The 55,757-nt window shown below is 64.9% G+C and carries 56 protein-coding genes and 1 tRNA gene (2 of these 57 only partly in view); 34 read left to right on the forward strand and 23 right to left on the reverse strand.

All coding sequences use genetic code 11. From position 1 onward, the window contains the following. The 5 genes in view from purB to ACR42D_RS03800 are tightly spaced (at most 59 nt apart) and all read left to right on the forward strand, a layout consistent with a single transcriptional unit that may run on beyond the window. Positions 1–449, forward strand: the final stretch of a protein-coding gene (gene purB / locus ACR42D_RS03780) for an adenylosuccinate lyase (RefSeq protein WP_484565533.1). It extends 850 nt beyond the left edge of the window; only the last 449 of its 1,299 coding nucleotides appear in the window; its start codon lies off the left edge, out of view; its stop codon occupies positions 447–449. 1 nt (position 450) lies between these two features. Then, positions 451–1,008, forward strand: a complete 558-nt coding sequence (pyrE, locus tag ACR42D_RS03785) for an orotate phosphoribosyltransferase (protein ID WP_484565534.1) — start codon at positions 451–453, stop codon at positions 1,006–1,008. A 59-nt stretch (positions 1,009–1,067) separates the two neighbouring features. Continuing rightward, positions 1,068–2,327: a L,D-transpeptidase family protein gene (locus ACR42D_RS03790; protein ID WP_484565535.1), complete on the forward strand. Its 1,260-nt coding sequence runs from the start codon at positions 1,068–1,070 to the stop codon at positions 2,325–2,327. Further along, on the forward strand, positions 2,324–3,034 hold the full coding sequence (locus ACR42D_RS03795) for a hypothetical protein (protein WP_484565536.1): 711 nt from the start codon (positions 2,324–2,326) through the stop codon (positions 3,032–3,034). The genes ACR42D_RS03790 and ACR42D_RS03795 overlap by 4 nt, the downstream gene beginning before the upstream one ends. Beyond that, on the forward strand, positions 2,985–4,733 hold the full coding sequence (locus tag ACR42D_RS03800) for a M14/M99 family metallopeptidase (protein WP_484565537.1): 1,749 nt from the start codon (positions 2,985–2,987) through the stop codon (positions 4,731–4,733). Before ACR42D_RS03795 ends, ACR42D_RS03800 begins: the two co-directional genes overlap by 50 nt. An 87-nt stretch (positions 4,734–4,820) precedes the next feature. Here the strand turns inward: ACR42D_RS03800 and ACR42D_RS03805 are convergent, their stop codons facing one another. From ACR42D_RS03805 to ACR42D_RS03830, 6 genes are all read right to left on the reverse strand, one after another. Continuing rightward, positions 4,821–5,069: a hypothetical protein gene (locus tag ACR42D_RS03805; RefSeq protein ID WP_484565538.1), complete on the reverse strand. Its 249-nt coding sequence runs from the start codon at positions 5,067–5,069 to the stop codon at positions 4,821–4,823. A 61-nt stretch (positions 5,070–5,130) separates the two neighbouring features. Then, on the reverse strand, positions 5,131–5,763 hold the full coding sequence (locus ACR42D_RS03810) for a phosphatase PAP2 family protein (protein ID WP_484565539.1): 633 nt from the start codon (positions 5,761–5,763) through the stop codon (positions 5,131–5,133). A 44-nt stretch (positions 5,764–5,807) separates the two neighbouring features. Further along, positions 5,808–7,151, reverse strand: coding sequence for a glycerate kinase type-2 family protein (locus ACR42D_RS03815; protein ID WP_484565540.1), 1,344 nt, complete (start codon positions 7,149–7,151; stop codon positions 5,808–5,810). A 12-nt stretch (positions 7,152–7,163) separates the two neighbouring features. Continuing rightward, positions 7,164–8,147 carry a 2-hydroxyacid dehydrogenase gene (locus ACR42D_RS03820; protein WP_484565541.1) on the reverse strand — a complete coding sequence of 328 codons (984 nt, stop codon included), beginning with the start codon at positions 8,145–8,147 and terminating at the stop codon, positions 7,164–7,166. 117 nt (positions 8,148–8,264) lie between these two features. Further along, positions 8,265–8,341 (reverse strand) — tRNA-Arg (locus tag ACR42D_RS03825). A 52-nt stretch (positions 8,342–8,393) separates the two neighbouring features. Continuing rightward, positions 8,394–8,825: a pyridoxamine 5'-phosphate oxidase family protein gene (locus ACR42D_RS03830; protein WP_484565542.1), complete on the reverse strand. Its 432-nt coding sequence runs from the start codon at positions 8,823–8,825 to the stop codon at positions 8,394–8,396. A 54-nt stretch (positions 8,826–8,879) separates the two neighbouring features. On the opposite strand from ACR42D_RS03830, the gene ACR42D_RS03835 reads away from it, so the two are divergent. The 7 genes from ACR42D_RS03835 to ACR42D_RS03865 all read left to right on the forward strand — a co-directional run bounded on the left by ACR42D_RS03835 (position 8,880) and on the right by ACR42D_RS03865 (position 14,987). Next, positions 8,880–9,569 carry a phosphoadenosine phosphosulfate reductase family protein gene (locus tag ACR42D_RS03835; protein WP_484568435.1) on the forward strand — a complete coding sequence of 230 codons (690 nt, stop codon included), beginning with the start codon at positions 8,880–8,882 and terminating at the stop codon, positions 9,567–9,569. Positions 9,570–9,898: 329 nt separating this feature from the next. After that, positions 9,899–11,800 (forward strand): NADH-quinone oxidoreductase subunit 5 family protein, encoded by a 1,902-nt coding sequence (locus ACR42D_RS03840; RefSeq protein ID WP_484565543.1) that lies wholly within the window; start codon positions 9,899–9,901, stop codon positions 11,798–11,800. Beyond that, the gene (locus ACR42D_RS03845) at positions 11,800–12,648 is read left to right on the forward strand and encodes a respiratory chain complex I subunit 1 family protein (protein WP_484565544.1); all 849 of its coding nucleotides are present in this window, start codon (positions 11,800–11,802) and stop codon (positions 12,646–12,648) included. Before ACR42D_RS03840 ends, ACR42D_RS03845 begins: the two co-directional genes overlap by 1 nt. 3 nt (positions 12,649–12,651) lie before the next feature. Next, the gene (locus ACR42D_RS03850; protein ID WP_484565545.1) at positions 12,652–13,095 is read left to right on the forward strand and encodes an NADH-quinone oxidoreductase subunit B family protein; all 444 of its coding nucleotides are present in this window, start codon (positions 12,652–12,654) and stop codon (positions 13,093–13,095) included. 18 nt (positions 13,096–13,113) lie between these two features. Then, a complete protein-coding gene (locus ACR42D_RS03855; RefSeq protein WP_484565546.1) occupies positions 13,114–13,479 on the forward strand; it encodes an NADH-quinone oxidoreductase subunit C in 366 nt (121 codons plus the stop codon). Between the two features lie 9 nt (positions 13,480–13,488). Beyond that, positions 13,489–14,568 (forward strand): hydrogenase large subunit, encoded by a 1,080-nt coding sequence (locus ACR42D_RS03860; RefSeq protein ID WP_484565547.1) that lies wholly within the window; start codon positions 13,489–13,491, stop codon positions 14,566–14,568. Between the two features lie 8 nt (positions 14,569–14,576). Next, the gene (locus ACR42D_RS03865; protein ID WP_484565548.1) at positions 14,577–14,987 is read left to right on the forward strand and encodes a 4Fe-4S binding protein; all 411 of its coding nucleotides are present in this window, start codon (positions 14,577–14,579) and stop codon (positions 14,985–14,987) included. Positions 14,988–15,150: 163 nt separating this feature from the next. Here ACR42D_RS03865 and ACR42D_RS03870 read toward each other — a convergent pair whose 3' ends face one another. From ACR42D_RS03870 to ACR42D_RS03900, 7 genes are all read right to left on the reverse strand, one after another. Beyond that, on the reverse strand, positions 15,151–16,293 hold the full coding sequence (locus tag ACR42D_RS03870) for an IS481 family transposase (RefSeq protein ID WP_484565549.1): 1,143 nt from the start codon (positions 16,291–16,293) through the stop codon (positions 15,151–15,153). A gap of 336 nt (positions 16,294–16,629) precedes the next feature. Next, entirely contained in the window at positions 16,630–17,307 is a 678-nt protein-coding gene (locus ACR42D_RS03875; protein ID WP_484565550.1) for an IS1595 family transposase, read from the reverse strand. Positions 17,308–17,399: 92 nt separating this feature from the next. Next, a complete protein-coding gene (locus tag ACR42D_RS03880; RefSeq protein ID WP_484565551.1) occupies positions 17,400–17,939 on the reverse strand; it encodes an FmdE family protein in 540 nt (179 codons plus the stop codon). 23 nt (positions 17,940–17,962) lie between these two features. Beyond that, on the reverse strand, positions 17,963–18,718 hold the full coding sequence (locus tag ACR42D_RS03885) for an ABC transporter ATP-binding protein (protein WP_484565552.1): 756 nt from the start codon (positions 18,716–18,718) through the stop codon (positions 17,963–17,965). Beyond that, positions 18,715–19,785, reverse strand: a complete 1,071-nt coding sequence (locus ACR42D_RS03890; RefSeq protein ID WP_484565553.1) for a FecCD family ABC transporter permease — start codon at positions 19,783–19,785, stop codon at positions 18,715–18,717. The genes ACR42D_RS03885 and ACR42D_RS03890 overlap by 4 nt, the downstream gene beginning before the upstream one ends. After that, complete coding sequence (locus ACR42D_RS03895) at positions 19,786–20,892, reverse strand: iron ABC transporter substrate-binding protein (RefSeq protein WP_484565554.1); 1,107 nt, start codon at positions 20,890–20,892, stop codon at positions 19,786–19,788. 246 nt (positions 20,893–21,138) lie between these two features. After that, positions 21,139–23,133 carry a methyl-accepting chemotaxis protein gene (locus ACR42D_RS03900; RefSeq protein WP_484565555.1) on the reverse strand — a complete coding sequence of 665 codons (1,995 nt, stop codon included), beginning with the start codon at positions 23,131–23,133 and terminating at the stop codon, positions 21,139–21,141. A gap of 179 nt (positions 23,134–23,312) precedes the next feature. On the opposite strand from ACR42D_RS03900, the gene ispG reads away from it, so the two are divergent. The 11 genes from ispG to ACR42D_RS03955 all read left to right on the forward strand — a co-directional run bounded on the left by ispG (position 23,313) and on the right by ACR42D_RS03955 (position 35,453). After that, a complete protein-coding gene (gene ispG / locus ACR42D_RS03905) occupies positions 23,313–24,386 on the forward strand; it encodes a flavodoxin-dependent (E)-4-hydroxy-3-methylbut-2-enyl-diphosphate synthase (protein WP_484565556.1) in 1,074 nt (357 codons plus the stop codon). Further along, positions 24,387–26,129, forward strand: a complete 1,743-nt coding sequence (locus ACR42D_RS03910; RefSeq protein ID WP_484565557.1) for a proline--tRNA ligase — start codon at positions 24,387–24,389, stop codon at positions 26,127–26,129. A gap of 431 nt (positions 26,130–26,560) precedes the next feature. Next, a complete protein-coding gene (locus ACR42D_RS03915; protein WP_484565558.1) occupies positions 26,561–27,172 on the forward strand; it encodes a LysE family translocator in 612 nt (203 codons plus the stop codon). 159 nt (positions 27,173–27,331) lie between these two features. Continuing rightward, positions 27,332–28,822 (forward strand): exodeoxyribonuclease VII large subunit, encoded by a 1,491-nt coding sequence (gene xseA, locus ACR42D_RS03920; RefSeq protein ID WP_484565559.1) that lies wholly within the window; start codon positions 27,332–27,334, stop codon positions 28,820–28,822. A 6-nt stretch (positions 28,823–28,828) separates the two neighbouring features. Further along, positions 28,829–29,848: a M23 family metallopeptidase gene (locus ACR42D_RS03925; RefSeq protein ID WP_484565560.1), complete on the forward strand. Its 1,020-nt coding sequence runs from the start codon at positions 28,829–28,831 to the stop codon at positions 29,846–29,848. A 19-nt stretch (positions 29,849–29,867) separates the two neighbouring features. Continuing rightward, positions 29,868–30,788: a M23 family metallopeptidase gene (locus ACR42D_RS03930; protein ID WP_484565561.1), complete on the forward strand. Its 921-nt coding sequence runs from the start codon at positions 29,868–29,870 to the stop codon at positions 30,786–30,788. A gap of 115 nt (positions 30,789–30,903) precedes the next feature. After that, positions 30,904–31,494: a VC0807 family protein gene (locus ACR42D_RS03935; protein WP_484565562.1), complete on the forward strand. Its 591-nt coding sequence runs from the start codon at positions 30,904–30,906 to the stop codon at positions 31,492–31,494. 1 nt (position 31,495) lies between these two features. Beyond that, positions 31,496–31,738: an exodeoxyribonuclease VII small subunit gene (gene xseB / locus ACR42D_RS03940; protein ID WP_484565563.1), complete on the forward strand. Its 243-nt coding sequence runs from the start codon at positions 31,496–31,498 to the stop codon at positions 31,736–31,738. Next, positions 31,735–32,628 carry a polyprenyl synthetase family protein gene (locus ACR42D_RS03945; RefSeq protein ID WP_484565564.1) on the forward strand — a complete coding sequence of 298 codons (894 nt, stop codon included), beginning with the start codon at positions 31,735–31,737 and terminating at the stop codon, positions 32,626–32,628. The genes xseB and ACR42D_RS03945 overlap by 4 nt, the downstream gene beginning before the upstream one ends. 21 nt (positions 32,629–32,649) lie before the next feature. Continuing rightward, positions 32,650–34,548 carry a 1-deoxy-D-xylulose-5-phosphate synthase gene (gene dxs, locus ACR42D_RS03950; RefSeq protein ID WP_484565565.1) on the forward strand — a complete coding sequence of 633 codons (1,899 nt, stop codon included), beginning with the start codon at positions 32,650–32,652 and terminating at the stop codon, positions 34,546–34,548. 5 nt (positions 34,549–34,553) lie between these two features. Continuing rightward, a complete protein-coding gene (locus ACR42D_RS03955) occupies positions 34,554–35,453 on the forward strand; it encodes a class I SAM-dependent methyltransferase (protein WP_484565566.1) in 900 nt (299 codons plus the stop codon). A gap of 192 nt (positions 35,454–35,645) precedes the next feature. Here the strand turns inward: ACR42D_RS03955 and ACR42D_RS03960 are convergent, their stop codons facing one another. Then, positions 35,646–36,134, reverse strand: a complete 489-nt coding sequence (locus tag ACR42D_RS03960) for a YchJ family protein (protein WP_484565567.1) — start codon at positions 36,132–36,134, stop codon at positions 35,646–35,648. 103 nt (positions 36,135–36,237) lie between these two features. Here ACR42D_RS03960 and arfB point away from each other — a divergent pair, with 103 nt between their 5' ends. Further along, a complete protein-coding gene (gene arfB / locus ACR42D_RS03965) occupies positions 36,238–36,666 on the forward strand; it encodes an alternative ribosome rescue aminoacyl-tRNA hydrolase ArfB (protein WP_484565568.1) in 429 nt (142 codons plus the stop codon). On the opposite strand, the gene ACR42D_RS03970 is transcribed toward arfB, so the two are convergent. The 6 genes from ACR42D_RS03970 to ACR42D_RS03995 form a co-directional block, all read right to left on the reverse strand. Further along, positions 36,663–37,655 (reverse strand): glycosyltransferase family protein, encoded by a 993-nt coding sequence (locus ACR42D_RS03970; protein WP_484565569.1) that lies wholly within the window; start codon positions 37,653–37,655, stop codon positions 36,663–36,665. The two genes, arfB and ACR42D_RS03970, sit on opposite strands and share 4 nt — an antisense overlap. Before the next feature lie 3 nt (positions 37,656–37,658). Further along, entirely contained in the window at positions 37,659–37,910 is a 252-nt protein-coding gene (locus ACR42D_RS03975; protein WP_484565570.1) for a hypothetical protein, read from the reverse strand. A gap of 256 nt (positions 37,911–38,166) precedes the next feature. After that, a complete protein-coding gene (locus ACR42D_RS03980; protein ID WP_484565571.1) occupies positions 38,167–38,580 on the reverse strand; it encodes an ASCH domain-containing protein in 414 nt (137 codons plus the stop codon). Between the two features lie 120 nt (positions 38,581–38,700). Further along, the gene (locus ACR42D_RS03985) at positions 38,701–39,315 is read right to left on the reverse strand and encodes a 3'-5' exonuclease (protein WP_484565572.1); all 615 of its coding nucleotides are present in this window, start codon (positions 39,313–39,315) and stop codon (positions 38,701–38,703) included. A gap of 109 nt (positions 39,316–39,424) precedes the next feature. After that, positions 39,425–40,084: a hypothetical protein gene (locus tag ACR42D_RS03990; protein WP_484565573.1), complete on the reverse strand. Its 660-nt coding sequence runs from the start codon at positions 40,082–40,084 to the stop codon at positions 39,425–39,427. Positions 40,085–40,100: 16 nt separating this feature from the next. Beyond that, a complete protein-coding gene (locus ACR42D_RS03995; protein WP_484565574.1) occupies positions 40,101–40,847 on the reverse strand; it encodes a hypothetical protein in 747 nt (248 codons plus the stop codon). Between the two features lie 121 nt (positions 40,848–40,968). On the opposite strand from ACR42D_RS03995, the gene lgt reads away from it, so the two are divergent. Further along, positions 40,969–41,751, forward strand: coding sequence for a prolipoprotein diacylglyceryl transferase (gene lgt / locus ACR42D_RS04000; protein ID WP_484565575.1), 783 nt, complete (start codon positions 40,969–40,971; stop codon positions 41,749–41,751). Here lgt and ACR42D_RS04005 read toward each other — a convergent pair. Beyond that, complete coding sequence (locus tag ACR42D_RS04005; RefSeq protein WP_484565576.1) at positions 41,743–42,528, reverse strand: glutaminyl-peptide cyclotransferase; 786 nt, start codon at positions 42,526–42,528, stop codon at positions 41,743–41,745. The genes lgt and ACR42D_RS04005 overlap by 9 nt on opposite strands. 119 nt (positions 42,529–42,647) lie before the next feature. Beyond that, positions 42,648–43,280, reverse strand: coding sequence for a TetR/AcrR family transcriptional regulator (locus tag ACR42D_RS04010; protein ID WP_484565577.1), 633 nt, complete (start codon positions 43,278–43,280; stop codon positions 42,648–42,650). A 146-nt stretch (positions 43,281–43,426) separates the two neighbouring features. Between ACR42D_RS04010 and ispH the strand changes: the two genes are divergently transcribed. From ispH to ACR42D_RS04030, 4 genes are all read left to right on the forward strand, one after another. Continuing rightward, positions 43,427–44,275 (forward strand): 4-hydroxy-3-methylbut-2-enyl diphosphate reductase, encoded by an 849-nt coding sequence (ispH, locus tag ACR42D_RS04015; RefSeq protein ID WP_484565578.1) that lies wholly within the window; start codon positions 43,427–43,429, stop codon positions 44,273–44,275. A 686-nt stretch (positions 44,276–44,961) separates the two neighbouring features. Then, positions 44,962–45,324: a molybdenum cofactor biosynthesis protein MoaE gene (locus tag ACR42D_RS04020; protein ID WP_071546171.1), complete on the forward strand. Its 363-nt coding sequence runs from the start codon at positions 44,962–44,964 to the stop codon at positions 45,322–45,324. Positions 45,325–45,332: 8 nt separating this feature from the next. After that, positions 45,333–46,340: a GTP 3',8-cyclase MoaA gene (gene moaA, locus ACR42D_RS04025; protein ID WP_484565579.1), complete on the forward strand. Its 1,008-nt coding sequence runs from the start codon at positions 45,333–45,335 to the stop codon at positions 46,338–46,340. 278 nt (positions 46,341–46,618) lie between these two features. Beyond that, complete coding sequence (locus ACR42D_RS04030; protein ID WP_484565580.1) at positions 46,619–47,239, forward strand: nitroreductase family protein; 621 nt, start codon at positions 46,619–46,621, stop codon at positions 47,237–47,239. Positions 47,240–47,447: 208 nt separating this feature from the next. Here ACR42D_RS04030 and ACR42D_RS04035 read toward each other — a convergent pair whose 3' ends face one another. After that, on the reverse strand, positions 47,448–51,149 hold the full coding sequence (locus ACR42D_RS04035) for a DUF748 domain-containing protein (protein WP_484565581.1): 3,702 nt from the start codon (positions 51,147–51,149) through the stop codon (positions 47,448–47,450). 285 nt (positions 51,150–51,434) lie between these two features. Between ACR42D_RS04035 and ACR42D_RS04040 the strand changes: the two genes are divergently transcribed. The 5 genes from ACR42D_RS04040 to ACR42D_RS04060 form a co-directional block, all read left to right on the forward strand. After that, positions 51,435–53,180 (forward strand): ATP-binding protein, encoded by a 1,746-nt coding sequence (locus ACR42D_RS04040; RefSeq protein ID WP_484565582.1) that lies wholly within the window; start codon positions 51,435–51,437, stop codon positions 53,178–53,180. Positions 53,181–53,207: 27 nt separating this feature from the next. Then, complete coding sequence (locus ACR42D_RS04045; protein WP_484565583.1) at positions 53,208–53,642, forward strand: response regulator; 435 nt, start codon at positions 53,208–53,210, stop codon at positions 53,640–53,642. A gap of 11 nt (positions 53,643–53,653) precedes the next feature. Next, positions 53,654–54,025: a response regulator gene (locus ACR42D_RS04050; protein ID WP_484565584.1), complete on the forward strand. Its 372-nt coding sequence runs from the start codon at positions 53,654–53,656 to the stop codon at positions 54,023–54,025. A 30-nt stretch (positions 54,026–54,055) separates the two neighbouring features. Next, on the forward strand, positions 54,056–54,466 hold the full coding sequence (locus ACR42D_RS04055) for a sigma-54-dependent transcriptional regulator (protein ID WP_484565585.1): 411 nt from the start codon (positions 54,056–54,058) through the stop codon (positions 54,464–54,466). Positions 54,467–54,552: 86 nt separating this feature from the next. After that, a protein-coding gene (locus tag ACR42D_RS04060) for a PEP/pyruvate-binding domain-containing protein (protein WP_484565586.1) crosses the window boundary here: on the forward strand, positions 54,553–55,757 show its 5' end (the start). The gene runs 1,366 nt beyond the window's last position; the window shows 1,205 of its 2,571 coding nt (coding positions 1–1,205); the start codon lies at positions 54,553–54,555; its stop codon lies beyond the right edge, outside the window.

A 55,757-nucleotide genomic window follows, 5' to 3' on the forward strand; every position in this document is an offset into this window, starting at 1 on the left:
TCCGGGGCAACGCGGTGGCGTCCATGGAGAACCAGGCCCTGTGGCACGAGCGCGACATCTCCCACTCCTCGGTGGAGCGGGTCATCATGCCGGACTCCACCGCCCTGGTCGACTACATGCTCCACCGCATGGCGGGCGTGCTCGACCGGCTGGTGGTCAAGGAGGACGTCATTGAGCGCAACCTGCTGAGTTCGTTCGGTCTCTTCTACTCGCAGCGGGTCCTGAACAAGCTCATCAACACCGGGCTCAAGCGCCAGGAGGCGTACGAAATGGTCCAGAAGGTGGCCATGCGCTGCTGGGAAAACCGCGTCCAGTTCGAGGACGAGGTCCGTAACGACCCGGAAGTAAACAAGCATCTCGCTGCTAACGATCTTGACGAAGCTTTTGACCCTTCGTATTACAAACGGTATGAGGACGTGGTTTTCGACCGCGTTTTCGAGGGGAACTAGGATGACGGAACTCAAATCCAGGCTGGCCAAACTGCTGCTCAAGCTCTCCTACAAGGAGGGCGACTTCACGCTGACGTCGGGGAAGAAGAGCGACTATTATTTCGACTGCAAGCAGACGGCGCTGAACGCCGAGGGCGGCTACCTCATCGGGCGCCTGTTCGTCGAGATGCTCAAGGACTACGACGTGCAGGGCGTGGGCGGCATGACCCTGGGGGCGGACCCGCTGGTCACCTCGGTGACCGTGGTCTCCTTTCTGGAGGAACGCCCTCTGCCCGGTTTCATCATCCGCAAGAAATCCAAGGGTCACGGCACCAACCAGTATCTCGAAGGGCTGGCCAACTTCCAACAGGGCGACAAGGTCGTTCTGCTGGAGGACGTCTGCACCACCGGCGGCACGCTGATCACGGCGGCCGAGCGGGTGCGCGACGCCGGGCTCGAGATCGTCGGCGTCCTGGCCGTTCTGGACCGCGAAGAGGGCGGCCGGGAGCGGTTGAAGGAGGCGGGGCTCGAGCTCAACGCCATCTTCACCCGCCAGGAACTGCTGGCAGCGGGGAAGTAGGACTCGCCGGGGGAAGCGAGGTCCGGTTCGGGGGCAACCAGGAGCGGTAGTAAGAGTATATGCGGGTAGTATCCATCGTCCTGACAATCATCTTGTCCGCGACCACGGCCCTGGCCGGGGGCTGGACGCCGTTGCTCTCCTCCCATACCTACGGGCCGAAGCGGATCATCGCCGTGGACAAGGAAGCCCAGGAACTGATCGTCCTCGAACAGCAGTCTCCGCTGCACGAGGTGCGCCGCTTCCCCTGCACCACGGGCCAGTCCACGGGCGACAAGGCCGTGGAAGGCGACATGCGCACCCCCGAGGGCGTCTACTTCGTCGGCCACCGCATCAACCGCAAGCTGGACTGGGGGCTGTACGGCAACATCGCCTACTCCCTGAACTATCCCAACCCCATCGACCGCATCAAGGGCAAGACCGGGTCCGGCATCTGGCTGCACGGCCGGGGCAAGACCTTCCTGCCGCGCGACACGCTGGGCTGCGTGGCCCTCAAGGTCCCGGACATGAAGGACGTGGCCCTGGAGGCCTCCTACGGCACGCCGGTGGTCATCGCCGACGACGTCAACTGGTCGGCCGAGCCGGGCGAGAGCGAGGTCACGGCCCTGACCCTGGCCAAGACCCTTGAAGCGTGGGCACGCGACTGGGGCGCCAAGGACGACAAGTTTTTCTCCTACTATGACGGCCCCCTGCTGGAGCTGTCCGAGGGACTGGATTTCGAGGGGTTCGAGGAGCACAAGCGCAACATCTTCGCCTCCCAGCCCTGGATACAGGTCATGGTCGACAATGTCCGGGCCGTGCCCGGCCCCGGCTACTGGGTGACCTGGTTCGACCAGTACTACCGCACCAAGGGCATGGCCTCGACCACGGGCAAGCGGTTCTACTGGGTGCGGGACGACAAGGGCGCGTGGCGCATCGCCGGGCGCGAGTACGTTCCGGCTTCGGAACAGCTGGACGCCAAGTATCTGGCCTCCAAGGTGGGCGAGGCCAGGGCGATGGTCGAGCAGTGGCGCGCGGCCTGGCTCGCCGGGGACGCCGAGGCCTACAAGAAGTTTTACGAATCCGACGCGGATCAGGGCGGCCGCAAGGGTGCGGCGCGCATAGCCGAATATAAAAAGACATTGTGGGAGGAGAAGCCTCCTGTTAGGCTGGAGGTTGATGATCTGAAAGTCGCTTTGCATCCCATGGGGCTCAAGGTGGCCTTTGACCAGGAGTTCGCCGACGCCAGCGGCTACTCGGACCGGGGCCGCAAAACCCTGATTCTGGTGCCCGAGGGCGACACCTGGAAAATCGACAGTGAGCAGTGGAGACGGATGAGATGAGCGATTCAAAATACAGCGTGCTCTTCATGCGCGACGACCGGGACGTGAGCCGGTATCGCCTCAGCCCGTTCTGGTTGAAGATGTTCGTCTTCAGCCAGGTCTTCCTCCTGCTCTGCGCCGCAGGCGGCATCTACATGGGCGTGCGCGGCTTCCGCGTCAACGCCGCCCTCCACTCCGAGAAAAAGGCGCTGGAACAGCGGCTGGTGGACGCCGAGGTCCGCCTGGAGCGGCTGGGCAACATGGAGAAGATCCTCGAGTCCTACGACCCGGCCGAGTTGCAGTCCCTGCTGTCCGCGGCCACGACCGAGGTCGAGCAGCAGCCCGCGCCGAGCGAAGAGATCAACCTGAACAAGATATTCACCCGCACCGACACCCGCCAGGTGGGCGTGGAGAACATGCAGGCCAAGCTGACCGGGCGCAAGCTGACCGTCTCCTTCGAACTGAACAACCTGCAGGCGGCCAAATCCATGGCCGGGCAGGCGGACTTCATCTACCTGACCAAGGGCGGGCAGGCCGAGGACGCCGAGACCAACAAGGACGACCTGTCGTTCCAGATTCAACGTTTCAAGCGCATCCGGACCACCTTCCTCCTGCCCGAGGGCATGGAGCGCAAGGACCTCTTCGGGCTGCGTCTTGAAATCAAGGGAAAGGATGGCGATGTCATTTTTGCCGAGACGTATCCCTTCTATCACATTCTGGCTTCTTAGCCTGATCCTGCTCGCCGCGGCTTCCCCCGCCCTTGCCGGGTCGTGGGAGCATTCCTTTTTCGCGGGCACCCAATATCCGCTCCGGGTGGTCTACCTGCAGGGCCGACAGCCCGGCCCCACGGTCATGGTCCAGGGCGGCATCCAGGGCGACGAGTCCGCGGGCTACATCACGGCCCAGCTGCTGTCCAAGGGCAAGGTCCTGCGCGGCAACCTGATCGTCCTGCCGCGCGCCAACGTGCCGTCCATCAATCTGTGCAAGCGCCAGATCAACGTGGACATGAACCGGCGCTTCGACCAGAACTACAACAGGTTCTACGAGGACCGCGTGGCCCGGGTCATCCGTTTTTTGCTCAACCAGGCGGACGCCTTCATCCATCTGCATGAGGGCAGCGGGTTCTACAATCCGACCTACGTGGACAACCTGCGCAACCCCAAGCGGTACGGACAGTCCATCATCGTGGACACCCTGGTCTACAACCAGATCGACCTGGCCCGGACCGTGAACCCGGTCCTGGACGAGCTCAACGATCACATCGGCATGAGCGACTACAAGTTCCGGCTGTTCAATACCCGGACCTTCGACCAGGGGACCAGCTATCCCGAGATGCGCAAGTCCCTGACCTGCTACGCCCTGGCCGAGCACAACATCCCGGCCATGGCCGTGGAGGTCTCCAAGTCCATCCGCCAGATCGACTGGAAGGTCCGCCAGCAGCTGACCGCCACGCGCATGCTCCTGCACCGTCTCGGCGTGGAGGTCACTCCGCCCGAGTTCACGGACGAGGACGTCCGGGCCTACGCCCGCACCGGGATCAAGGTCACGGTCAACGGCCGCACGCTCGGCAGCGACGGGGTCATCAATCTGGTCCCGGGCACGACCCTGGCGGTCAAGTCCGTGTCCTCGGGCCCGAGCGAATTTTCTCCGGAGCTGGCCCTGTTCGCCTCGGACAGGCCCGGCGTGAACCTGATCAACGCCCGGCGCATGGTCCTGGAGCCGTTCTCGGAACTGGAGCTGCGCTCGGACGGCAGCAAGGTGGCCGAGACCAAGGTTCGCTGGTCCGGCAAGCTGCCCAACGCGCCGGGCGACGACACCCCGGTGTTTGTCTGCTGGCTCAACGGCAATCCGGTCTTCGTGCGCGACGGCGAGACCCTGAACGCGGTGCTCGGCGACCAGCTCATCCTCGAGGGCCTGTGGGGCAGCGATCTCAAGGAAGTCATCAATCTCAAGGGGTTCGTGGCCATTCCCTGGGCCAACAACGGCCAGGACCTGGGCTGGGAGATCATCCTGGACCCGGACAACTTTCTGTCCCGCTACGCGCTGAGATCCGACCAGCCCGGCTCCACACGGTTCAAGGTGGTCCGCGAGACGCCCGGCGCGCCCGAGGCGAGCTTTTACGTGGACATCCGGCCGCGCACGGTCCTGGCCCTGCGGCTGGGCGACAAGCACGGCCAGAACCTGCTCATTCCTTGGAACGCGGGCGGCAGCTACCGTCTGCCCGAGGGCGAGTACGTGTTCGAGTCCGCCTGGAGCAACGGCCCGGACGACAAGCTGGTGGCCACGGCCGGGGACAGGCCGCTCAACGAGGGGCAGTCCTTCAAGGTGGACTACGGCTCTCCGCTCAAGCTGACCGTGCGCCAGGCGACCACCTTCGGGGACATCGGGACCATGACCTTCACCGCCGGCGGCCTGGCCAGCCGGTAAAGGCCCGGTCCGCGCCGCCAGGCATGCGACAAGCCCCCGTCCGGATACGTCCGGGCGGGGGCTTGTCGCGTGCGGCGCACGGCGCGTTTACATGAGCAGGCCGACCAGGGCCAGGGGCAATCCCAGACAGAGAAGCACGGCTGCGAACACCGGAGCCCCGTACAGGAGCAGCAACCCCCCGGCGGCGACCAGCGCGGTTCCGCAGGTCACGGCCAGGCGCGGGGACAGGGGCAGGGTCCGTTTGAGGGCGTCGTCGGGCCGGGCCAGCAGGCGGCCGCAGCGGCGGCATCGGGGTGTTTGCGGGCGGACTTCCGCGCCGCAGACGGGGCACTTCATGGACAGGTGGTTACCATGGTTGTTGGATCAATAAAATCATTTTATTCCGGCTGAATGCGGGCTAGTTGCCCTGCGCACGGGCCGTTTTTGGGTGGAGCAGCCGCCAGCCCCACAGAGCGACGGTCACGCCGATGAACGCGCCGAAGAGCACGTCCGACGGGTAGTGCCGCAGGGCGAGCACGCGGCTTGCGCCCACGGCCGCGGCCAGGGCGAAGGCGGGCATGCGCAACCGGGGCAGGAGCAGCCACAGGGCGGTCATGGACGAGAAGATGCGCAGGGTGTGCCCCGAGGGGAAGGAGGAGTACATGCCGCCCCCGGCCATGGGGAAGAAGCCGTACACGCCCTTGTTGAAGAGCAGCGGCGGCCGGGCTCGGCCGAAGAACTCCTTGAACACGTCGCCGATCAGCATGGCGCAGGCCACGGACAGGCACAGATAGAGCAGGCCGCGCGAGCGCTCCGTCAGCCCGTTTGTCAGACCGTCCACGGCCCCGACGATCAGCCCGGCGGCCACCATGACGTTGAAGAACAGGTGGTTGGCCGTCTGGGACAGGGCCTTGGCCGCAGCGTGCCAGGCCGTGCCACGCAGGGTCAGGGCCGCCTCGGCCACGGGCCGGTCCACGTACAGGTAGCAGGCCGCGATGAGCGTCGCCACGGCCAGGGCGGCCCATCCGGTGCGGATCAGGGTGGTGCGCATGGTTCGTCTCCTCGTTTGTTCCGGCGGGCGGCAGGGGCTCCCGGTCAGGCCGGGTCCACCAGCACGGCGGCTACGTCCATGACGTTGGTCCGTGTGGGGCCGGTCTTGAGCAGGGTGCCCGCGCCGTCCAGGAAGTGGTAGGCGTCGTTGTCGACCAGAGCGCGCCCGGCGGCCTCTGACCGTTCGCCGCAGGCCGTGTCCGGGAAGGCCATGCCCCCGGCCGCGTCCGTGGGGCCGTCCGTGCCGTCCGTGCCCAGGCTCATGGCCGAAATCCGCTCCCCGGCGTCCCCCAGGGCGGACATCTCCAGGGCGGCGGCCAGGGCCCATTCCTGGTTGCGGCCGCCCTTGCCGTTGCCCTTGATGGTCACCGTGGTCTCGCCCCCGGCCAGGAGGCAGACGGGCGGCCGGGACTCGCCCCCGCCCAGGCTGTACTTACCGGCCAGCCGGATGAGCCGCGCGGCCTGGTCGCGGGCCTCGCCCTCCATGGCCAGGTCCACCACCACCGGGGTGTAGCCCAGGTCGCGTGCGGCCGAGGCCGCGCCGTGAACGGCCATGGCGTTGCCCGCCACGATGGTGTTGCGCACCCGCCCGAAGCACGGGTCGCCTGCCTTGCGCGTCTCCGGGGCCCGTCCCGCGCAGCCGTCGGCCACGGCCCGGACCACGCTGTCCGGCATGCGGTGGCACAGCCGGTACTTGTCCAGGATGGCCTGGCAGTCCGGGAAGGTGGAGTCGTCGGGCGCGGTGGGCCCGGAGCCGATGACGTCCAGCCGGTCGCCGACCACGTCCGAGATGATCAGGGTGGCCACCGTGGCCGGGGCCAGGGTCTCGGCCAGATGCCCGCCCTTGAACCGGGACAGGTGCTTGCGGATGGCGTTGATCTCGCCGATGGCCGCGCCGCATTCGAGCAGCCTGCGGGTGGCCTCCTGCTTGTCGGCCAGGGTGACCGCGCCGAGCGGGGAGGGCACCAGGGCGCTGGCTCCGCCGGACAGGAGGAAGAGGACCAGGTCCCGCTCCCCGGCGTCCGCCGCACGCTCAAGCAGGGCGTCGGCGGCGCGCACCCCGGCCTTGTCGGGCACCGGGTGGCCGGATTCCATGACCTCGGTCCGGGCCAGGGCCAGGCCGTGGCCGTACTTGGTGGCCACCAGCCCGCTGTGCAGCCGGTCGCCCAGGATGTCCTCCAGGGTCGCGGCCATGGCCGCCGAGGCCTTGCCCGCGCCGAGCAGGAGCACCCGGTCGTAGTCGTTCAGATCATACTCCCGGCCGTCCACGGCCAGGACGTTCCCGTCTCGTTTCACGGCCGCCCTCAGGGCGGGGTCCGGGGCCACGGCCTGGAGCGCACCGTCGACGATGCGCAGCAGGCGGGCCTTTTTCTCGGCGTATGCGGTCATGTTCCCTCGGGGCTAGTCGTCGTAGATTTCGGGGTTGAGGCAGGTCTCGGGCCTGTGGCCCTTGAGCATGGCCAGCATGTTGCGGGCGGCCATCAGGGACATGTCCGTGCGCGCGGACTCCGTGCCCGAGCCGATGTGCGGCAGCAGGACCACGTTGTCGAGCTCTGCCAGGCCCGGGGTCAGGGCGGGCTCGTTCTCGTACACGTCGAGCCCGGCGCCCGCGATCTCGCCGGACTTGAGGGCATCGAGCAGGGCCTGCTCGTCGATGACCGGGCCGCGCGCCGTGTTGACGATGTAGGCGGTCCTCTTCATGCGCTTGAACGCCTCGGCGTCGAACAGGTGCCGGGTGCCGGGGGTCAGCGGGGTGTGCAGGGAGATGAAATCCGACTCCTCCAGCAACTCCTCGAAGGAGACCAGGCGTGCGTTGAGCTCCTTGTCCAGGGTCTCGTTGCGGCGGCCCGATGAGCTGGTGTACAGGACCGGCATGTCGAAGCCCCGGCTCATGCGGGCCATGGCCGTGCCGATGCGGCCCGCGCCGACGATGCCCAGCGTCTTGCCGGTCACGTCGCCGCCGATGAACTGCATGGGGCCCCAGCCGGACCAGGCGCCCGAGCGCATGACCGCGTCCGACTCGACCACGCGGCGGGCCACGCTGAAGAGCAGGGACCAGGCGCACTCGGCCGTGGCGTTGGTCAGCACGTCCGGGGTGTTGGTCACGGGCAGCCTGCGCCGGGTGGCCTCGGGCACGTCGATGTTGTCGAAGCCCACGGCGTAGTTGGCGTACCCCTTGAGGTTCGGGGCCGCGTCGAAGAATTCGGCGTCGATCCTCTCGGTCAGCAGGCCGATGACGCCCTGGCAGTCCTTGATGATTTCGAGCAGCTCCTCGCGGGGCACGGGAGCGTCGTTCGGGTTGACTTCCACCTCGGCCGCCTGGCGGAGCAGGTCGAGTCCCTGTTTGGGGATCTGCCGGGTGACGTATACTTTGGGTAGGTTCATTGTCGCCTCCTTGGTGTTCCCCCTAAGGATGCGGTCCATTGGCCGAGGAGTCAATGGGGGAACGGCAACAACGAAAAACCCCCTTGCAGGCAGGGCCTGAAGGGGGCTTTGCTATCGTGGTGCGCCCGGCACGATTCGAACGTGCGATCTTTCGGTTCGTAGCCGAATGCTCTATCCAGCTGAGCCACGGGCGCGCAAACGAAGTGAATGTCTATGCCCAAGCGTGGCTCCCGTCAAGGGATTTTTTTAGGAATTTTTCAGTTTAGTGGTGAAAATGTCCTCAAGCCCCGTGGCCAGGCGCGCCTCGACGCCGTTGACCCGGATGAGCAGGGCGTCGGGATGGCCCGCCAGATCGGCCATCTGCGGGAATTTCATCAGGAAGAGCTTGGTGATGGCCTCGGCGGTCTGCCGTTTTTTGATGGGCGAATAGACCCCCTGGATGCTCAGGGCCACTCCTTCCTCCCTCCGGTCTATCAGCAGGGAGATGTGGGGGTGCTCCCGGATGTTCCGGCATGTCTGCGAGGAGCCGGGGGCGAAAAGGTAGAATTTCATGGCCGCGTGGTCCGCGAAGAAGTACATGAGGGCGCAGTGCGGACGGATACCGTCCGAAGTGGCCAGCACGCACTTTTCTTCGCGGGTGATGAGGTCGTCGATCAGACGTAGTTTTTCCTTGCTCATGAAGTTGCTCTACGGCAACTTCATGCTGTCCGCCATTATAATGAATAGAGCATGATGCCGACACTCGAAGATAAAATCCTGCACACCGAAGCCCTGCTGTCCGAACTGCTGGAACAGGCCCTGGCCGGAGGCGGTCCGGAGCGCGTGCGCGTGGCCTGGACCGGGGGCAAGGACTCCACCGTGGCCCTGTTCGTCTGGAAGCTGCTGGTGGAGCACGCCGGGGCCGGGCCGGTGCGCGCCATCTCCCTGGACACCGGGTGCAAGTTCCCGGAGGCCCTGGCCTTCCGCGACCGCATGGCCGCCGAATGGAACGTGGACCTGCTCGTGGCCCGGCCCGAGGTGCCGCTTGACGGCTATCCCCTGGCCGCCGACCCGCTCGCATGCTGCCGCGAACTCAAGGTCGAACCGTTGAAAAAGGCGGTGCGCGACACCCGGACCACACACCTGCTGACCGGCATCCGCCGGGACGAGCACCCGGACCGCGCCGGGCGGCTCGAATTCGAACCCCGGAGCGACCCGGACCACACCCTGATCAACCCGCTGCTCGACTGGACCGAGACCGACATCTGGGCCTTCCACGCCCGTTTCGGCCTGCCCCATTGCGAGCTCTACGACCGGGGCTACCGCTCCCTGGGCTGCCAACCCTGCACGACCCTTCCGGACGGGCAGGGGGGCGAGCGGTCCGGCCGCTCCCGGGATAAAGAATTGATCATGTCCGCTTTAACCGGACTCGGATACTTTTAATCCCCAAAATTGTCCAAACAAGGACCACCCCGGAGGCCCCGCCAAGCGGGTCTTGTTCTTTTATTCACAAAATTCCGGACTTCTTTGGTGCCTATTTTTTCAAAAACGTCATTCGGTGCAAAAACGCGTGGAGATACGAGAACTTGCGAGGGTGAAAAGGATGGGGCAAAAGTCCGGTTTGGGTCTTGACCTGGGGGTTAACTTCACCTAAGGACAATTGTTTACTAGGCTAAGGGTAAAGTGCAAACGCACTGGCATTCGGTTGGAGGTGAACCGGCTGCCAGGTGCCTGCTGTACTCGTTCTTCATCTTCTGAAACGAGGTCTCTTCATGTCAAATCTGTTAGTGCTTCTCATCCTGCTGCCGGCGGCAGCGGCGATGGTCTGCTATTTCGTCCGGTCCATGGCCGTGCGGAAGCTGACCGTGCTCGCCACCGGAGGCATCCTGACGCTCTCGTCGTTGGGATTGCTTGCGCAGGGGACGTTTGCGCCGACCGAGGTCGGCTCATTCCTGGGCATCGGCAGCGATTTCCTGATCACGGTCCTGGATTTCGTCCTGCTCGGTGTCATCTACTTCTACGGTTACAAGAACAAGAACCTGCTCATCCAGGGATTCACCCTGGCTCAGGCGGTGCTGCTCGCCTGGTTCGAGTCGGTCATGGTCGGCCATGAGGCGGTTCCGGCCGTTGTCGGCGACCAGCTCTCCCTGATCATGGTCCTGGTCATCTCGATCATCGGCTCCCTGATCTGCATCTTCGCCATTCCCTACATGCAGGAACACGAGGAGCACCTGCACCTGAAGAAGACGCGCCAGCCGAGATTCTTCTTCTTCATGCTCATCTTCCTGGGCGCCATGAACGGGCTGGTCCTGTCCAACAACATGCTGTGGATGTACTTCTTCTTCGAAGTGACCACCTTCTGTTCCTTCATGCTCATCGGCCACGACGCCACCGAGATCGCCACCAGGAACTCGGTCCGCGCCCTGTGGATGAACGCCATGGGCGGGCTGGCCTTCGTCCTCGGCATGATGCTCGTATACTCCCAGGCCGAGACCCTGAACATCAGCGCCGTCCTGGCTCTGGGCTCCACCAGCGCGGTGATGCTCACCGGGCTGGCCTTCCTCTGTCTGGCCGGTTTCACCAAGGCCGCCCAGGTGCCGTTCCAGTCCTGGCTGCTCGGCGCCATGGTCGCCCCGACCCCAGTGTCCGCGCTCCTGCACTCCTCGACCATGGTCAAGGCGGGCGTGTTCGTGGTCCTGCGGTTCGCTCCGGCCTTTGCCGGGACCTTCCTGTCCACGGGCGTGGCCGTCTGCGGCGCGTTCACCTTCCTGGCCTGCGCCGCGCTCGGCATCGGCCAGTCCAACGGCAAGAAGATTCTGGCCTACTCCACGGTGGCCAACCTCGGCCTGATCATCTGCTGCGCGGGCATCAACACCCCGTTGGCCCTGACCGCGGCGATCATCCTGATCCTCTTCCACGCCATCTCCAAGTCGCTGCTCTTTTTGTGCGTGGGCACCATCGAGCAGTCCATCGGCTCCCGCGACATCGAGGACATGCGCGGACTGTACGGCTCGAACCCCCGCACGGCCCTGATCACCATCATCGGCATCCTGACCATGATGCTGCCGCCGTTCGGCGTGCTGCTCGGCAAGTGGATGGCCATGGAGGCCTCGGCCGACAGCAACATCTTCATCGTGGTCATGCTGGCCATGGGTTCGGCCATGATGGTCGTGTACCTGGCCCGCTGGGCCGGTTCCATGATGGGCTCCCGCGAGCCGGGCGCCAAGGCCGAATCCCAGCCCATGCTGACCCGGCTGCCGCTCATGACCCTGTGCCTCGGCGCGGTGGTCCTGTCCGTGGCCTCGCCGTGGATCTACAACTCCCTGCTGGCCCCCTGGATCGGCTCCGCGCCGTTCGTGGTCGGCTTCGGCTCCCTGGAATCCGCGCACGGCACCTTCGTGGTCGTGCCCCTGTTCCTGGTGCTCGGCCTGGGCCTGCTCTACGCGGTCAAGGCCGCCTCGGGCTACCGCAGGGTCAAGATCGTGCCGCCCTACGTCAGCGGAGCCAACTCGGCCGCCGGTGACGGCGCCTACGTCGGCCCCATGAACGGCGAAGTGCCGTTCTCCACCGGCAACCTGTACCTGGGCGAGATGTTCGCTGAAACCAAGCTCACGCCCATCTTCAACGCACTGGCGGTCGCGCTGATCGTCCTCATGCTGGGAGGGGCGCTCTAATGGAAACTCTCATTCTCGTCATCATCGGCCTCGTGGCCGCGCCGCTTTTGGGCGGCCTGATCGCCGGTCTGGACCGCCGGGTCACCGCCTGGTTCCAATCCCGCCAGGGTCCTCCGATCATGCAGGCCTTCTATGACGTGGCCAAGCTCTTCGGCAAGGAGAAGATGGTCGTCAACCAGTGGCAGATCCTCTGCGCCTGGGTGTACCTCATCGCCGCGGCCGTGTCCGTGGCCCTGTTCTTCGCCCAGGGCGACCTGCTGCTCGTCTTCTTCGTGCAGGCCATTGGCGCGGTCTTCCTGGTCATGGGTGCCATGGCCGCCAAGTCCCCGTTCTCCCAGGTGGGCGCGCAGCGCGAGTTGCTCCAGATCCTGGCCTACGAGCCGATCCTGATCCTGGTCTTCGTGGGCTTCTACATGGTCACCGGCAGCTTTTCCATCGACGCCATCTGGGCGCAGGATACGCCCCTGCTGGCCAAGATGCCGCTGCTCTACCTGGCGCTGGGCTACGCCCTGACCATCAAGCTGCGCAAATCCCCGTTCGACTTCTCGACCTCCCACCACGGACACCAGGAACTGGTCAAGGGCGTGCTCACCGAGTACTCCGGGCCCTACCTGGGGCTGATCGAGATCGCCCACTGGTACGAGACCGTCCTGGTCCTGTCCCTGTGCGCGCTCTTCTGGCACACCAACGTGGCCTGGATGGCGCTGCTGCTCGTGGCCACCTACATGCTCGAAATCCTGGTGGACAACACCATGGCCCGCATGACCTGGCGCTGGATGCTCAAGCGCGTCTGGCTGCTCGGCATGGGCATGTCCGTCGTTAACCTCATCTGGCTGTACGCGGGGTAAATCATGTTCGGATCATTCATCAAGAAATCTCGCGCCAAGTCACCGTGGATCATGCACTTCGACTGCGGTAGCTGCAACGGCTGCGACATCGAGGTCCTGGCCTGCCTGACCCCCCTCTACGACGTGGAGCGGTTCGGCATCATCAACGTCGGCAACCCCAAGCACGCGGACGTGCTCCTGGTCACCGGCACGGTCAACCACCGGAACAAGAAGGTGCTCAAGAACATCTACGACCAGATGCCCGAGCCCAAGGCCGTCATCGCCATCGGCGCGTGCGGCAACACCGGCGGCGTCTTCCGCGAGGCCTACAACGTCGTGGGCGGCGTGGACAAGGTCATCCCCGTGGACGTCTACGTCCCCGGCTGTCCGGCCAAGCCCGAGGCCATCATCGACGGCGTCGTGGCGGGACTGGCCAAGTTCGCCCAGAAAGTGGAAGAAGCCAAGTAGCTTCACGCGAGGTATATAATGCAAGGTAAAGTTATCGACGTGACCCTCGACACCATCGTCGGCGAGGTCATGAACATGAAGAACGAAGGACAGAGGCTGGTCACGTATTCCGCCTATCAGGAAGGAGACAAGATCGGCATCCTCTACCACTTCGACAAGGATCTGGAGACCACCCACCTGCGGCTCGTGGCCGACATGGACAAGCCCATCCCGAGCGTGTCCGGCGTCTACTTCGCCGCCCTGCTGGTGGAAAACGAAATCCGCGACCAGTGGAACGTCAAGTTCGACGGCCTGGTCCTCGACTTCAACCGTACGCTCTATCTCGACCCCGAGGTCACCCAGGTTCCCCTGGTGTCCAACGTCAAGATCGAGCCCAAGAAATAGGGGGCTGAAATGGCAACCACCGTTATACCTTTCGGCCCGCAGCATCCCGTCCTGCCCGAACCCGTCCACCTGACCCTCAAGGTCGAGGACGAGATCGTCAAGGAGGCCATCCCGGCCCTGGGCTACGTGCACCGCGGCCTGGAGAAACTGGCCGACATCCGCGACTACCACCAGATGATCAACGTCTGTGAGCGCGTCTGCGGCATCTGCTCCATGATCCACGCCGTCTGCTACTCGCAGGGCATCGAGGAACTCATGGGCGTGGAGGTCCCGGACCGCGCCAAGATGCTGCGCGTCATCTGGTCCGAACTGCATCGCTGCCACTCCCACCTGCTGTGGCTGGGCCTGTTCGCCGACGCCTTCGGCTTCGAGTCCCTGTTCATGCAGTTCTGGAAGGTCCGCGAGCGCATCATGGACATCAACGAGGCCACCGCCGGCAGCCGCGTCATCGTGTCCGTCAACGTCATCGGCGGCGTCCGCGCCGACCTCTCCACGGAGCAGATCCGCTGGATCCTGTCCGAGCTCGAGATCGTCGAGAAAGAGGTCAAGGCCATGCAGGACACCATCATGAACGACTACACGGTCAAGACCCGCACCGTGGGCGTGGGCGTGATGACCAAGGCCCAGGCCTGGGAACTCGGCGCGGCCGGACCGACCCTGCGCGGCTCGGGCGTGGCCCAGGACATGCGCATGACCGGTTACGGTGCGTACAACCTGCTCGACTTCGAGCCTGTGGTCGAGACCGCCGGCGACTGCTGGGCGCGTTCCACGGTCCGCTTCCGCGAAGTGCTCCAGTCCATCGACCTGGTCCGCCAGGCCGTGGCCAAGCTGCCCGAGGGCGAGCTGGCCGCCAAGGTCAAGGGCAATCCGCCCGAGGGCGAAGTCTACACCCGGGTCGAGCAGCCGCGCGGCGAGTGCGTCTACTACATCCGGGGCAACGGCACCAAGAACCTGGACCGGCTGCGCATCCGCACCCCCACGTTCGCCAACATCCCGCCGCTCCTGGCCATGCTGCCGGAGTGCGAACTGGCGGACGTGCCGGTCATCGTGCTGTCCATCGACCCGTGCATCAGCTGCACCGAACGCTAGGAGGACGCATGCTGTTTACACCCACCGTCATCAAGAACCTGCTCAAGAAGCCCGCCACCCGGAAGTACCCCTTCGAGGTGCGCGAGCCGTTCCCCAACTACCGGGGTGAGCTGGTCATCGACATCGACAAGTGCATCTTCTGCGGCATGTGCTCCCGCAAATGCCCCAGCCAGTGCATCACCGTGGACAAGGGGGCCGGCACCTGGCAGTGCGACCCGCACGCCTGCGTCTACTGCGGCCTGTGCCGGGACAACTGCCCGACCAAATGCCTGTCCATGAAGGACACGCACCGCAAGCCGGTTACCGAAAAGGTCGTCTGGATCGAACACGGCAACCCGCCCAAACCCAAGGTCAAATCCTCCGCCCCCAAGGCCGAGGCCAAAACCGAAGCCAAAGCGGACAAAAAGGACGACAAATAACCGTCCTTGCAATGTGAATAAAAAAAGCCCCCGCACACCGTGCGGGGGCTTTTTTTGCCTCCGGGGGCCGGGGGAAGGGGAGAAGGGAACCCTTTGAGAAAAGGGTTCCCTGTGCAACCGGAAACATGGGTAACACTTCTGCCCGGGTACATGGGTAACACTTTTATTGTTCGTCTACCGGTTCCGGGGGCCTGATCAGGCCCCCGGAACCGGAGGCGGGCAAGATGCCGAGCAGGACTGATCCGGCGTAGATGTTCAAGTCGCCGGCGCGGTTTTCCAGAAGGCCGATCAGACTGCCGGCCAGGCCCTGGCTGATGTACCGCCTGCGGCCCCTCCACTTGATTTCCCCGGTGTTTTTGACCCGCCGGACAGTGTGCTGTGCGGCGTATTGAAAGTCCGGTATTTCAGCTGGATATCTTCTCTCCGATCGGACGTAGACCTGGGCTGGGACGGCCATGCCCAACGCTTCATGGGGCCTGTTGTGGTTGTAGTGCCGACGCCAGGCGCGGAAGCGGCGCTGCTGTTGCCGCAGCCCTCTGCCCAGGCGGATTTCCCGCTTGAGGCTGCGGTGCATCCGCTCGTGCGCCCCGTTTTGTTGCGGCTTGCCCGGCTCGATAAACTCCACGTCGATCCCCAACCGCAGCCAAAGAGCACTCAGCCGGGACAGGCCGCCCGCTCCCGCCCCCGCGAACGGCGTTCCGTTATCCACGCGGATTATTTCGGGCAGGCCGAATCGGGCGAAAGTCCGGTCGAAGGCCTCCCGCGTGGGCGCGAAGGCGGGCCGGGACAGGGCCTCGCACCCCACGAGAAATCGGCTGTAACTATCCATAATCGTTAATGGATAGCAGGTGCTTCCGCAAAGCATCCTGAACCAGCCCTTGTAGTCGACGCTCCAGACGTGGTTGGGATGCTCGGGCTCCGTCAGCGTGCCTGGCCATTGCCGAAACCGGGCGTTGCGCCGCCTGCGCGCCTTGACCAGCCCCGCGTCCTTGAGGATGAGGGCGATGGTGCTGTGGGAGGGGGGCCGGAGCCCCCGATTGCGCAGCTCACCGGCGATCTTGCGCGGCCCGATGCCCGGCCACGCCTTGCGCAGGGCCACGACGGCCTCCCGCATTTCAACAGGCGTCCTATGCGGACAACCGCGCGGCCTCCTGGTCAGCTCCATGAATCCGAACTTGCCGAGTTCATGGTATCGTTTCAGCCACTTGTATCCTGTTTTTCGACTGATGCCGTACTTGCGGCACAATGCCGCCAGGGCCTCGGCGCCAAGCTGCGCCTCCATCACAAACAGCCATCGTTGATCCATAGGTTTGACCTCATTCCAGGGCATGGGCACCTCCAGGCTCTCATGCCCAAAGTGTTACCCCTGTTCCCGGGCTAATGTGTTACCTATGTACCCGGGCTGTACCCCCTTCTCCCCTTCTCCCCTTCCCCCGGCCCCCCATCCCCCCATCCCTCCTAAACTTTTTGTGCGCTTCGCGGAGGTGGTGGGGTGAGGGAGAGCGTGCGGTGACGCGTAGATATGGAGGTGGGGGCTGTAGTTGTTGAGGTACGCCAAGTGGCGTCCGCACGGCTTCCGCGAAGCGGCGACAAAAAGTTTTGAAGGGGAGTCCAGAGGGGAAACTTTTTCAAAGGGTCTAGACTAGAACAGAGGACTCTTCCGGAGTATCTTCAGGAGGACCATGTACATGTCCTTCCTGTGGTTGAATCGGAACTCACATTCCTTCAAATGTAAATTGAAAGTGGCTTTGGCAATGCCATGGAACTTAACAAGCCTTGTTTTTGCGAAGCCCCAAAAGCTCTCGATACCGTTAATGTGATTCGTCCCTTTAGCAAACTCGCCTTCCCCGTGGTCTATCCGAAAATGTTTCTGATAACCTAAGTCCACCAATCCATGATAAGAACGTAATCCATCAGAATGAATTACACTTTCAAGGTCTACCTTTCCTCGGATGATTCCTTGAAGGGTGGCTTTGGTGCAGTCTGGGACGATCTGCGTGTTGACGAATCCCCTTCGTTTCAAAATTCCGAAAACGACCGTTTTCCCATAGGCTCCACGGCCAACACGACCTTTCTGCCGACGCGGGCCAAAGAAGCTTTCATCAACTTCGATCGTCCCAGTGAGGGGGGATTGCGCTTCACAAAACTCGGCGATTCGCACTCTGATGGCATGTATATACCGATTGACGGTATTTCTATTTATTTTCGCCACCTTGCTTATCTGAGTTGCGTCCAAGTCGTAGCAAAACAGCCTGACCAGCTCCCTGGTTTTGGCTCCCGAAATTTTCGAACGATTTGCGTACTTGTTTTTTACCGGCATAATTGACCTATTACCGGAAAACCAGATCCTGTTCTAGTCTAGCCCCTTTTCAAAAGTTTCCCCTCTGGCCGCCGGAGGCATTCTTCTCTCCCCTACAGCTTCTGGTCGATGTCCGTGAAGCAGGGGATGCAGTAGGTCTTGCCGCCGTAGCGGCGGGTGCGGGATTCCATGGTCATTTCGCCGCACTGGTCGCAGCGCAGGCTTTGCAGCACGGCGGCGGGGCGGGGCGCGGGGCAGTCCAGGGGGGTGACGGCGAACATGTCGTCCAGGTCCAGGGTCATGAACCGTTCGATGCCCGTTTCACGGGATTCTCCGGGCCCCCCCATAGCGGAGTCCCTGAGCACGGCGCGGAACCCCTTGCCGGACTTGCGATCGAAGAAGGTGAAGGCGCGCTTGCCGTAGTCGCGGTGGATGAAGTTGCCTTTGCCCAGGGTGCAGTCGGTCAGGAACTGGATGGCGTCCACGCCGCACATGTCGGTCTCGGCCACGGCGACGAGGTCCAGGGTGTCCAGGTCGCCCAGTTCCCGCCGGGCCAGTTCCACGGCGCGGACGCCGATGGTCAGGCCGGGGCAGTGGTGGCCGTGGAAGACGATGGCCGCGTCGATCTTGTCCTGGGGAATGGAGCAGGGCATGGGTGTCTCCTTGTGAATTGGGGCTATGCGGCCGGGACCACCATGGGGTGGCCCTGGACGTGATGGATGTGCACGGGCAGGCCGTAGACCTCCTCGACCACGTCGGAGGTGACCTCGCAGACCGGGCCGGTGGAGTGGATGCAGCCGTTCTTGAGGAACAGGACCTTGTCGGCGTAGCGCAGGGCGGTGTTCAGGTCGTGCATGGTCATGATCGCGGCGATGCGGTGTTCGTCCACCACCCGGCGGAGCATGGTCAGGATGTCCACCTGGCTCTTGAGGTCCAGGCTGGAGGTGGGCTCGTCCAGGAGCATGAGGCGCGGTTCCTGGACCAGGGTGCGGGCGATGGCCACCTTCTGCAGTTCGCCGCCGGACAGGCAGTCGATGTAGCGCAGGGCGAGGTGGTTCATGTGCAGCCGTTTCAGGGCGGAGTCGACCATCTTGAGGTCCTCCTCGCCCACGCGCCAGACGATGTGCGGCTTGCGGCCCATGAGCACAGCGTCGAACACGGTCAACCGGGCGGCCTCGTTGCGCTGGGCCACGTAGCCGATGCCCAGCGCGATCTCGTGCGGGCGCATCTTGAGCACGTCGCGGTCCTCCACCAGGACCTTGCCCGCGCTGGGTGCGTGGATGGCGTTGATGCACTTGAGCAGGGTGGTCTTGCCCACGCCGTTGGGGCCGAGGATGGCCAGGAGTTCGCCGCCGTTCAGGCCGAACTCCACGTCGCGGAGGACCTCGGAGCCGTTGTAGGCGAAGTCGAGGCCGTTGACGGAAAGGATCATCTGCGCTGCCCCCTTATGATGAGGTAGATGAAGACCGGCGCGCCCATGAACGCGGTCAGGACCGAGACCGGGAGCATGTGCGGCGCCAGGATCAGCCGGGCGGCGGTGTCCGAGGCGAGCAGCAGCAGGCCGCCCGCCAGGATGGTGCACGGCAGCAGGAAACGGTGGTCCGAGCCGATGACCCGGCGGACCATGTGCGGGACCACCAGGCCGACGAAGCCGATGATGCCCAGAAAGGCGATGATCACCGCCGTGAGCATGGAGGCGAGCATCATGCCGATGAGCCGGACGCGGTCCACGCGCACGCCGAGTCCCTTGGCGGTCTCGTCGCCCGCGTCGATGGCGTTGTAGTTCCAACCGTTGGCCAGGAAGTACAGGGAGGTGACGGCGGTTATCCCGGTCATGACGCCCAGCTCGGTCCAGGAGGCCCGGGCCGTGTCGCCGAAGGTCCAGAAGACCATGGCCGCCAGCTGCACGTCGTCGGCGAAGAATTGCAGGAACATGGTCCCGGCGGTGAACAGCGCGCCCAGCGCCACGCCGGTCAGGATCATGATCTCTGGCGAGGAGCCGCGCAGCCTGGAGACCCCGACAATGACTCCGGCGGCGGCCAGGCTGAAGACGAAGGCCACGCCCGTGGTCAGGTAGGGGTTGGTGATGTTCACGGCGTCCGCGTTGGTGGAGCCCATGATTCCGCCGCCCAGGACCATCACGGAAAAGGCCGCGCCGAAGGCGGCCGCGTGCGAGATGCCCAGAGTGAAGGGCGAACCGAGCGGGTTGCGCAGGATGGACTGCATGACCGCCCCGGCCACGGCCAGCCCGGCCCCGGCCACGATGGAGGCCAGGGCCTGGGGCAGCCGGATGTTCCAGACGATCACGTCGAACCGCTTGGACACGGCCCAGCCCATGAGGGTTTTGGCCACGTCCGCCACCGGGATGTTGGCCGCGCCCAGGGAGATGGAGACGACCAGGGCCGCAGCCAGCAGTCCGCCGGTCAAGCAGACCACGGCGAGCTTGACGCCTATGTACCGCCGGTATTCGGCCGGGACCTGACCGTCGGAGAAGTGCATCTAGTTCACCGGGACCGGCTGGAAGGCCATGCCGTGGAACAGGCCGTTCATGTCCTTGAAGACCGGCTTGCCCACCAGGAAGGTATATATCTCGTCCGCCTTGGCAGCCGGGTCCACGTCCGCGAACCGGCCGGGGTAGAGGACCTTGCCGATGAAGTAGGCGTCGGCCAGGATGGAGCCGAAGTTCTGGGTGTACCAGTTGTACGGCAGCACGCCGTAGACGCGCCCCTCCTTGACGGCGGAGAGCATGCGGTAGGCCGGGTCGGTGCGCAGCTCGAACAGCCCGCCCGCTTCGTCGCCCAGCTGCAGGGTGGCCAGGTCCAGGAAGAGCACGTCCGGATTCCACTCGACGATCTTCTCCTTGGCGATGTCGGACTGGGTCAGGCTCTTGCCCGCCTTGCCCGCATCGTAAGCCAGGTTGATGGCGTTGACGAACTGGAACGGCGGATAGGCCGGTTCCGTGGACTGGAAGCCGTGCGGGCCGCGGAAGGCCACGCCGCCCAGGTAGACCGAGGACCGCTCCTGGCCCGGCACGTCGCCCGTGCGGCGGCTCAGGTCGGCGATGAGTCCGTCGATGTACTCGATGATCTCCTCGGCGCGCCGCTCCCTGCCCATGGCCCGGGCCATGATGCGCAGGCTCTTGTACAGGGCGGGCCGCTTGTCGCCCAGGTCGCCGTAGTCGAGGACCACCACAGGGATGCCGGTCTTGTCCTGGAGCTCCTGGGGATCGTAGCCCATGGACGAGGCGTAGGTCTTGAAAATGACCTGGGGCTGGGGCTCCAGGGTCAGGATCAGCTCGGGATTGTCGTGCCCCCGGAACTCGCCGAATATGGGCATCTTCTTGAACTGCGGGTTGGCGATGGCGTAGGGCCGGGCGTCGAACTTGCGGCGGCGGACCTCGATGTCGTCCACGGCCACGACGCGGTCCTGGGCCCCGAGATAGGTCAAGAGCCGCAGGCAGCCGGAACCGGAGCAGATGGCGTGCTCGATGGTGTCCGGGATGTCGTTGGTCCTGCCGTTCGAGTCGGTCAGCGTGCGCGCCGACACGTTGGCGGGCACGGCCAGAAGGAACAGGAGAAGGGCGCAGAAGAGATGATGTTTTTTCATTTGAACACCTTGTGGAACACACAAAACATTGATTGCAACCCGGTAGTTGCTACGAATATATAAAATGTAACACTATAATCTTCCTAAATAAAACCCGGAATGGCGTCAAGAGGGAAATGAAAACGGACTGTTGCGGTCTGCATTGTTCCGGATGCGCGTCATGGCGGATGGACCGGTGGGCTGGGAAAAGAAAAGGCGGCCCCGCTCGAACTGAGCAGGGCCGCCGTGTTATCGGTCGGCGGACGATCAGAACTGTTCGAATTCGCCGTCGTCGGGGTCGTCCGCGTCGAGGGCCAGGCCTCGGGGAGCGCTCGGAGCGGCCTGGATGGTCGCTCCGGGCAGGGGGGTGCGCGAGGGCTTGGACACCCGGGCCACGGTCCGGGCCGAAGGGGCCGATCCGCCCTGGACCTTGAAGAAGGCCACGAGCTGTTCCAGGCCGTGCGCCTGCCCGGCCAGGTCGGCGGAGGTGGAGGCCATCTCCTCGGAAGCGGCCGCGTTCTGCTGGACCACGTGGTCCAGCTGCTGCAGGGCCGCGTTGATCTGTTCCGCGCCCGCGTTCTGTTCGTTGCTGGCCGCGGTGATCTCGCGGATGAGTTCGGCGGTCTTCTCGATGTCGGGGACCATCTCCTTGAGCAGGTCGCCGGCCTTGACCGCCACCTCCACGCTGGAAGTGGACAGTTGGGATATCTCGGCCGCGGCCTGGCCGCTGCGTTCGGCCAGCTTGCGTACTTCGGAGGCCACCACGGCGAACCCCTTGCCGTGCTCGCCCGCCCGGGCCGCCTCGATGGCCGCGTTCAGGGCCAGGAGGTTGGTCTGTCGGGCGATCTCCTCGACGATGGTGATCTTCTGGGCAATCTCCTGCATGGCCGAGACGGTTTCGCCCACGGCCTGCCCGCCGAGACGCGCGTTGTTCGAGGCCTTGTCCGCTATGGCGACCGTGGTCTGCGAGTTCTGGGCGGTGGCCCGGATGTTGCCCGCCATCTCGTCCATGGACGAGGAGACTTCCTCAAGGGCCGAGGCCTGCTGGGTGGCCCCGTCGGACAGGGCGCTGGACGTGCCGGACAGCTCCTCGCTGCCCGAGGCCACGCGCGAGCTGCCGTCCACCACCTGGCCGACGATGTCGGTCAGCTTTTCGGACATGGTGTTCAGGGCCTGGAATATCTCGCCCACGTCGTCCCGGCGGCGGGTGTCGAGGCGGGCGGTGTAGTCGCCGTCCGCCGCCCGGCGCAGGACCCGGACGATGCGGCCCAGCGGCTTGATCAGCAGCCGGTTCATGTAGAACCACATGGCCACGCCGATGACCGCCAGGACCAGCAGGGAGAGCAGGGTGGCCGAGACGGCGTTGCTCCACACCGGGGCCATGATCTCCGAGGTCTCGGTGAAGGCGATGAACTTCCAGCCCAGGGCGGGCGAGGTATGGACCACGGCCATGTAGTCCGTGCCGCGCAGGACGCCGTTCAGGGCACCGTTGTTCAGGGCGAAGGCCCTGGCGTAGAGCTGGTCGGACAGGTCCTTGACATTCTTGAAGTTGTTGTCCGGCTGCCGGGGGTCGGCGATGACCACGCCGTCGTTCTGGATCATGACCACGTAGCCGGTCTCGCCCAGGCGGACCTCCTGGATGAGCTTGGTCAGCTGGGCCAGTGAGAGGTCCATGGCGACCACGCCCAGGACCTTGCCGCCGTCGCCGACCACGGCCTTGGCCGTGCTGACCATGGCGTCGCCGGTGGTGGACACGTAGGCCTCGGACACGACCGGCTTGGCCGGGGAGGCGGCCGCTTTGGCGTACCAGGGCCGGGAGCGCGGGTCATAGCCCGCCGGGATGCCGGATTCGCCGCCGATGACGAACCCGCCGTTGGCCGTGCCCAGATAGCAGTCCTCGTAGCTGGGGTGGGAGGCCAGGATCATGCGGTAGAATCCCTGGATGGCCTCGCCCGCCGTGTCGCCGGGCTCAAGATACCGCTTGGGATACTTCTTGTTCGCGTCGAGGTAGTTGGTCTTGATGTCATCCACCTGTCTGGCGCGCGGGTCCTCGGCCATCATGGCCGTGTTGTTCAGAGTCTCCTGCATGTACATGGAGATGGTTCCGTCTACATGCTTGAGCTGCCCGGCCGCCGAGGTCCGGCTGTAGTTCACAGAGTCGTTGTAGATGGAAGTCAGGCTCACGGTCAGGATGGCGGCGCAGAGCAGGAAAAGCGATATGGCGAATGACAGGATGATTTTCACTCTGACATTGAAATGCATGACAAACTCTTTTGTTGAAGGTTGCTATGGTTTTTTTGTACGTTTCATGGTTGACTTATTGCCATTATAATCTGGGACCCATTATTTTTCAGTTACGGTTTCGTGTCGATCCCCTTCCGGGTTTGCCGGTGCCGGGCCACTTGGCTTGGCCGGGGAAATTGCGTAACGTGCTTGTCCTTATGCAACGGAAGCGGACAAGAGCAGTGAACATCGGCGGCGTGGGCATCGGCGGGGACAACCCGGTCCGGGTCCAGTCCATGTGCAACACGGACACGCGCGACGTCCCGGCCACGGTGGCGCAGATCAACCGGTTGGCCGAGGCCGGGTGCGAGATCGTGCGCTTGGCCGTGCCCGACGAAGCGGCGGCCGCCGTGCTTGCGGCCATCCGCGAACAGTCGCCCGTGCCGCTCATCGCGGACATCCACTTCGACCACCGGCTGGCCCTGGCCGCGCTGGACGCGGGCTTCGACGGCCTGCGCATCAACCCCGGCAACATCGGGGACGAGGCCAAGGTGGACGCCGTGGTCCGGGCGGCCAAGGAACGCTCCATCCCCATCCGCATCGGGGTCAACGGCGGGTCGCTGGAAAAGGACCTGCTCAAACAATACGGCGGCCCTACGCCCGAGGCCATGGTCGAGTCCGGCCTGCGCCACGTGCGCATGCTTGAGGCGCGCGGCTTCAACGACATCAAGATTTCCCTCAAGACCTCTTCCGTGCTCAAGACCATAGCCGCCTACCGGCTCATGTCCGAGCAGGTGGATTACCCGCTGCACATCGGCATCACCGAGGCGGGCACGCTCGTGCGTGGGGCGGTCAAGTCCTCGGTCGGGCTGGGCATCCTTCTGTATGAAGGCATCGGCGACACCATGCGCGTATCCCTGACCCACGACCCGGTGGCCGAGATCGGCGTGGCCTATGAAATCCTGCGCAGTCTCGGCTTGCGGGAACGCGGCCCGGAGATTATATCCTGCCCTACCTGCGGGCGCACCGAGATCGGCCTGATCGAACTGGCCGAGCAGGTGGAGGCGGCGCTCAGAGGCGTCGAAGAGGTCTTTACCGTGGCCGTCATGGGCTGCGTGGTCAACGGTCCGGGCGAGGCGCGCGAGGCCGACATCGGCATCGCCGGAGGCCGGGACCTGGGCATTATTTTCCGCAAGGGCGAGGTGGTCCGGAAGGTCCGGGGCAACGCCAACCTGCTGCCCGAATTCATGAAAGAAATCGATAAATTCCTGGAAGAAAGGAGAACCGACTAGATGCGTCTTTCCCGCTATTACATCCCGACCCTCAAGGAGGACCCGGCCGACGCCGAGGTGGTCTCCCACAAGCTCCTGATGCGCGCGGGCATGATCCGCAAGCTGACCAGCGGCATTTACAACTACCTGCCGCTGGGCCTGCGCTCCATCAACAAGGTGGGGCAGATCGTGCGCGAGGAGATGGACCGCGCGGGCGCACTGGAAGTCCTCCTGCCCATGGTCCAGCCCGCCGACCTGTGGAAAGAGACCGGCCGCTGGGAGTACTACGGCAAGGAACTGCTCCGCTTCAAGGACCGCCACGACCGCGACTACTGCCTCGGACCCACGCATGAAGAAGTCATGACCGACCTGGTGCGCGGCGAGATCAAGTCCTACAAGCAGCTGCCGGTCAACCTGTACCAGATCCAGACCAAGTTCCGCGACGAGATCCGGCCCCGGTTCGGGCTCATGCGCGGCCGCGAGTTCATCATGAAGGACGCCTACTCCTTCGACAAGGACGAGGCGGGCGCGGAAAAGTCCTACTGGGAAATGTTCAACGCCTACAAGGCCGCGTTTTCGCGCATCGGCCTGCGCTTCAAGCCGGTCCAGGCCGACTCCGGGGCCATCGGCGGCGACTTCTCCCACGAATTCATGGTCCTGGCCGAGACCGGCGAGGACACCATCGCCTCCTGCCTGCACTGCGACTTCGCGGCCAACCTGGAGAAGGCCAAGGTCAACGCGCCCGCAAACGGTTCCATCGACGAATCCGCCGTGCCGCCCCTGGAAGAGGTCGCCACTCCGGGCGCGCACACCGTGGACGAGGTCTGCGAATTCCTCAAGATCACCCCGGACAAGCTGATAAAGACCCTGCTCTTCGTGGTCGACGGCAATCCGGTGGCCGGGTTGGTGCGCGGCGACCGCGAACTGAACGACGTCAAGCTGCGCAACCTGGTGGGCGGCAACGAGATCGAGCTGGCCGACGAGGCCATGGTCCGCAAGCTGACGGGCGCGCCCGTCGGTTTCGCCGGGCCCGCCGGGCTGGACCCCGAGGTGCCCGTCTACGCGGACCACGAGCTGCTCGCCGCCACCGACTGGGTGGCCGGAGCCAACAAGGGCGACACCCACGTGCTGCACCTGGCGCTCGGCCGCGACTGCGAGGTCGTCCAATACGCCGACCTGCGCGTCATCGAGCCCACCGACGCCTGCCCCGAATGCGGCGGCGCGATCGAGTTCACCAAGGGCATCGAGGTCGGCCACGTGTTCAAGCTCGGCCTCAAGTACTCCGAGAAGATGGAAGCCACCTTCCTGGACGAGAACGGCAAGTCCCAATACATGATCATGGGCTGCTACGGCATCGGCGTGTCGCGCATCGTGGCCTCGGCCATCGAGCAGAACTTCGACGAGAACGGCTGCTGCTTCCCGCCGTCCATCGCGCCGTTCGAGGTCTGCCTGATCTCGCTCGGCGGCAAGGACCAGGACGTGGCCGACAAGGCCGAGGAGCTCTATGCCGAACTGCAAAAACTCGGCGTGGACGCGGCCTTCGACGACAGAGGCGAGCGCCCCGGCGTCAAGTTCGCCGAGGCCGATCTCATCGGCTATCCCATGCAGCTCGTGCTCGGCGGCAAGGGCCTCAAGAACGGCATCATCGAAGCCAAGGACCGCAAGACCGGCGAAAAGATCGAGCTGCCCCTCGACACCTTTGCCGAGTCCTTCGCCGCCTGGCGAAATCAGATCTGGAATAACTGGGGCCTCCAGACTCCGTAGATTCCGTACGCTCGTTGACATTGCAAACTCCCCGGCGCGGAATCGCGCCGGGGAGTTTTTTGTTTGCCTCCGGCGGCCGGGGGAAGGGGAAGGAAAACCCTTTGAAAAGGGCTTTTCCTTCCCCTCCCCCCGGACCCCCATCCCCATCCTTTCCGAAACTTTTTGTGCGCTTCGCGGGGGGGGGAGTAAAATGGAGATGATGGTTGTAGTTGTTGAGGCACGCCAAGTGGCGTCCGCACGGCATCCGCGAAGCGGCGATAAAAAGTTCTGGAAGGGGAGTCCAGAGGGGAAACCTCTTCCAAGAGGTTTCCCCTCTGGCCGCCGGAGGCATCCGACATCCGGCATTCTCCCTCTCCGCGCTTTCCGGTTGAAGCGTGGGGGTGGGGGTGGTAGGTTGTGATCGGCCGGGAAAACCATATGGGAGAGAGAAGATGACTATCGAGAGTGGCATTGCATTGGCCTTGGCGACGCTGGTGTTCGCGTGCATCCCGGGGCCGGGCATTTCGGCTGTGGTGGCGCAGTCCCTGGCGCGCGGTTTCAAGGCCGGGGCCGGGTTCACCTGCGGGCTGGCGCTCGGCGACGTGTGTTATCTGCTGACCGCGTTGTTCGGCATGGGCTGGGTGGCCTCGCAGATCGGGCCGTATTTCGTCATTTTGAAATGGGCGGGCGCGGCCTACCTGGTGTACATGGGCGTGAAGTGCTGGCGGGCCAGGCTGAATGTAGAGCAGGCCCAGTGCGACATGCCGGTCCGTCCGGGCCGCAGCTTCCTGGCCGGGCTGTGCGTGACGCTGGGCAACCCCAAGGCCATCGCCTTCTACTGCGGCTTTTTGCCCGGCTTCGTGGACATGCGGGCCCTGACCGGCACGGACGTGGCATTGGTCATGGGGATCATTGTCCCGATCATCGCCACGGTCCCGCTCGTCTACGCCGCACTTGCCGCGCGCGGCCGCCACGCCATCCGCTCGACCCGGCTGTGGAAGGCCATGAACCGTACAGCCGGCACGATCATGATCGGCGCGGGCGTGGCCATCGCTTCGGAGTAGCTTGGAATAATATAAAATAAACCGGACCCTCTATCCCCCCTTCGCGAAGCGACCCAAAAAGTTTCGGAAAAGGAGGGGATGGGGGTCTGGGGGAAGGGGAGGGAAAAGCCCTTTTCAAAGGGTTTTCCCTCCCCTTCCCCCAGCCGCCGGAGGCATTCTTTGTCGACAATACTGACCGTTTCCGAACTGACCAAATCCGTCAAAGCCTTGCTGGAGGCCGAGTTTCCGTTCGTCTGGGTGCGGGGGCAGGTGTCGAATCTGGCGCGTCCGGCATCCGGGCACGTGTATTTCACGCTGACCGACGGGGACGCGGCATTGAGCGTGGTCTGGTTCAAGTCGTCGCAGCGTTCGGCCGAGCCGGTGCGGCTGGGCGCGGACAAGGTCAACCCGTTGACCGGGGAGATCGAGGAGGACGAGGGCGGCACGGCCTTGACCGGCAGCGGCATCGAGGACGGCATGGAGGTGCTCTGCGCCGGGCGGCTGAACGTGTACGAGCCGCGCGGGCAGTACCAGTTGGTGGCCGAGCTGGTCCAGGCCCAGGGCGTGGGCGACTTGGCCATGGCCTTCGAGGCGCTCAAGAAGAAGCTGGCGACCAAGGGATATTTCGACGAGGACCGCAAGCTGGAACTGCCGCGCGACCCCAAGCGGGTGGCGGTGGTCACCTCCAAGTCGGGCGCGGCCATCAGGGATTTTCTGCGCATCGCGGACACGCGGGGCACCGGGGCGGAGATACGGATTTATCCGGTGCTGGTCCAGGGCGACCGGGCCCCGGCCCAGATCGCGGCGGCGCTCGATCTGGTGGACGATGAGGCCTGGGCCGAGGTGGCCGTGCTCATCCGGGGCGGCGGGTCGCTGGAGGATTTGTGGGCCTTCAACACCGAGGAGGTGGCGGACGCCATCTACCGGGCGCGGCTGCCGGTGATCACCGGCGTGGGCCACGAGCCGGACGTGTCCATCGCGGATTTTGTGGCCGACAAGCGCGCGGCCACCCCGTCCCACGCGGCCCAGGAGCTGTGGCCGAGGCGCGAGACATTGGCCCAGAAGGTGGACGTCCTGGACCTTGGGCTGGCGCGGGCCTATGCGGCCTGGCTGTCGGGCAAGGAGGGCGGGGTCGAGCACCTGCGCAAGGCGCTGGTCTGGCTGTCGCCCCAGCGGCGGCTGGAGCGCATGGAGGACCGTTTTTCCGCGCTCATGTCCCGGTTGCAGGGGGCCGGGCTGGACCATTATTTCGAGCGCGCCGAACAGGGCGCGCGGGCGGCCGAGGGGCTGTCCCGGGCGTTCGGCACCCACAGGTTGGACGGGTTGTCACGCGACGCGGCCGGGCTGGCGCACCGTTTGAACCGGGCTTTCGGGCCGGGGAGCGTGGACGGGCTGGCCGGGGCCGTGGACGGACTCGGGCGCAGATTGGACAAGTCCGGGCGCGGGGCCCCCGAGACTGCTGCGCAGCGATTGGCCGTGCTTGAGACGGCTTTGCGCGGGCTGGACCCCGAGGGGCCGTTGGATCGCGGATACGCCCTGGTGCGCGTGGCCGGGACAGGAGAATTTTTACGTGACCCGAGAAGGGTGACGAAGGGCGACGCACTTGATATCACGGTCCGCGACGGCCGAGTGGCGGCCACGGTGACGGACACCCGACCCAACGAGGAATAGAGGTTTATGCGACGGTTTTTACTGCTGGTGATGTTGGCGGCCCTGCTCGGTTCTTCCCTGAACGTAATGGCCCAGGACCAGGCTCCGGCTTTGGATCAGGGCCAGGCCCCGGCCTTCGGGCTGCAGGAGGGCGACAGCCCCGCTCTGGTGACCAAGGATGACGCCCCGGCGACGACCGAGGCCGAACCCGCGCCGGTCAAGTCGGTCCCGGCCCTGGTGCTGGCCGCGCCGCGCAAGGCGGGCGTGGGCAAGCCGTTCCTGGTCCGGCTGACCTCGGACCTGCCGCTGGAGTCGGTGTCCGTGCATTGGCAGGGGCGCGAGGTGGTCCCGTCCATCTCGGTCTGGAACAACCGGCACGTGGCCTTGGCCATGCTCGGCACGGACGTGCTTTCCGAGCGGCCCGGCAAGGAGGACCTGGTGGTCATCGCCTCGGTGGACGGCAAGGAGAGCACCCTGCGCCGCACCGTGCGCATCACCCCGGAGGACTATCCGAGGCAGGAGCTGACCCTGCCCGAGAAGATGGTCACCCCGCCCAAGGGCGTGTACGAGCGCATCGAGGCCGAGGGCAAGCAGACCACGGAGGCCAAGAACACGGTTTCGGCCACGCGGTTGTGGCGGCTGCCGCTCGAGCGGCCCGTGCAGGGCAAGGTTTTGTCCGTGTACGGCGCGCAGCGTATCCTCAACGGCAAGCCCAAGAACCCGCACCGGGGGCTGGATTTCCGCTCGGCCATGGGCAATCCGGTCAAGTGCGTGGCCGACGGCAAGGTCATCCTGGTGGGCGACCACTACTACGCGGGCAACTCGGTCTACGTGGACCACGGCAACGGGGTGGTTTCCATGTATTTCCACCTGTCCGAGCCCACGGTCAAGGAAGGCGACGAGATCAAGCGCGGCCAGACCGTGGGCCTGACCGGCATGACCGGCCGGGCCACCGGGCCGCACCTGCATTTTTCCCTGTCGGTCCTGGGCGATCTGGTCGACCCCGCGCCGCTGTTCACCACAACCGCCGACAACATGCTGCAATAACGGCGCATAATAGGTAACCATGAATAATCGCAAACTTTTCGGTAAGCGGCCCTGGCCGCTGATGTCCTGTCTCGCCCTTCTCGCCTTTCTCTGCCTGACCGGCCAGGCCCGGGCGGGCGGCATGGTCGATGTCCAGGCCCCGTCCTCTGCGGGCCGGGGCAAGGCCTTCATGGTCCGTATTGCTACCTGGTACCCGCTCGAGGACCTGGAAGTGCGCTGGAACGGCAAAAGCGTGCATCCGGCCGTGGCAAAGACCGGCGAGCGGTCCGAGGCCGTGCTGCTGCTCGGCGTGGGGCTGCGCGGTGAGACCGGCACGTATCCGCTGGAGGTGGTGGCCCATATCTGGGGGCATGAGCACAGGTTTTTCAGGTCCATTGAGGTGGGCGAATCCGAGTGGGGCACCGAGACCCTGTCCGTGCCCCCGAAGATGGTCCGCCCGCCCGCGTCCGAACAGGCGCGCATCGAGAAGGACCGGGAGATGGTCCGGGCCGCCCTGGCCTTGGCCTCGCCCGAGCGGTACTGGTCCGCGCCCCTTTCCCGGCCGGTCAAGGGCAAGATGCTCAGCCGGTTCGGCCTTTACCGGACCTTCAACGGCAACGTGGCCTCCCGGCACACCGGCCTGGACTTCCGGGCCTGGCTCGGCACCCCCATCCACGCCGTGGCCGCCGGCAAGGTGGTCCTCAAGCGTTACCTCTACTACGGCGGGAACACCGTGATCATCGACCACGGCAACGGGTTTTTGTCCATGTCTTGCCACCTGTCCAAGACAAAAGTGAAGGAAGGGGATATGGTCGAGGCCGGACAGGTCGTGGGCCTGTCCGGGGCCACCGGGCGCGTCACCGGCGCCCACCTGCACCTGGCCGTGTTCGTGCTCGGCGCGGTGGTCGATCCGGAACCGTTCTTTGACGGGACGTTTTCGGCTGAAGTTAATGAAAAGTGAATGAATCTAGATAATAACTGATAGTTGTAGAGAATCAAACGCGGGCAGGCCGCGAGAGAGCGCCCCGGGATGGGGCAGGGAGAACCGGGTGTCCGGATCAGCCTTACAGAGAATCATGCTGGGAGCGATCGTTCCCGTGCTCGTCTATTACGCCGGTCGCAGGCTCGGCGTGGGCATGGTCGGCGCGGCGTTGGCCGCGGCCTGGGGCGTGGGCATTTCGGTCTGGTTTTTCGTCCGGGACCGGGAGGTGGACGGGTTCTCCGCCATCGGCGCGGCGTACTGTCTGGCCGAACTGGCCGGGCTGGCGGTCACGCGCAACCCGGATTGGTACCTGCTGTCGCCCATCGTCTCGAACACGGCCATGGGGTGTGTGTTCGTGGCGTCCATGGCCTTCCGGCGGCCGCTGATCCAGCTTTTGGCCGAGCAGACCGCCGGAAAGGACGCCTTTCCGGACAGCGTGCGCGAGAGCGGGTATTACCGCTCCCTGTGGCTGAGGCTGAGCGTGCTCTGGGGCGGGGCGTATTTTCTCAGGGCGCTCGGGCTGTGGATCATCCTGAAGGGCTGGCCCATGGAGGTCTATCTGGCGGCCCGGGTCGTCCTGGACTGGCCGGTGGTGGCCGCGCTGATCGCCTTGAGTTTCTGGTACCCGAAGATTTATTGGAGACAACGGCTGCATCCTGTGGAAGACAGGGAATATGGAGAGTGACATGACAACGACAAGCTTCGAAGACCGCCTGGAGAGGCTCAAGCTCGTGGTGGAGCAGTTGGAGCGTGGCGACCTGCCCCTCGAGGAGGGCGTGGCCCTGTACAAGGAGGGGCTCGAACTGGTCAAGGCGTGCGGCAAGCAGCTGGAGACCGCCCGGCACGAGGTCAAACTCGTGTCCGAGGGGCTGGTCCGCGAGTTCGACGTGCTCGAGGCGCTGACCTCCGACACGGAGGACGAACAGTGACCTTCAAGGAAGAACTGGGCCGCCGCGCCGCCGTGGTGGAGGACTATCTGGTCACCTGCCTTCGGGACAAGGGCGTCCCGGAGCGGCTGCTCAAATCCATGGAATACTCCCTGCTGGCCGGGGGCAAGCGGCTGCGGCCCGTGCTGGTCCTGTCCTGGAACGGGCTGCTCGGCGGGGAAGCGGCCAAGGCCATGCCCTTTGCCGCCTCGCTGGAGTGCATCCACACCTATTCGCTGATCCACGACGACCTGCCGGCCATGGACGACGACGACCTGCGGCGCGGGCGTCCGTCCAACCACAAGCAGTTCGACGAGGCCACGGCCATCCTGGCGGGCGACGGGCTGCTGACCGAGGCCTTCGGGCTGATGGCCGCCGCGTCCCTGGACAAGGGGCTGCCCGCCGACCGCGTGCTGCGGGCCATTTCCGTGCTGGCCCAAGCGGCCGGTGCGGGCGGCATGGTCGGCGGCCAGGCCGTGGACATGGAGCTGACCGGGCGCACCGGCGTGCCGCTGGAGGAGCTCAAGAGGATGCACGCCATGAAGACCGGGGCGCTGTTGACCGCCTCCTGCGAGTGCGGGGCGATCCTGGCCGGGGCCGATGAGCCGGACATCAAGAACGCCCGCGAGTTCGGGCGCAAGATCGGCGTGGCCTTCCAGATCGTGGACGACGTGCTCGACGTGGTCGGCGACACCGCGACCCTGGGCAAGCCTGCGGGCAGCGACGAGGCCATGGGCAAGAGCACGTATCCGGCGCTCATCGGCCTGGACAAGAGCAAAACCCTGGCCAGGGAGTACGTGGACGACGCATTGACGCATTTGTCGGGCTATTTCGGGGCGGAACAGGAGTTCCTATGGCAATTGGCCCGATACATAGTAGACAGGGTGTATTGATTGCACTAGGATTTCGCTTCCATGATCAAAGACCCCAAACAGACAGCCATCCTGTCCAAGATCCACAAGCCCGGTGACGTCCGCGCCCTGGAAGGCGACCAGATCGATATCCTGGCCCAGGAATTGCGCGACATCATCATCAGCCAGGTGTCGGCCCACGGCGGCCATCTGGCCCCGTCGCTGGGCGTGGTGGAGCTGACGCTCGCCCTGTTCCGGTCGTTCGATCTGGAGCGGGACAAGCTGGTCTGGGACGTGGGGCACCAGGCCTACGCCCACAAGCTGCTCACCGGCCGGGTCGACGAATTCCACACCCTGCGCCAGAAGGGCGGGTTGTCCGGCTTCCCGCGCATGGCCGAGTCGCCCTACGACCATTTCGGCGTGGGCCACTCGTCCACTTCCATCTCGGCCGCGCTGGGCATGGCCATGGCCCGCGACCTCAAGGGCGAGGACCATGAGGTGGTGGCGGTCATCGGCGACGGCTCCCTGACCGCCGGACTGGCTTTCGAGGGGCTGAACCAGGCGGGCGACCTGGGCCGCAAGATGGTCGTTGTCCTGAACGACAACGAGATGTCCATCTCCAAGAACGTGGGCGCGCTGTCGCAGTTTCTGAGCCGCAAGATGACCACCCCGTTCCTGCAGCGACTCAAGAGCGACGTGGAAGGGCTGCTGGCGACCATCCCCAAGATCGGCGACGACCTGGCCGGATACGCCAAGCGGTACGGCGATTCGGTCAAATCCTTCTTCACCCCGGGCATTCTGTTCGAGGCGTTCCATTTCACCTACGTGGGCCCCATCGACGGCCACGACACGGCCACCATGGTCAAGGTCTTTGAAGAGGTGAAGAAGCTGAACAAGCCGGTGTTGGTCCACGTCATGACCAAGAAGGGCAAGGGCTACGAGCCCGCCGAGTCCGACCCGTCCCACTACCACGGGGTGGGCGAGTTCATCCCCGAAACCGGCCTGGCCCGCAAATTTTCCGGCTCCGGCCTGCCGTCCTACACGACCATCTTCGGCGACACCCTGTGTTCGCTGGCCGCCAAGGACGACAAGATCATCGCCATCACCGCGGCCATGCCCGAGGGCACGGGCACGGAATGTTTCCGCATGAATTACCCGGAGCGGTTCGTGGACGTGGGCATCTGCGAGCAGCACGCGGTCACCTTTGCCGCAGGGCTGGCCACCCAGGGGTACAAGCCCGCAGTGGCCATCTACTCCACCTTCATGCAGCGCGCCTACGACCAGATCGTGCACGACGTCTGCCTGCAGAACCTGAACGTGAATTTCTTCCTGGACCGGGGCGGCCTGGTGGGCGAGGACGGGGCCACCCATCACGGGGCCTTCGACATGAGCTATCTGCGCCACATCCCGAACCTGGTGGTCATGGCCCCCAAGGACGAGGCCGAGCTGGCCCGGATGATGGTCACGGCCTTTGATTACGACGGCCCTTGCGCGGTGCGTTATCCGCGCGGCACCGGGGTCGGGGCCAAGGTCTCGGCCAATCCGAAGAAGATCGCCGTCGGCAGGGGCGAGCTCATGCGCGACGGCGAGGACGCCCTGATCATCACCATCGGCTCGCGGGTCTACCCGGCGGTGGAGGCGGCCATGGAGTTGGTCGAGGACGGCCTGCACGTGGCGGTGTTCAACACCCGGTTCGTCAAGCCGCTGCCCGAGGAACAACTCCTGGAGCTGGCCGACCGGTTCGAGCGTATCCTCCTGGTGGAGGAAAATGCCCTGGCCGGAGGATTCTGCTCGGCCGTGCTGGAGCTGTTCAGCGAACGCGGCGTCATGGACGGCAAGCGTATCAAGCGGCTCGGCCTCCCGGACGAGTTCGTGGAGCACGGCACCCAGAAGGAGCTGCGCCACATGCTCGGCATCGACAAGGACGGCATCAAGCGGACGCTCAGGGAGCTCTGCGGGTAACCGGCATGACGGCCCGCGAGACCCTTCCGCCCGGCACCGGCCTCGGCACAAGATTGGGTCGCTTCCTGCGCGGCGTGTCCACCCTGCGCCACTGGATGGGACTGGGCGGAACCCGGCTAGGCTTCCACATCCCGTACCGCTGGGCCGGGAGCCTCGCCCCCTTCACCCAGGACGACCGCTACGAATGGCTCAAGGCGGCCTGGGACGCGGACCGCACCCCCTTCGAGAACACGCTTTTCCTGATGGAGAAACATCTGGACCGGCTCAGGGATTTTGTCGTGGCCGACCCCGGCAACGCCGACCGCCCGCGTTTCGACCAGAGCTGGTTCCCCGGCCTGGACGGCGGTGCCGCCTACGCCCTGGTCCGCGAACTTTCGCCCGCCCGGATCATCGAGATCGGCTCGGGCCACTCCACGCGGTTTCTGGCCCAGGCCGTCCGCGACGGCGGGCTCGCAACCCGGCTGACGTCCATCGACCCGGTGCCCAGGCGGGGCATCGACCATCTCTGCGACGAAGTGGTCCGGGCCACCCTGGACAAGGCGGACCCGGCCGTTTTCCGCGACCTTGCTCCCGGCGACATCCTGTTCTTCGACGGCAGCCATATCGCCATGCCCGGCTCGGACGCGGACACCCTGTTCAACGGCATCCTGCCAGCCCTGGCCCCGGGGGTGTGGGTGCACGTCCACGACGTCTTTCTGCCCAACGGCTACCCGGACATCTGGGAGTGGCGCGGCTACAACGAACAGCTCCTGGCCGCCAGCCTCCTGGCCGGGGGCGACCGCTTCCGGGTCCGCTTCGCCTCGGCCTATGTACGCCGGTACATGGCCGAGGCCATGGCCCACTGGCCGATCCCCGTCCCGGACCAGGCCTTCGAATCCTCCCTCTGGCTCGAAAAGACTGCCTGATTTCGCTTCTCCGACTTCAAGACGCAACCCAAGACGGTCCGAGTATGAGCACGGCCCTTCAAATTTATACGCTTCGAGCGAAGCGAGTACCAAAAAGTTTAGGAAAGGAGAGGGGATGGGGGTCCGGGGGAAGGGGAGAGGGACAACCCTTTTCAAAGGGTTTCCCTCTCCCCTTCCCCCGGCTGCGGCGCGCTAGCGCCCGCAGCACTTCTTGTATTTCTTGCCCGAGCCGCAGGGGCAGGGTTCGTTGCGGCCGATCTTGGGTTCCTTGCGGATGGGCGGCCCGGCGACCATCTGTCCGTCCACGTAGAGCCACTTGCCGTCGATGAAGTGGAACCGGCTGCGCTCGCGGTGATCCTGCTCCTCGCCGTCGATGGCGTACTTGGCGGAGAACTCCACGATGCCCGCCTCGTCGCCTTCCAGCCCGGCCCAGGTGTCGTGGATGGTCAGCCCGAGCCACTCGGCGGATTCGGCCCACTGGCGCACGGACGCGTCATCGTGGTCCTTGAGGGCCTCGGGCGCGAGGGTGGCCTTGAGATAGTCGAGCTCCTTGAGCACGTAGGCGGTGTAGCGCGAGCGCATGAGCGCTTCGGCGGTGGGAGCCGCGGCCTCGCCGGAGATATAGGGGGCGCAGCACTGGGAAAGTTCCAGGCCGGACCCGCAGGGGCATTGATTGGACATGGGTTACCTCGTTTGGTTTTGGTCAGCGGATTGTAGAGAAAACCGCCCGGCTGTCAATGAGTAAGCGCTTGCCCCGAGCGCTCCGGCGTGGCACCCTGCGGGAATGCTTCGTATCACCGACACCGTCTACATCCCCTGGGCCGAACTGCGCTTCATTGCCTGCCGCAGCTCCGGGCCCGGCGGCCAGCACGTCAACACCGCGGACACGCGGGTGACGCTCTTTTTCGACGTGGAGAACTCCCCGAGCCTGACCCAGCTACAGAAGGTCGCGGTCAAGGGGAAGCTCAAGCGGCGTATGGACAAGCACGGCGTGCTCCAGGTGACCAGCCAGAAGTTCCGCAGCCAGAAGACCAACAAGGACTCGGCCGTGGAGCGGTTCGTGGAGCTGATGCAGTGGGCGCTCAAGCCGGTGGTCCCGCGCAAGGAGACCCGCGTGCCCAAGTCGGCCAAGCGCAAGCGGCTGGAGCGCAAGAAGCGCACGGCCCGGCGCAAGCAGGGCCGCAAACTGCCCGATTTCAGCGGAGAGTACTAGCCTTTGCCGAGCGCGGCCCTGAGGTAGCGCTCGCCCAATTCCATATCCGCATAGGCCTCGGCCAGATGCAGGTAGACCACCTTGAGATATTTGGCGTGGATGCGCGCCGCGTTTGAGATACGTTGTTGGACGGTCTCGGGCTCGATGGCGTCCATGGCCGCGAGCAGGGTCGCTGCGCGGTGGCGCGCCCGGTGGCGCGCCTCGATCTCGGCGTTACCCGCGCGGGCGATGCGCTCGCACCGATCGGGGTCGGCCAGCAGGTCGCAGACGATGCGCACCAGTTCGTCCATGTCGTCGGGCGGATAGGTGACCAGGTGCTCGCCGTCGGAGAACAGCTTAGACTGGCCGTGACCGATGGCGGGCGTGACCAGGCAAGCCCCGGAGGCCAGGGCCTCGAAGACCCGGAAGTTGAGGTCCCCGCGCTCGGCGATGTTCAGGACCAACCGCGCCTTGGGGAAGAGTTCGCCGAACTCGCCCTTGGTCACGTGAAGGTTGGGCAGCCGGGCCTTGAGCTCCTTAAGGAATTCGTAGCGCACGGGCGTGGTCTCGCGGTTCACGTTGCCCACGAAGAGCAGGTCCCACTCCTTGGCCGGGGGCGTTTCGGGCGGTCGCTCGTCGCGCAGGGGGTAGGGCGGCAGCCAGAGGACCTGGTCGTCCGTCAGCCGCTGGCGGAAGCGGGGCATGTGGTCGCGCAGGGACACGGCCACCAGGTCGAAGGCCTGGGCGTACATGGGGTACCAGGAGTGGATGTGTGAGTCGATGGCGTAGAACGCCGTGGCGCACGGGTAGGACTCCACGCCCAGCAGCGGCGGGGGGATAGAGCGGTCCGCGTACAGGACGATGTCCGGCTCTCCCGAGCAGCGCTCGACGATGTCCTCCCAGGTCAGGACCTCGGGGCCGGTCAGGGGGATGTTGACGATCTCCAAACCCGTGTCCCGGGTGTGCTGCGGCCGGAAATAGTAGCCGCCGATCCAGGCGATCCGCTTCACCGCTTAGGACTCCTTGCGGGCCATGTGCAGGATGCGCCTCGGGCCGATGCACGACTGCGTGCGGTGGGACGGGATGTTGCGCATGAGCTTGAATCCCTGGCGCGTGGCCTCGGCGATGATCACCGGCAGCTGGCCCTCGCCCCCGGCGGGCGGGCCTGCGATGATGACGACCTTGGGGCTGAAGCGGTAGATCCGTTCCGGAGCGGCCTGTGCGCCGGTTTGGGCGGCGGCTTTGGGGGTGCACTGTTCTTTCATGGATACATCCAATATAATCGATGTGTTGAGGACCGCGCCGTGGGGCGGCCCGTCATAAAAACGGCGAGCAAAAGGCATGAATTGCCCGTTAGCGGGAAAATTGCACGATATATGCCAAGCCTCGCATTCAGGGCCGGGGCTCATTCTCCAAGCCGGGAGATGGCTGTCGCGGCGGGACATGGTCTTCAGGGGTGACGTGGAGCTTTTCGTTCAGAGAGGCCTGTCTCCATTTTGAGCCGGTCGGTGGCCCGTGCTCTCAGCCCAGATCCTCAATGAGAATGAACCGTTCCCAAACGATTTGCATGTCCGGAGAAAACCCGCCGTTCCGCTCAAAGTATTCGCGGTGTCCCGTTCGCCAGCCCTCAAGACTGTCGTCCTCGCCTTCGGCCAAGGCCATTGCTTCCGTTACCGCATCGAACCGGCACTGAATCAACTCAACCGTTTCAATGACAAGGGCCGGCGTGTCGTCCCAGTTCAGCGCGATATCCCGCCGCCCGATCGTGGGCATGGGTTCGCTGCTTTGGTAATCCCGCAGCGCGCCGCAGGTCGCCACTTTCTTTCCGGAGCGCACCAGGGAAAGGAGGGCACTGCATACAGTGGGGCTATCGCCGAACTTGAACGTTTCAGCCGTGGGGTAGCGCCGTTTCAGCGCCTTGAGTTTCTCAAGCATATGCGGACATTCTCCACGCTCCGGGGCTTCAAAGGGTATTGCGTATCCCGGCCCCGGATTGAAGACCGCATGGGCTCAAAGCCGACATCCGAGTCTATCCTCGGTTTATGGGTTCTGAGCCTAGGTCAGGCCGAGTTCTTCCAGGGCCAGGTACAGTTCGCGGCTGATCCAGGCGTCGGTGGCGGCGTAGATGATCTGCTGCCGGGTGAGCTTGTCCTTGGCCCAGTTGGAGCACTGGGCGGACTTGGAGATGCGGAAGCCGAGCAGGTTGGCGGCCATGTTGCGCAGGCCGTGGGTCTGGAGATTGTACTTGGCCGTGATGTCGGACAGGTCCACGAAGCCGCTGGGCTTGAATCGGGAGTGCTTCTGCAGGCCGAGGATGTCGTCGCGCACGGCCACGCCGGTCTTGAGGATGCGCCGGTTGGCCAGGATTTCGCACACTCCCTTGTCCAGGGGCAGCACGCCCAGCTGGAAGACGTAGGCGCATTCGGCGGTGGCCAGCTGGAGCAGGGACGGCGGGCCGGGCTTCTTGCCTTTCTTGAACACGGGCCGGGTCTCGGTATCGAAACCGAGCAGGGAGGAGTTGCGCATGCCTTCGAGCGCTTCCTCGAGGTCGGATTCGCTGCGGACGACCAGGATTTCCCCTTCGTAGCGGCGAAGGGGCATTTCGTTGATCTCTTCCTTGGTGAAGGTCCGGAGGTACTGTTGCGGGATATCGAGGCTGTCCGTGGTCATGAATGGCTTGGTGCGTTAAAAGTTTGAGGGATCGTTGTACATTCCCGCAAGTTCGTCAAGTACAAGGTGAAGCGCCCGCCCGATGGTTTCCGGGCGGGCGCCGTATTTCCTATTCGTACCGCAGGACGCCACGCGAGCAGGGGGCGCTGTTGTAGCGCCACCAGTAGGCCCCGTTGCACGCCTCGGTGGACGGGACCATCCCGGCGCGGTTGTTGTGCCGCAGCACATTCTGTACGAACTGCTGTTGCGTCGCCCGCTCAATGGCGTCGATGGCGTCCGAGAGTTTGACCGTGCCGTCCTTGACGCCGGGCAGGACCCGGTCCATCTCCATGGTGATAAACCGCTGGGAGGGATTGGCGTCCAGGAACTTGTCAAAGGCCTTGAGCGTAGCCTCCTTGTCGCCCTTGCGGCCCTGGGACAGGGCGGTGAACAGGGCGGCGTCCCAGATCTTGTCCTTTTCGCCCTGGGCCTCGGTCAGGGTCTTGATGCTCAGGTCGTATTGCCCGGCGAAGTACATGGCGATGCCCGCCTTGTCCAAGGAGGACTGGAATTTCATGGTCCGGTTCACGGGGTCCTCGCTCAGGGCTTCGGCATAGGCAGCGGCAGAGGCCTTGAAGTGCTCCGCGGCCTTGGCGTCGTTGCGGGTGACGTACACGCGCCAGGCGCGCTGGAAGTTGCGGTCGCCGATGTTGACCGCGTCCGCCAGGGCGGGCAGGGCCATGGCTAGCACGAGCAGTATTGCAGTCGATATTATCAGTGATTTACGCATGATAAACGCTCCTTGTTCAGGACATGTAGGTCCTGGCTATACGGAAGATGTCGTCATAGGCGGTCTTGGATCGGATGGCCAGCGCCATCTCCAGGGCCATGTCCATCTTGCGGCCGGTCTCGACCATGACCCGATCCCGGATGGACTCCAGGTGGTTGGCCAGGAAATCGGCCTCGAAATTGTCGATGGCCAGGGACACGCCTTCGGAAAAAAAGCGCGAGCCGAGATACGGTATGAACCGGTCCAGGTTCTGTCGCCCCTCGCGGCGGGCGTACATGACGAAGAAGAGCAGCTTGACCAGCAGCCGGTCGGCCTTGAGCTTGTGGTCCACCGAGAGCAGGATGTTCAGGTCCACGCCCCGGGGCTTGAGGGCGTCGAACATGGCCGTGGCCATGTCGAAGGCGCGGTCCTCGGTCATCAGCGGGTGGGCGAACTTGGAGTCCATGCGGACCAGGGTGATGCGCGGGTTTTCGCCCGAGGCGATGGCGAAGATGGCCAGCCGCATGAGGTCTATCTTGGTCCGGTAGTCGTCGATCAGGATGTCCCGCTTGGCCTGGGCCAGGCGGCGTACCAGGGGGATGTCCAGGGCGGAGAAGACCGTTTCGAGCAGGTGCAGGATGTACGGCTCGGTGGCGGCGGCGATCTCCTCGTCCAGGATGTCGCGGCCCTTGCGCGCGTCCATGATCTTCTTGATGGACAGCCAATAGGCGGCCAGCCCCTCAACGGGCATTTCCAATATATCGAGTTCCTGCGGCTTCTGCATGACGGTTCGCTTTGGGGCTTGACGGGGTGATGAAAAAAGAGACACCCTGTGCGTTGTCGTTCAGCGTATCCTTTTTTTTGAGGAAAACAAATACAGTCCTTGCCGAGGGGGCCCCTTTTTCATGCTCAATTATCCCCAATTCGACCCGGTCATGATCTCCCTGGGCCCGCTGCAGTTGCGCTGGTACGGCATGATGTACGTCTTCGGCATCCTGTCCGGCTGGCTGCTGGGCCGCTATCGGGCGACCAAGCCGTGGAACAAGATGACTCCCAAGCTCATGGACGACTTCCTCACCTGGGCCATCCTCGGCGTGGTCCTGGGCGGGCGCATCGGCTACGTCCTGTTCTACAATCCGTCCTTCTACCTGTCCGAACCGCTCAAGATATTCGCGGTCTGGGAGGGCGGCATGTCCTTCCACGGCGGCTGCCTCGGCGTGCTGGCCGCCTGCTGGCTGTTCGGCCGGGCCCACGACATGTCCTTCCCCGAGGTGGGCGACTTCGTTTCGCCCCTGGTCCCGCCGGGCCTCTTCTTCGGGCGCATCGGCAACTTCATCAACGGCGAGCTGTGGGGCCGGTACACGGACCTGCCCTGGGCCATGCCGTTTCCCGGCGCGGGCGGTCTGCCGCGTCACCCCTCGCAGCTCTACGAGGCCGCCCTTGAGGGCGCGCTCCTGTTCGTCATCGTCTGGGTTTACTCGGCCAAGCCAAGGCCCAAGGGGTGCGTGGGCGCGCTCTTCCTGCTCGGCTACGGCGTGTTCCGCTTCCTGGTGGAGTTCGCCCGTGAGCCCGATCGCCAGCTCGGCTTCGTGGCCCTGCACTGGATGTCCATGGGCCAGGTACTCTGCCTGCCCATGATCCTGTTCGGCACGGGCTGGTTGATCTGGGCTTATCGCAAGTCAGCGTAATTCCGGAATTTCGATTTCAAACAGCCGGTCCCAGTGCTTGCCGGTGACGTACAGCCGCTTCCCGGCGGCGTCATAGGCGATGCCGTTGGCCACGCCGCAGTCTTGCCCCAGCCGTTCGCGCAGGGGGGAGAGGTCGAGCCATGCGCGGACCGTGCCGTCGGTCACGTCGATGATCGCCACGCGGTCCGACTTCCAGATGTTGGCGTAGAGCCACTTGCCCACGAATTCCAGCTCGTTGAGCCGCCGCACCGGGCTCCCGTCGTCGGTCACGGGCAGCTCGCCGGTCTTGGCGAAGGTCTTGGCGTCGCGCCATTGGAGCCGGGCCTGGCCGGTGGACATGGCGTACCGCTGCCCGTCGAAGGCCAGCCCCCACCCCTCGGTGGTCTCCGATGTGCCCCGGTAGGCGAACGGATGCACCGGCTTCAGTTCCTTGAGGGTGTAGACGTGGCCTATGCCCGATTTCCAGGTGAGCATGCGCAGGGTGTCGCCCCGGGGCGCGATGCCCTCGGCGAACAGCTCGGGGGCGACCGGTTCGGTCATCAGGCGGCGGCCGGTGGCGGGCTCGGTCACGGCCAGGAACGAGCGGCCGTAGCCGCCGGAGGATTCGTAGAACGCGCCGTCGTACAGGAAGAGCCCCTGGGTGGAGGTGCCGGGATCGTGGGGATGGGCCGCGACCACCTTGCAGCGGATGACCGGGGCCTGCGCCCCGGCGGGCCCGGCCCAGGCGACTAGGGCCAGGAGCGGGACCAGAAAAAGGACGGATTTGAGCGGGTGCATGGCCTTCCTCGAAAAAGGCGGAGCGGGGCGGGACATCCGGGGATGCCGCGCCTCGCTCCGGGAGGAAGGGTGCGGCGGGCCGACGGATTGCTTGGGAGGGTGTCCGGCCGCCGTACGCCTTACGCGCGTTGTTTCACCGCATTGATGCCGCCCAGGGCGAAGTGGAACACGTGGTCCACGAAATCCCCCACGTCGAGCCCGAGATTGGGCCGGTGCGGAGTGAGCCGGTCCAGGATGGGCTGGGTCAGCAGGTGGTCGAGCATCAGCGCCCAGATGTTCGAGCTGCAATAGGCCAGGGTCTGGTCCGGCGTGCCCGCTCCCAGGAGCCGGGTCAGGATGTCGCGCAGCTCGTTGGCGCGCGGCTGGACCTGGTGCTGGACGATGAGGTCCAGGTTATGGCTCGGCTTAGCCATCTCCCGCAGGAAAATGGCCCATTTCTGGGCGATCTGGCCGGTGCTCTGGGTGTAGATCTCCTCGGCCAGGCCCCGGATGAACCGATGCAGCCGCTCCTCGGCGGGCAGGGTGTGGTCCTCGCCGGAAATCCACTCCTCGCCCTTGGGAAATATCTCTTCGAGCACGGCCGCGTACAGGCCGTCCTTGCTGCCGTAATGGTAGTTCACCGCCGCCACGTTGGCCTTGGCCAGGCCGCAGATGTCCCGCACCGTGGCCGAATCAAACCCCTTGTCCGCGAAAACCTCCATGGCGGCGAGCAAAAGGGCTTTTTTGGTGTTGACGTCCGGGGAATCGTTCATAATTAATAGCCTGCGGGCGCGAAAAAACGCCGTCTGAGTTGCTTGAAACGTATGTTTGACCAAATCATATTCCCGAGAGGTGTCGGCAAGTCAAGGGTTTTCCCGGCACCGGCGGTTCGCGATAAAGCAGGCAAGGAGCACAGTCAGTGGAAGTCATTTTAGCCGAAACCGCCGGGTTCTGCATGGGGGTGGACATGGCCCTGACCAGGCTCGACAAGCTGGTCGCCGAACCGGACGGCCATCCCATCTATATCCTCGGGCCGATCATCCACAATCCCCAGGTTCTCAAGCGCTACGCCGAAAAGGGCGTGGTCATGGTCCACGATCCCGCCGAGGTCCCGGCCGGGGCGCATGTCGTCATCCGCGCCCACGGCATCACCCGCCAGGTGGAGGAGTCACTGCGTGCGCGCAACGTCCTGATCAAGGACGCCACCTGCCCACGGGTCAAGAAGGCGCAGCTGCTCATCGAACGCAACACCGCCGACGGCAGCGAACTGCTCCTCTACGGCGAGGCCGACCACCCCGAGGTGGCCGGGTTGGTCAGCTACGCGCAGAACGGCCATTTCGTGTTCGGCTCGGCCGACGAACTGGCCGGATATCCCCTCACCCCGGGCAAACGCTACGTCCTGGCCGCCCAGACCACCCAGGACCGGGTCCAGTTCGAGTCCATCGCCGAAGACCTGGCCGGGCGAGGCAACATCGAGGTAATCGTGCTCGAAACCATCTGCGACGCCACCAAACTGCGCCAGACCGAGGCCCGTGACCTGGCCCAAAACGTGGATTTCATGGTCGTGGTCGGCGGCTACAACAGCGGCAATACCCGCCGCCTCGCCCAGGTCGTGTCCGAACAGGGCACGCCCTGCAAACACGTGGAAACCGTCGACGAACTGCCGCTGGACGACCTCGCCCGATACAAACGCATCGGCGTCACCGCCGGAGCCTCCACCCCCCGCCTGCTCATCGACGAGGTCCTTGCCGGGCTTGAATCGTTGTAGGGGAGAAGATGCCTCCGGCGGCCGGGGGAAGGGGGAAAGGGAACCCTTTGAAAAGGGCTTCCCTTTCCCCCTTCCCCCGGACCCCCATCCCCCTTTCCCTCCTAAACTTTTCAGGCGCTTCGCGGGTGTGGCGGGTGACGGGAGAATGGTTGATTTAGCGGGACGATGGGACGGGCTGCAAAGAAGCTGGGAAAAGCACGGCTGGCCGCTGCGCACGAACCGCGAAGCGGCGATAAAAAGTTTTGAAGGGGAGTCCAGAGGGGAAACTTTTTCAAAAGTTTCCCCTCTGGCGGGGTCCGGGGCAGCGCCCCGGCCGCCGGAGGCACCCTATAAAAATGGGGCCAGGCGGTCTCGGTCCGGGTTTGACCGGGAGCTGACCCTGGCCCCGCTCAGGACGGTTCTGGCATCAAAGCCGCGTTGCAGGTACCGCCGGCCGCAGTGGAGGGCCTGGTCCGGGGAACGCGGCCTCTCCTGGTACGATGCCTTGGAACCGTCAGCTATGGGAGGAGTGCCGTTTTCTGGCGGCCTGTGCCGCCGTTTTGTCAAGCATAGCCTATTCCATGGGGCGTGGTATTATTTTTCGCTTCTTCCGGGTGCCTGATCCGGGGGAAAAACAAAATGGTTGTCTGCGTCCGGGTGAGGGCATACCCTCACCCGGTACGAAATGTGACAACAAGGAGTCGGATATGGATATCAACAAGGCCTTGGCCGATCTGAAGAAGGAGCCCGGTTTCGTCGAGAACGTGGGCATGGTCCTGGTGCACAACGGCGTGGTGCGCGGCTGGTCCCGCAAGGGCCACGAAGAAGTCACCGCCATCGAGATCACCCCGGATTTCGAGAAGATGGAGGAAATTCGCCAGGAGATCGAAGGACGGGAAGGTATCTTCCGCGCCTGGTGCCACGCCAATTCCGGCCACATGCAGCCCGGCGACGACGTGCTGTTCCTGATCGTGGCCGGCGACATCCGCGAGAATGTCAAGCCCGCGCTGGCCGACTTCCTGGACCGCGTCAAGTCCGAGGCCGTGACCAAGAAAGAGATTTTCGCGTAGGTGTAGGCATGCACGAGCATCTGGAGGACAAGCACGGCCGCGAGGTCAGCTACATGCGCATCAGCGTGACCGATCGCTGCAACCTGCGCTGCACGTACTGCGCGGGCGAGGGCATGGAGTTCATCCCGCACCCGGACATCCTGCGCTACGAGGAGATCATGGAGCTCATCGCCATGGCCCGCAACCTCGGCGTGCAGAAGATCCGCTTCACCGGCGGCGAGCCCTTTGTGCGCAAGGGGTTCGGTGACTTCATGATCAGCGCGGCCAAGCGCTTCACCGACATGGACTTGTGCGTGACCACCAACGCCACTCTCATCGGCCCGGACGTGGAGCGGCTGGCCGAGGCGGGCATCCGGCGGGTGAACATCTCCCTGGACACCCTGGACCCGGAGAAGTTCGTGACCATCACCGGCCGCGACCATTTCGCCGAGGTCCGCAGGAACATCGACCGCTGCCTGGACGCGGGCATGACCCTGAAGATCAACGCCGTGGCCATGAAGGGCGTCAACGACGACGAGCTGGGCGACTTCATCGAGTTCGCCCGCACCCATCCCGTGGATTTCCGGTTCATCGAGTTCATGCCCGTGGGCACGGAGACGGGCTGGGAGGACGGGCGCGTCTGGACCGCCGCCGAGATTTTGTCCGAGGCCCGCGCCTTTGCCGAACTGGTTCCGGTGACCAAGTCCGGCGAGCGCCGCCACGGTCCGGCCCGCATGTTCGACATCGAGGGCGGCCTGGGCCGCATCGGGCTCATCTCCCCGTACACCGATCATTTTTGTTCCACCTGCAACCGGCTGCGCATCACCTCGGACGGCAACCTGCGGACCTGTTTGTTTTCGGACAGGGTCTTTCGGCTGCGCCCGGCCCTGCGCCACCCGGCCCTGGGCATGGCCCAGGTCGAGAAGATCATCCGGTTGGCCGGAAAGAACAAGCCCATCGGCAACGAGCTGCTGCGCCGCATGCGCGCCTCGGATCACGGCGTCTGCAAGACCCGCATGGCCTCCATTGGCGGGTAGGCACCGAATCCGCTTCGTTGCCGGAGGGTTGCCGTGGAAGGCTACGGCTGCACCTCCGTCGCCTCGCGTCTCCGGCACCTGCCCGCCAATGGAGCGCGGGGGAGGGGTTGGAGCTACGAGAACCCATGATTTTTACCGCGCCGCTTTCTGCGGCGCGGTTCTTTTTTTGCGGGAAGGGCGTTGACCTCTGCCGTTGGTGCGGTAGTATTTCGCCAGGATAGACGGCGTCCTGTTGCGCGGGGCGTGATCGTGAATATCGAAAAAAAAGAGAGTGAGCCATGACCATGTCCGTCAAGGAAGCCATTGCAGAGCGGCACAGCGTGCGTTCGTTTAGCGGAGAGCCCGTGTCCGAGGCGGTGCTCCAAGAGTTGTTGGAGGCGGCCCGGCAGGCCCCGTCCAGCCTGAATTCCCAGCCGTGGCGGTTCATCCCGGTCACGGACGAGGCGACCCGGGAGTGGATCGCGTCCAGCGAGGTGTCCAGGAAACAGCGCTGGCTGGCGGGCGCTCCGGCCATCCTGGTCTGCTGCGCGGACCTTGAGGGATACGTCCGCGACACCCAGGCGAGCGCCTTTTTCTACAAGGAGCACAAGGTCCTGGACGAGGAACCGACCCAGGGCATACAGGAGTACGCCGAGCGCGAAGAAAAGGCGTCCGAGACCGCCCGGTTCGGCGCGTCGGCCATGAACGTGGCCCTGGCCGTGTCCTTCATCATGCTCCGCGCCGTGGAGCTCGGCCTGGGCACCTGCTGGGTGGGCATGTTCAACGAAGCCCCGCTCAAGGACCGCTTCGGCCTGACCAAGGACCAGCGCGTGGTCTGCCTCCTGGCCGTGGGCCACCCCGACGAACCGTCGGTCCCGCCCCGCAAGCGCAAACCCCTGGACGAGATCGTCCTCAAGTGATTTCTCGGGATTACCCAACGCAACTGAAAAGGCCTCATCGTTTCGATGGGGCCTTTTTCTTCTCTGTTGGCGAATCGAGGCTTTCGAGAGTGGTGCAGCCGCGCATTTTCTCCCTGGGGGCTTTGACCGCAGCGTAGTGGGCCTACGTGAGGATCAAAGCCCCCTGGGAAAAATGTGCGGATGCGCCGCTATCGGAAGCCGGCGCTCGCTAGTCGATTCCCAGGTCAGCCCGATGCTTGGGCACGCCGGTCTTGCCGTCCGACTTGGAATCCTTGTCCAGGAGGAAGACGCGCTCGGTCAGCTCCGGGTTCTTGGAGATGATGTAGTCCTTGACCGCCTTGGCGCGCTCCATGGCCAGTTCGTGAAGCATCTCGTCGGTGACCACGATGCGGTCGCGGATGAACTTCTCCATGACCTCCACGGGCTGCCGGTCGGTGACGAACAGGGTGGTGGGCTTGACGTCCTCCTCGTCCGGCTCGTCGGCATAGGCCTCGTAGAGCATGTCCTCGTACTCGTCGGGCGCGACCGTGATCTGGTCCACCGTGGTCTCGGCCCGCTTGGACCGGGGCAGGTCGTCGTACTTGGCCTGCCGGACCTTGCGTTCCAGGATGGCCTGGACAAGGCCGTTCTTGTCGGCCGCCGGGTCCGTGACGCCGTCCACTTCGAGCTTGAGTCTCGGGCGTTCGACCAGGGCCTTGATGATGGTGTCGAGCTTTTCGTCCGCCTGGGCGCCGAGCGTGGCGCGGCCCGGTTCGAAGACCACGAAGTCCATGTTCTCCCCGCCGCCGAACATGGAGCCGATCAGGGAGAACGGCGAGGTCAACGCCTTGAACAGCAGGTTGATGATGGCCTTGAACACGATGCCGCCGATGCGGAAGTTCGGGTCGTCCAGCCGCCCGGTGATGGGCAGGTTGAGCTGCATGTCGCCGTTGGAGTCCTGGAGCAGGGACAGGCCGAACTCCACCGGGATGTTCGGGGCGTCGGGCCGCTTGTCCTTTTTGCCCAGCTGCAGCTGCTCGATGAAGAACTTGTTCCTGGCGTCCAGGACCCAGTCGTCGGTCTTGAAGGTCACGTCCGCGTAGAGCCGTCCCTTCTGGATGGGGTAGGCCAGGTTCTTCAGGGTGTACGGGGTCAGGGGCACCAGCTCCATGCCGTTCACGGAGATGGCCAGGTCCGAATAGATGGGCGTGATCAGCGGATTGACCACGCCGGTCACGGACACGGGCGTGGGCCCGATCTTGGCCTTGAAGTCCACCTTGGGCCGGGCCTCCGGGGTCTGGCCGATGTCGGTCAGGGACAGGGCCATTTCCGTGACCTCGGTGGAGAAGGCCGGTTGCACGCTCTCGTCGTGGAAGACGACCTTGCCGTTCTGCATGCCGATCTTGCCCACGGTCAGGGTCTTGAAGAGCGGCTTTTCCTCGGCGGCCTTTTCCTCGGTCTGTTCCTCGACCTGTTTGACCTCGGCCTCGGGCACCGGCACGGGCTGCTCGCCCTCCGCGGTCCGCTCCTCCACGGGCGGGGCGGGCTCGGGCAGGCGCAGGGCGCGCCGGATGTTCAGCCTGCCGTCCTTGTCCAGGTGGACCAGGGCGCGCGGCCCGTTCAGGTTGATGTCGCCGATGGACAGGACCATGGGGTCGTTCGCGAAGTCGATGCCCTTGACGTCCAGCCGGTCTATGCCCGCCATCTCGGCGTCCTCGAAGGTGGTCTTGACCTTGAGGCCGGCCAGGGCCGTGTTGCCCTTGAGGGTGAACTTCGGGGTCTCGCCGCCGGTGAAGGTGTAGTTCAGGTCGGCGAAGGCCTGGCCGTCGGCGACGACCAAGTCGGTGTCGTCGGCCAGATAGTTGTCCAGGGGGCGCAGGCCGAGCTTCTCGACCCGGATGGACCCGGTGGAGGCCAGCGGCTCCAGGGCCGCCTCGCCGCGCACCGAGAACCAGCCGCCGCCGGTCCAGCCGCCGCTCAGGGTAAAGGGTATGTCCGCGCCTTTTTCGGTGGTGATGCCGGTGGAGTCGAGCTTGAAGTTGCGCACCCCGAGCCGGGCCGGGTCCTTCAGGGCCAGGTCGCGGAAGTCGGCGGAGCCGTCTTCGACCACCAAGTGGGCCACGGTCGCGGTCCACGGCGTTTCGGGCTCGCCGCCGTCTCCGGCGGGATGGTCCGCACCGGGCTCGGCCGGCTGTTTGGTCTCGGCCCGGATTTCCTCGCCCGTCCGGGCGGCCTCGTCCATGACCCGTTGCAGGTCCAGGCGGCCGTCCTTTTCGCGGACCATGGAGGCTGAGGGTTCGGTCAGCTTGACCTCGGCCACGGCGACCTTTCGGGCGGCCAGATCCATGGTCGCGCCGGACACGTCCAGCGCGCCCAGGGTGATGCTCGGCGCTTCGGCCTCGGGCTTGCGCACGGCCAGCCCGGCCAGGTTCAGGGTCCCGTTCTGCGCGGTCACCTGCGGTCCGCCGTCCTGGTCGGCGTAGGCGATGTCCACGGAAAAGCCGAGCTTGCCGGAGTCCACCAGCAGCGGCTGGGCCTCGTTGATGTACGGGGCGTAGGCCGGGACGTTCAGGTCCTTGCCCGCCACGGTGACCTTGGCCGAAACCGGGTCCAGGGTGGCCTCGCCGTTGAGGTAGATGAACCCGTCGGATCCGAAGGACCCCTTGAACACGGTGGTCTGCGCCTCGCGGGTGGACAGGTTTTCCACGGACAGGTCCAGCTTGGAGAAGGTTCGCTTGAACCCGCCCTTGACCAGGTCGTCGCGGAAATCCATGGTCCCTTCGTTGAGCTCGAACTTGCGCACGTCCAGGACAAAGGCGGAGTCGGTGTCGGATTTGGTCTTGACCTTGGGGCCGGGAGGGCCGGGCTCGGAACCGGGGAAATAGTCGGCCCAGTTGATGGTGCCGTCGGCCTCGCGCACGACCTTGAAGAACGGCTGGTTCATGGTCACCTGCTTGATGACCAGGGCGTTGTCGCCCAGGGAGAAACGCTCCATCTCGAAGGCCAGCTTTTTCATGGAGAAGACCGAACCGTCGCCCGGCGCGGTCAGCTCCAGGTCGGTCAGGGTGCCGCCGCCGCCCAGGAAGAGATTGATCCGCTGGGCGCCGGGCCGCTCGAAATACAGGGAGATGTCCGAGGTGAACCGTCCGCTCTTGAGCTCCAGCGGGGTCTCGATGGGCAGGTATTGCCAGTACTGGTGCAGGTTCACGTCCACCGCGCCCAGCTCGAACTCGGTCAGAAGCGTCTTGTCGAAGGGCAGGGTCTTGCCCTTGAGCTCCACCGGGTCGCCGTTGACCACGGCCGTGAACATCGGCTGGGTGAACTCCTTGACCTTGTCCGCGATGCTCGAGGTGAACGGCACGCGCAGATGGATGTCCGAGATGACATGCTTTTTCTTGCGGGGCCGGTCGTCGAAGGTGATGGAGGAGTTGGTCAGCTCGAAGCCGTACAGGGCAAAGGGAAAGACCGCGCCCTTTTCCTCGGGCTCCTTTTCGGCGTCCTGCTGGTTGACGCTGTCCGGGGTGCCGAGCAGATCGGAGAAGGAGTACCTGCCCTCGCCGTAGAAGGTCAGGTCGACGGCAAGCCCGTCGAGCTTGAGATAGCTGACCACCGGGGCCAGTTCCCAGACCGTGGAGATGCCGGGCGCGACCTCCATGTGGTTCAGGGACAGGAGGTCGCCTTCCTCCTTGAGGTTCTTGATGTGCAGGTCGGACAGTTCCAGGCGGAAGGTCAGCGGGTTGAAGTGGATGTCCCCCACGGAAGTCTCCCGCTTGGTGGCCTCCGTGACCTGGCTGACCAGGACCGATTTCATGATCGCGGGCGCGGCGAAGAAGCCGAACAGGGTGTAGGCCACGAACGCGGTCAGCAGCCAGAATGCGACGCGGCGCAGGCGGGGGGTACCGAATTTTATTTTATCGAGGAAAGCCAGCATGTTGAACCTATCCGAGGAGTAAGTGGTTTCGGCGTTGAATCATTCTAGCTGAAAGTGACGGAGGAATCCATGATTGTGAACGGTTATCTGATTCCTGTTTGCCGGTACATTTTGCATCAGCGGGCGGGGCGTTTCGCCCCGTCTTCTGCAACACAGTGGAAATTGCGGATTTTGTTGCCATAATGTGAAAATCCGGTGTATGTGGAAAGGGAATACAGGCGCGTCTTCGGGGCCGGTGGCCGGCCCGGGACGAACGGGCGCGCGAACGCCGAACGGAGCGGGTCCATGTCCGACGTGCACTATTACCAGGGTCTGGCCAAGAGCATGATGTTCACCATCATCCTGGTGTCTTTCGCCCCGCTGCTTGTGGTCGTGCTCATCGCCGGATACCAGTACAGCGTGGCCTACGAGGAGAAGGTCGAGGCCCACCTGCGCGAACTGGTCCTCAAACACGACCAGACCATCAACTCCTACCTGGACGAGAAAATGTCCGAGATCCGGGTCCTGGCCAAGGTCATCGACCTCGGCCACCTGGCCACGCCCTCGGGCATCCGGGCCCTGCACGACGCCCTGACCCTGGGCCACGGCACCGACTTCGTGGACCTCGGGCTCATCGACGAGAACGGCATCCAGGTGGCCTATTCCGGCCCGTTCCAGCTACAGGGACTGGATTACTCCCGCGAGCCGTGGTTCAAGGCCGTGCGCGAAAAGACGGTCCACGTCAGCGACGTGGGACTGGGCATGCGCGGCGTGCCGCACTTCATCATCGCCCTGCGCATGCGCGCAGAGGGGCGCGAGTGGGTCCTGCGCTCCACCCTGGACTTCATCGCCTTCAACCGGCTGGTGGAGGACATCCGCATCGGCGAGACCGGCATGGCCTACATCATCAACCGCGAGGGCAAGTTCCAGACCACCCCGCGCCGGGACATGTCCGCCGAGGTCCCGTTCCTGCGCGAGTTGGCCCGGTCCCTGACCGGCGGGGCGGACCAGGTGCACGGCCGGGCGGCCATGGCGGTCATGGACAACCCGGCCACCCACCGCGAGACCATCTTCGTGACCAGCCCGATCAAGGACGGGGACTGGCTGATGGTCTACCAGCAGGACGCGGACGACGCCTTCGCCACCTTGAACCGCAGCCGCGACCTGGCCATCGGCATCCTGTTTCTGGGCGGCCTGGCCATCACGGTCATGGCCTTTCTCATGAGCCGCCGCATGGCCCGCAAGGTGGCCAAGGCGGACGCGGCCAAGGAGATCATGAACGAGCAGGTCATCGAGGCGGGCAAGCTGGCGAGCGTCGGCGAGCTGGCCGCGGGCATCGCCCACGAGATCAACAATCCGGTGGCCATCATGGTCGAGGAGGCGGGCTGGATCCAGGACCTCCTGGAAGAGGGGTTGTCCAGGGACGACAACGAGCGCGAGGTCCAGCGGGCCCTGAACCAGATCCGCACCCAAGGGGCGCGCTGCAAGGAGATCACCCACAAGCTCTTGTCCTTCGCCCGCAAGATCGACCCCACAGTCATGTCGTTCGACCTCAACGAGCTGGTCCGGGAGATCGCCGAGCTGTCCGGGCAGCGGGCCAAGTACGCCAACGTGGTCATCGAGACCAGCCTGGGCGACAACATCGCGCCCATCGAGGCCAGCCCGTCCGAGATGCAGCAGGTCTTCCTCAACCTGGTCAACAACGCCATCGACGCCATGGACCCGGGCGGCGGCGACCTGGATATCATCACCCGCCAGGAGGGCGACACGGTCGTGGCCCAGGTGTCGGACACCGGCTCCGGCATCCCGGAGGCCAACCTGTCGCGCATCTTCGATCCGTTTTTCACCACCAAGCCCGTGGGCAAGGGGACGGGGCTGGGCCTGTCCATCATCTACGGGATCATCAACAAGCTGGGCGGGACCATCTCCGTGGATTCCGCCGTGGGCCGGGGCACCACCTTCACCATCAGCCTGCCCGCCGGAAAGAACGGCGGAAACGGCGGCGAGGGCGCGGCCAACGGGGCCGACGGGGCCGGTGCCCCGGAGGCGTAACGGTAAGGCAACCAACGGGAGGGCGACATGCCTGCCAGAGTATTGCTCGTGGACGATGAAAAGGGTTTTGTGGACACCATGGCCAAGCGGCTGGAGAACCGGGGCTACACCGTGGGCGTGGCCTACGACGGCCCGCAGGCGCTCAGCGCCCTGGACAAGGGCGACATCTATTTCGACGTGGTCGTGCTCGACGTCAAGATGCCGGGCATGGACGGCAACGAGGCCCTGAAGCGGATCAAGGCGGACCACCCCCTGGTGGAGGTGATCATGCTGACCGGCCACGCCACCGTGGAGTCGGCCATCGAGGGGATGAAGTCCGGGGCCTTCGACTACCTGATGAAGCCGTGCGATCTCGAGAGCCTGATGGCCAAGATAGGCGAGGCCCAGGACAAGAAGGAGGCGCACGAGAACAAGATCCTGGAGGCCCGGGCCAGGCACATCGTCCTGCGCCGGGGCGACTAGGGGAGACCGCCATGGCTGATACGCCCATCCGCGTGCTTCTGGTCGACGACGAGCTCGGCTTTCTCGATGTGCTGGCCAAGCGCATGGGCAAGCGCGGCTACCTCGTGACCACGGCGGGCAGCGGCGCGGAGTCCATCCGGGTGCTCCGGGACAACGATTTCGACGTGGCCGTGCTCGATCTCAAGCTCGACGATATGGACGGCATAGAGGTCTTGCAGATAATGAAGAAGATGGTGCCGGACATGCCGGTCATCATGCTCACCGGCCACGGCTCGGAGCAGGCGGCCAGGGAAGGCGTCAAGTCCGGCGCCTTCGACTACCTGCTCAAGCCGTGCGACCTGGACGACCTCCTCGAAAAGGTCGGGGAAGCCGTGGCCGGGTAGCCGGAAACGACAACGAGACGGGAGTGGCCCATGGCCGATATGAAAGCGCTCCTCGTGGACGACGAGGAATCCTTCCGAAACACCCTGTGCAAGCGGCTCAAGCGCCGGGGCATGGACGTGGAGCAGGCGGGCTCGGGCGAGGAGGCCCTGGCCATGCTGGAGACGTGCCGGCCGGACGTGGTCCTGCTCGACGTGAAGATGCCCGGCATGGACGGGCTGACCGCCCTGCACAAGATCAAGGAAGTCAATCCGCTCATCGAGGTGGTCATGCTCACGGGCCACGCCAGCATGGAGATCGCCATCCGGGGCATGGAGCTCGGGGCGTTCGACTACCTGATGAAGCCCGTGGAGTTCGAGGAGCTGCTCTACAAGCTCGAGGACGCCTTCAAGCGCAAGCGGTACCACGAGGACCGCATCGCGGCCCGGGCCGGCGGCGAGTGACCACGGCTTTTCCCGCGCCCTTTCCATCGCCCCACCCCATGAACCCTGCGACCCTGACCTAGGCTGTTCCCGAAGGACGACACCCCATGGGCCTGTTCGACTGGCTGCGCTTCCGCAAGAAGGAAAAGACCCCCGAGGAGCGGGCCGAGATGCGCCGCGTGTTCGCCACGCGCTACGACCATTTCCGGCTGCTCATCCAGGCCAACACCCGCGCCCACGAACTCATGGGCGAGCTGGAGGAGGCCCTGCGCGGCTTCACTCCCTACGGCATGCACTTCGTGCGCACCCTGTGCACGCGCATTTCCACCTCCATCTACCAGATGGTCCGCCACCTGGGCGAGCTGGAGACCCAGGGCCACGACGACCTGGTCGCGGCCATGCAGGCCATCAACGATCGGATCATGGAGGAGCTGGAGCCGGAGAGCCACGCCGTGGGCGGCGAGCCGGTCATCGACCTCGCCGAGGTCAACCGCGACCACGCCGACCTGTGCGGCCCCAAGATGGCCATGCTCGGCGAGGCCGGTTCGAGCCTCGGCCTGAGCATCCCGTCCGGCTTCGTGGTCACCGTGGCCGCCTTCCAGCGGTTCGCCCAGAGCCAGGGGCTCGGCACGGAAATCGACCGGCTCATCCAGACCATGGCGGGCGACGACCGCGAGTCCGTGTTCCAGGCCTCGTCCAGCATCATGCAGCTGATCATGGAGACCCGCCTGCCCGACGACCTGGCCTCGGCCATCCTGGCCGCCTACGACCGGCTGGCCGAGCGGCTCGGCGAACCCCCGGACCTGGCCGTGCGCTCCAGCGCGCTGGGCGAGGACATCGAGGGCTCCTCCTTCGCGGGCCAGTACCGGTCCGTGCTCAACGTGGACCGCTCCTCCCTGCTCGACGCCTACAAGGAGGTGGTCGCCTCCAAATATTCCCGGCAGGCCATGGCCTACCGGTTGAGCCACGGCATCCGCGACGACGACGTGGCCATGTCCGTGGGCTGCATGACCATGGTCGAGGCCGTGGCCGGGGGCGTGGCCTATTCCGGCAATCCGGTCAACGTGCGCGACGACCGCGTGTCCATCAGCTCGGTCTGGGGGCTGCCCAAGCCCGTGGTGGACGGCACGGCCGGGACCGACGAGTTCATCGTGGCCCGCGACCCCCTGCGCGTGGAAGAGGTCCACGTGGCCGAGAAGGCCGACATGTACGTGTGCAGCCAGCATGAGGGCGTGTGCCGCGAGGAGCTGACCGGAGACATGGGCTCGCAACCGTCCCTGACCGAGGAGCAGGCCCTGCTCGTGGCCCGCGA

The organism is Pseudodesulfovibrio sp. lm2024 (assembly GCF_051175575.1).
GTDB classification, from domain to species: domain Bacteria; phylum Desulfobacterota; class Desulfovibrionia; order Desulfovibrionales; family Desulfovibrionaceae; genus Pseudodesulfovibrio; species Pseudodesulfovibrio caledoniensis.

Coding starts and splice junctions, on each gene's coding strand:
- pyrE (WP_484565534.1), top strand. CDS start 451: ATGACGGAACTCAAATCCAGGCTGGCCAAACTGCTGCTCAAGCTCTCC.
- ACR42D_RS03790 (WP_484565535.1), top strand. CDS start 1,068: ATGCGGGTAGTATCCATCGTCCTGACAATCATCTTGTCCGCGACCACG.
- ACR42D_RS03795 (WP_484565536.1), top strand. CDS start 2,324: ATGAGCGATTCAAAATACAGCGTGCTCTTCATGCGCGACGACCGGGAC.
- ACR42D_RS03800 (WP_484565537.1), top strand. CDS start 2,985: ATGTCATTTTTGCCGAGACGTATCCCTTCTATCACATTCTGGCTTCTT.
- ACR42D_RS03805 (WP_484565538.1), bottom strand. CDS start 5,069: ATGAAGTGCCCCGTCTGCGGCGCGGAAGTCCGCCCGCAAACACCCCGA.
- ACR42D_RS03810 (WP_484565539.1), bottom strand. CDS start 5,763: ATGCGCACCACCCTGATCCGCACCGGATGGGCCGCCCTGGCCGTGGCG.
- ACR42D_RS03815 (WP_484565540.1), bottom strand. CDS start 7,151: ATGACCGCATACGCCGAGAAAAAGGCCCGCCTGCTGCGCATCGTCGAC.
- ACR42D_RS03820 (WP_484565541.1), bottom strand. CDS start 8,147: ATGAACCTACCCAAAGTATACGTCACCCGGCAGATCCCCAAACAGGGA.
- ACR42D_RS03830 (WP_484565542.1), bottom strand. CDS start 8,825: ATGAGCAAGGAAAAACTACGTCTGATCGACGACCTCATCACCCGCGAA.
- ACR42D_RS03835 (WP_484568435.1), top strand. CDS start 8,880: ATGCCGACACTCGAAGATAAAATCCTGCACACCGAAGCCCTGCTGTCC.
- ACR42D_RS03840 (WP_484565543.1), top strand. CDS start 9,899: ATGTCAAATCTGTTAGTGCTTCTCATCCTGCTGCCGGCGGCAGCGGCG.
- ACR42D_RS03845 (WP_484565544.1), top strand. CDS start 11,800: ATGGAAACTCTCATTCTCGTCATCATCGGCCTCGTGGCCGCGCCGCTT.
- ACR42D_RS03850 (WP_484565545.1), top strand. CDS start 12,652: ATGTTCGGATCATTCATCAAGAAATCTCGCGCCAAGTCACCGTGGATC.
- ACR42D_RS03855 (WP_484565546.1), top strand. CDS start 13,114: ATGCAAGGTAAAGTTATCGACGTGACCCTCGACACCATCGTCGGCGAG.
- ACR42D_RS03860 (WP_484565547.1), top strand. CDS start 13,489: ATGGCAACCACCGTTATACCTTTCGGCCCGCAGCATCCCGTCCTGCCC.
- ACR42D_RS03865 (WP_484565548.1), top strand. CDS start 14,577: ATGCTGTTTACACCCACCGTCATCAAGAACCTGCTCAAGAAGCCCGCC.
- ACR42D_RS03870 (WP_484565549.1), bottom strand. CDS start 16,293: ATGGATCAACGATGGCTGTTTGTGATGGAGGCGCAGCTTGGCGCCGAG.
- ACR42D_RS03875 (WP_484565550.1), bottom strand. CDS start 17,307: ATGCCGGTAAAAAACAAGTACGCAAATCGTTCGAAAATTTCGGGAGCC.
- ACR42D_RS03880 (WP_484565551.1), bottom strand. CDS start 17,939: ATGCCCTGCTCCATTCCCCAGGACAAGATCGACGCGGCCATCGTCTTC.
- ACR42D_RS03885 (WP_484565552.1), bottom strand. CDS start 18,718: ATGATCCTTTCCGTCAACGGCCTCGACTTCGCCTACAACGGCTCCGAG.
- ACR42D_RS03890 (WP_484565553.1), bottom strand. CDS start 19,785: ATGCACTTCTCCGACGGTCAGGTCCCGGCCGAATACCGGCGGTACATA.
- ACR42D_RS03895 (WP_484565554.1), bottom strand. CDS start 20,892: ATGAAAAAACATCATCTCTTCTGCGCCCTTCTCCTGTTCCTTCTGGCC.
- ACR42D_RS03900 (WP_484565555.1), bottom strand. CDS start 23,133: ATGCATTTCAATGTCAGAGTGAAAATCATCCTGTCATTCGCCATATCG.
- ispG (WP_484565556.1), top strand. CDS start 23,313: ATGCAACGGAAGCGGACAAGAGCAGTGAACATCGGCGGCGTGGGCATC.
- ACR42D_RS03910 (WP_484565557.1), top strand. CDS start 24,387: ATGCGTCTTTCCCGCTATTACATCCCGACCCTCAAGGAGGACCCGGCC.
- ACR42D_RS03915 (WP_484565558.1), top strand. CDS start 26,561: ATGACTATCGAGAGTGGCATTGCATTGGCCTTGGCGACGCTGGTGTTC.
- ACR42D_RS03925 (WP_484565560.1), top strand. CDS start 28,829: ATGCGACGGTTTTTACTGCTGGTGATGTTGGCGGCCCTGCTCGGTTCT.
- ACR42D_RS03930 (WP_484565561.1), top strand. CDS start 29,868: ATGAATAATCGCAAACTTTTCGGTAAGCGGCCCTGGCCGCTGATGTCC.
- ACR42D_RS03935 (WP_484565562.1), top strand. CDS start 30,904: ATGCTGGGAGCGATCGTTCCCGTGCTCGTCTATTACGCCGGTCGCAGG.
- xseB (WP_484565563.1), top strand. CDS start 31,496: ATGACAACGACAAGCTTCGAAGACCGCCTGGAGAGGCTCAAGCTCGTG.
- dxs (WP_484565565.1), top strand. CDS start 32,650: ATGATCAAAGACCCCAAACAGACAGCCATCCTGTCCAAGATCCACAAG.
- ACR42D_RS03955 (WP_484565566.1), top strand. CDS start 34,554: ATGACGGCCCGCGAGACCCTTCCGCCCGGCACCGGCCTCGGCACAAGA.
- ACR42D_RS03960 (WP_484565567.1), bottom strand. CDS start 36,134: ATGTCCAATCAATGCCCCTGCGGGTCCGGCCTGGAACTTTCCCAGTGC.
- arfB (WP_484565568.1), top strand. CDS start 36,238: ATGCTTCGTATCACCGACACCGTCTACATCCCCTGGGCCGAACTGCGC.
- ACR42D_RS03975 (WP_484565570.1), bottom strand. CDS start 37,910: ATGAAAGAACAGTGCACCCCCAAAGCCGCCGCCCAAACCGGCGCACAG.
- ACR42D_RS03980 (WP_484565571.1), bottom strand. CDS start 38,580: ATGCTTGAGAAACTCAAGGCGCTGAAACGGCGCTACCCCACGGCTGAA.
- ACR42D_RS03985 (WP_484565572.1), bottom strand. CDS start 39,315: ATGACCACGGACAGCCTCGATATCCCGCAACAGTACCTCCGGACCTTC.
- ACR42D_RS03990 (WP_484565573.1), bottom strand. CDS start 40,084: ATGCGTAAATCACTGATAATATCGACTGCAATACTGCTCGTGCTAGCC.
- ACR42D_RS03995 (WP_484565574.1), bottom strand. CDS start 40,847: ATGCAGAAGCCGCAGGAACTCGATATATTGGAAATGCCCGTTGAGGGG.
- lgt (WP_484565575.1), top strand. CDS start 40,969: ATGCTCAATTATCCCCAATTCGACCCGGTCATGATCTCCCTGGGCCCG.
- ACR42D_RS04005 (WP_484565576.1), bottom strand. CDS start 42,528: ATGCACCCGCTCAAATCCGTCCTTTTTCTGGTCCCGCTCCTGGCCCTA.
- ACR42D_RS04010 (WP_484565577.1), bottom strand. CDS start 43,280: ATGAACGATTCCCCGGACGTCAACACCAAAAAAGCCCTTTTGCTCGCC.
- ACR42D_RS04020 (WP_071546171.1), top strand. CDS start 44,962: ATGGATATCAACAAGGCCTTGGCCGATCTGAAGAAGGAGCCCGGTTTC.
- moaA (WP_484565579.1), top strand. CDS start 45,333: ATGCACGAGCATCTGGAGGACAAGCACGGCCGCGAGGTCAGCTACATG.
- ACR42D_RS04030 (WP_484565580.1), top strand. CDS start 46,619: ATGACCATGTCCGTCAAGGAAGCCATTGCAGAGCGGCACAGCGTGCGT.
- ACR42D_RS04035 (WP_484565581.1), bottom strand. CDS start 51,149: ATGCTGGCTTTCCTCGATAAAATAAAATTCGGTACCCCCCGCCTGCGC.
- ACR42D_RS04040 (WP_484565582.1), top strand. CDS start 51,435: ATGTCCGACGTGCACTATTACCAGGGTCTGGCCAAGAGCATGATGTTC.
- ACR42D_RS04045 (WP_484565583.1), top strand. CDS start 53,208: ATGCCTGCCAGAGTATTGCTCGTGGACGATGAAAAGGGTTTTGTGGAC.
- ACR42D_RS04050 (WP_484565584.1), top strand. CDS start 53,654: ATGGCTGATACGCCCATCCGCGTGCTTCTGGTCGACGACGAGCTCGGC.
- ACR42D_RS04055 (WP_484565585.1), top strand. CDS start 54,056: ATGGCCGATATGAAAGCGCTCCTCGTGGACGACGAGGAATCCTTCCGA.